Origin of the sequence: Natronincola peptidivorans, from assembly GCF_900111615.1 — a bacterium.
Taxonomy (GTDB): Bacteria; Bacillota; Clostridia; order Peptostreptococcales; family Natronincolaceae; genus Natronincola_A; species Natronincola_A peptidivorans.
Genome location: NZ_FOHU01000020.1, coordinates 1 through 47396, shown reverse-complemented (window position 1 = coordinate 47396; position 47396 = coordinate 1). Strand labels below are relative to the sequence as shown.

The 47396-nt window shown below is 34.7% G+C and carries 38 protein-coding genes, 1 tRNA gene, 1 other RNA gene and 1 riboswitch; of the genes, 13 read left to right on the top strand and 27 right to left on the bottom strand.

Going from position 1 to position 47396, the window contains the following annotated elements; translation table 11 throughout:
* A partial coding sequence (locus BMX10_RS15435) for an IS3 family transposase (protein WP_139176478.1) occupies positions 1-298 on the top strand: 298 nt, incomplete at its 5' end.
* A 95-nt stretch (positions 299-393) separates the two neighbouring features.
* Here the strand turns inward: BMX10_RS15435 and hutH are convergent.
* The 3 genes from hutH to BMX10_RS15420 form a co-directional block, all read right to left on the bottom strand.
* Positions 394-1938: a histidine ammonia-lyase gene (hutH, locus tag BMX10_RS15430; protein WP_408633608.1), complete on the bottom strand. Its 1545-nt coding sequence runs from the start codon at positions 1936-1938 to the stop codon at positions 394-396.
* A 304-nt stretch (positions 1939-2242) separates the two neighbouring features.
* On the bottom strand, positions 2243-2491 hold the full coding sequence (locus BMX10_RS15425) for a YkuS family protein (RefSeq protein WP_090446296.1): 249 nt from the start codon (positions 2489-2491) through the stop codon (positions 2243-2245).
* A gap of 72 nt (positions 2492-2563) precedes the next feature.
* Positions 2564-7978, bottom strand: a complete 5415-nt coding sequence (locus BMX10_RS15420) for a diguanylate cyclase (protein ID WP_170834856.1) — start codon at positions 7976-7978, stop codon at positions 2564-2566.
* A gap of 298 nt (positions 7979-8276) precedes the next feature.
* Between BMX10_RS15420 and BMX10_RS18505 the strand changes: the two genes are divergently transcribed.
* The gene (locus BMX10_RS18505; protein ID WP_139176476.1) at positions 8277-9203 is read left to right on the top strand and encodes a M23 family metallopeptidase; all 927 of its coding nucleotides are present in this window, start codon (positions 8277-8279) and stop codon (positions 9201-9203) included.
* A 22-nt stretch (positions 9204-9225) separates the two neighbouring features.
* On the top strand, positions 9226-9642 hold the full coding sequence (locus tag BMX10_RS15410; RefSeq protein WP_090446291.1) for a bactofilin family protein: 417 nt from the start codon (positions 9226-9228) through the stop codon (positions 9640-9642).
* A 93-nt stretch (positions 9643-9735) separates the two neighbouring features.
* Here the strand turns inward: BMX10_RS15410 and BMX10_RS15405 are convergent, their stop codons facing one another.
* The 5 genes from BMX10_RS15405 to BMX10_RS15385 all read right to left on the bottom strand — a co-directional run bounded on the left by BMX10_RS15405 (position 9736) and on the right by BMX10_RS15385 (position 14809).
* Positions 9736-10626: a diacylglycerol/lipid kinase family protein gene (locus BMX10_RS15405; RefSeq protein WP_090446289.1), complete on the bottom strand. Its 891-nt coding sequence runs from the start codon at positions 10624-10626 to the stop codon at positions 9736-9738.
* Between the two features lie 56 nt (positions 10627-10682).
* Entirely contained in the window at positions 10683-12185 is a 1503-nt protein-coding gene (gene pdxR / locus BMX10_RS15400) for a MocR-like pyridoxine biosynthesis transcription factor PdxR (RefSeq protein WP_090446286.1), read from the bottom strand.
* A 208-nt stretch (positions 12186-12393) separates the two neighbouring features.
* The gene (locus tag BMX10_RS15395) at positions 12394-12585 is read right to left on the bottom strand and encodes a hypothetical protein (RefSeq protein ID WP_090446284.1); all 192 of its coding nucleotides are present in this window, start codon (positions 12583-12585) and stop codon (positions 12394-12396) included.
* 53 nt (positions 12586-12638) lie between these two features.
* On the bottom strand, positions 12639-14384 hold the full coding sequence (locus tag BMX10_RS15390; RefSeq protein WP_090446282.1) for an aldehyde ferredoxin oxidoreductase N-terminal domain-containing protein: 1746 nt from the start codon (positions 14382-14384) through the stop codon (positions 12639-12641).
* Entirely contained in the window at positions 14381-14809 is a 429-nt protein-coding gene (locus BMX10_RS15385) for a 4Fe-4S dicluster domain-containing protein (RefSeq protein WP_170834855.1), read from the bottom strand. Before BMX10_RS15385 ends, BMX10_RS15390 begins: the two co-directional genes overlap by 4 nt.
* Positions 14810-14961: 152 nt before the next feature.
* Between BMX10_RS15385 and BMX10_RS15380 the strand changes: the two genes are divergently transcribed.
* Positions 14962-16710: an ABC transporter ATP-binding protein gene (locus BMX10_RS15380; protein WP_090446278.1), complete on the top strand. Its 1749-nt coding sequence runs from the start codon at positions 14962-14964 to the stop codon at positions 16708-16710.
* Between the two features lie 17 nt (positions 16711-16727).
* A complete protein-coding gene (locus tag BMX10_RS15375) occupies positions 16728-18764 on the top strand; it encodes an ABC transporter ATP-binding protein (protein ID WP_090446276.1) in 2037 nt (678 codons plus the stop codon).
* A gap of 61 nt (positions 18765-18825) precedes the next feature.
* On the opposite strand, the gene BMX10_RS18110 is transcribed toward BMX10_RS15375, so the two are convergent.
* On the bottom strand, positions 18826-18966 hold the full coding sequence (locus tag BMX10_RS18110) for a hypothetical protein (RefSeq protein WP_170834854.1): 141 nt from the start codon (positions 18964-18966) through the stop codon (positions 18826-18828).
* Between the two features lie 439 nt (positions 18967-19405).
* Between BMX10_RS18110 and arcA the strand changes: the two genes are divergently transcribed.
* Both arcA and BMX10_RS15365 read left to right on the top strand, forming a co-directional pair.
* Positions 19406-20629: an arginine deiminase gene (arcA, locus tag BMX10_RS15370; protein WP_090446274.1), complete on the top strand. Its 1224-nt coding sequence runs from the start codon at positions 19406-19408 to the stop codon at positions 20627-20629.
* Positions 20630-20705: 76 nt separating this feature from the next.
* Complete coding sequence (locus tag BMX10_RS15365; protein WP_170834853.1) at positions 20706-21521, top strand: histidinol-phosphatase HisJ family protein; 816 nt, start codon at positions 20706-20708, stop codon at positions 21519-21521.
* A gap of 78 nt (positions 21522-21599) precedes the next feature.
* Here the strand turns inward: BMX10_RS15365 and BMX10_RS15360 are convergent, their stop codons facing one another.
* The 3 genes from BMX10_RS15360 to BMX10_RS15350 all read right to left on the bottom strand — a co-directional run bounded on the left by BMX10_RS15360 (position 21600) and on the right by BMX10_RS15350 (position 23366).
* On the bottom strand, positions 21600-22292 hold the full coding sequence (locus BMX10_RS15360; protein WP_090446270.1) for a beta/alpha barrel domain-containing protein: 693 nt from the start codon (positions 22290-22292) through the stop codon (positions 21600-21602).
* Positions 22293-22407: 115 nt separating this feature from the next.
* Positions 22408-22650: a hypothetical protein gene (locus BMX10_RS15355; protein ID WP_090446268.1), complete on the bottom strand. Its 243-nt coding sequence runs from the start codon at positions 22648-22650 to the stop codon at positions 22408-22410.
* 80 nt (positions 22651-22730) lie between these two features.
* Positions 22731-23366, bottom strand: coding sequence for a diguanylate cyclase (locus BMX10_RS15350; RefSeq protein ID WP_244272739.1), 636 nt, complete (start codon positions 23364-23366; stop codon positions 22731-22733).
* 194 nt (positions 23367-23560) lie between these two features.
* On the opposite strand from BMX10_RS15350, the gene spoVB reads away from it, so the two are divergent.
* Positions 23561-25105, top strand: a complete 1545-nt coding sequence (gene spoVB, locus BMX10_RS15345; protein WP_090446263.1) for a stage V sporulation protein B — start codon at positions 23561-23563, stop codon at positions 25103-25105.
* A 16-nt stretch (positions 25106-25121) separates the two neighbouring features.
* On the opposite strand, the gene polX is transcribed toward spoVB, so the two are convergent.
* The 6 genes from polX to BMX10_RS15315 form a co-directional block, all read right to left on the bottom strand.
* Positions 25122-26846, bottom strand: a complete 1725-nt coding sequence (gene polX / locus BMX10_RS15340; protein ID WP_090446261.1) for a DNA polymerase/3'-5' exonuclease PolX — start codon at positions 26844-26846, stop codon at positions 25122-25124.
* A gap of 142 nt (positions 26847-26988) precedes the next feature.
* Positions 26989-27429 (bottom strand): MOSC domain-containing protein, encoded by a 441-nt coding sequence (locus tag BMX10_RS15335; RefSeq protein ID WP_090446259.1) that lies wholly within the window; start codon positions 27427-27429, stop codon positions 26989-26991.
* A 12-nt stretch (positions 27430-27441) separates the two neighbouring features.
* On the bottom strand, positions 27442-29364 hold the full coding sequence (locus tag BMX10_RS15330; protein WP_090446257.1) for a molybdopterin biosynthesis protein: 1923 nt from the start codon (positions 29362-29364) through the stop codon (positions 27442-27444).
* Positions 29365-29380: 16 nt separating this feature from the next.
* A complete protein-coding gene (locus BMX10_RS15325) occupies positions 29381-30607 on the bottom strand; it encodes a molybdopterin molybdotransferase MoeA (RefSeq protein WP_090446255.1) in 1227 nt (408 codons plus the stop codon).
* A 198-nt stretch (positions 30608-30805) separates the two neighbouring features.
* Positions 30806-30924, bottom strand: a riboswitch (molybdenum cofactor riboswitch).
* A 116-nt stretch (positions 30925-31040) separates the two neighbouring features.
* A non-coding RNA gene (gene ssrS / locus BMX10_RS15320) (6S RNA) lies at positions 31041-31220 on the bottom strand.
* Between the two features lie 244 nt (positions 31221-31464).
* Positions 31465-32985 (bottom strand): phosphoenolpyruvate carboxykinase (ATP), encoded by a 1521-nt coding sequence (locus BMX10_RS15315; protein WP_330387951.1) that lies wholly within the window; start codon positions 32983-32985, stop codon positions 31465-31467.
* Positions 32986-33249: 264 nt separating this feature from the next.
* Between BMX10_RS15315 and BMX10_RS15310 the strand changes: the two genes are divergently transcribed.
* On the top strand, positions 33250-33822 hold the full coding sequence (locus BMX10_RS15310) for a flavin reductase family protein (protein ID WP_170834852.1): 573 nt from the start codon (positions 33250-33252) through the stop codon (positions 33820-33822).
* Between the two features lie 82 nt (positions 33823-33904).
* Here the strand turns inward: BMX10_RS15310 and BMX10_RS15305 are convergent, their stop codons facing one another.
* The 3 genes from BMX10_RS15305 to BMX10_RS15295 form a co-directional block, all read right to left on the bottom strand.
* Positions 33905-35689, bottom strand: a complete 1785-nt coding sequence (locus BMX10_RS15305; RefSeq protein WP_090446248.1) for an ATP-dependent metallopeptidase FtsH/Yme1/Tma family protein — start codon at positions 35687-35689, stop codon at positions 33905-33907.
* Positions 35690-35829: 140 nt separating this feature from the next.
* Entirely contained in the window at positions 35830-36216 is a 387-nt protein-coding gene (locus BMX10_RS15300) for a hypothetical protein (protein WP_090446246.1), read from the bottom strand.
* 61 nt (positions 36217-36277) lie between these two features.
* The gene (locus BMX10_RS15295; protein ID WP_090446244.1) at positions 36278-36484 is read right to left on the bottom strand and encodes a hypothetical protein; all 207 of its coding nucleotides are present in this window, start codon (positions 36482-36484) and stop codon (positions 36278-36280) included.
* A gap of 363 nt (positions 36485-36847) precedes the next feature.
* Between BMX10_RS15295 and BMX10_RS15290 the strand changes: the two genes are divergently transcribed.
* Positions 36848-36923: transfer RNA gene (locus BMX10_RS15290), tRNA-Ala, on the top strand.
* Positions 36924-37147: 224 nt separating this feature from the next.
* On the opposite strand, the gene BMX10_RS15285 is transcribed toward BMX10_RS15290, so the two are convergent.
* The 4 genes from BMX10_RS15285 to BMX10_RS15270 form a co-directional block, all read right to left on the bottom strand.
* Complete coding sequence (locus BMX10_RS15285) at positions 37148-38398, bottom strand: FMN-binding protein (protein ID WP_090446242.1); 1251 nt, start codon at positions 38396-38398, stop codon at positions 37148-37150.
* 130 nt (positions 38399-38528) lie between these two features.
* The gene (locus BMX10_RS15280; RefSeq protein ID WP_090446240.1) at positions 38529-39176 is read right to left on the bottom strand and encodes a response regulator; all 648 of its coding nucleotides are present in this window, start codon (positions 39174-39176) and stop codon (positions 38529-38531) included.
* Entirely contained in the window at positions 39163-40569 is a 1407-nt protein-coding gene (locus BMX10_RS15275) for a sensor histidine kinase (protein WP_170834851.1), read from the bottom strand. The genes BMX10_RS15280 and BMX10_RS15275 overlap by 14 nt, the downstream gene beginning before the upstream one ends.
* A gap of 463 nt (positions 40570-41032) precedes the next feature.
* Positions 41033-41953, bottom strand: coding sequence for an RluA family pseudouridine synthase (locus BMX10_RS15270; RefSeq protein WP_090446301.1), 921 nt, complete (start codon positions 41951-41953; stop codon positions 41033-41035).
* A 431-nt stretch (positions 41954-42384) separates the two neighbouring features.
* Here BMX10_RS15270 and BMX10_RS15265 point away from each other — a divergent pair, with 431 nt between their 5' ends.
* On the top strand, positions 42385-43188 hold the full coding sequence (locus BMX10_RS15265) for an NAD(+)/NADH kinase (protein ID WP_090446235.1): 804 nt from the start codon (positions 42385-42387) through the stop codon (positions 43186-43188).
* Positions 43189-43263: 75 nt separating this feature from the next.
* Complete coding sequence (locus BMX10_RS15260; RefSeq protein WP_090446233.1) at positions 43264-44235, top strand: carbon-nitrogen hydrolase family protein; 972 nt, start codon at positions 43264-43266, stop codon at positions 44233-44235.
* Between the two features lie 33 nt (positions 44236-44268).
* Here BMX10_RS15260 and BMX10_RS15255 read toward each other — a convergent pair whose 3' ends face one another.
* The gene (locus tag BMX10_RS15255; RefSeq protein ID WP_090446231.1) at positions 44269-45546 is read right to left on the bottom strand and encodes a dicarboxylate/amino acid:cation symporter; all 1278 of its coding nucleotides are present in this window, start codon (positions 45544-45546) and stop codon (positions 44269-44271) included.
* A gap of 337 nt (positions 45547-45883) precedes the next feature.
* Entirely contained in the window at positions 45884-47029 is a 1146-nt protein-coding gene (locus BMX10_RS15250) for a dicarboxylate/amino acid:cation symporter (protein WP_090446228.1), read from the bottom strand.
* A 173-nt stretch (positions 47030-47202) separates the two neighbouring features.
* Between BMX10_RS15250 and BMX10_RS18210 the strand changes: the two genes are divergently transcribed.
* On the top strand, positions 47203-47396 hold a 194-nt coding region (locus BMX10_RS18210), incomplete at its 3' end, for a hypothetical protein (protein WP_330387950.1).

Genomic DNA, 47396 nt, shown 5'->3' with positions numbered 1-47396 from the left:
AAGGCCTCTATTTCATAGTGATCGAGGATTTCAATATACGTCTAAGCAATTTAAGAAGAAACTAGATGAAGCTAAAATAACCCAGAGTATGTCTAGGGTTGGAAAGTGCATCGATAATGGTCCGATGGAAGGATTCTTTGGAATAATAAAATGCGAAAAGTATTATTTAAAAAGCTATAAAACTTTTGAAGAGTTAAATGATGCTATTAACGAGTACATGTATTTCTATAATTATGAGAGATTACAAGAAAAATTAAACGACCAGAGCCCAATGGAATATAGGCGTCTAGTCGCTTAATTGTGTTTTTATTATTTCCACTGTCTACTTGACAGGGGGCAGTTCATACCACAGGTTGCTGGGTTTTTATAAATAAATATAATTATAAATAGGGGCTATAACAAAGTTACATAAGCCTCTACCCCTTTAACAATTTCATGTGTTGTTACTAAAGCAGCACTTCTGTTGATATCCTCATACATAACCCGATCCTCTTGTAAAATAGAAATATGGTCTCTGATTATTCTATAGGCTTCACTTGTTCCTTTCCCAAGCTTATGGTCCTTATGAAAATCTATGGCTTGAGCTGCCACCATTAACTCAATAGCCAGCACATTTACAGTATTCTCATAAATTTCTTTGGCTTTTCTAGCAGCAATTGTTCCCATAGACACGTGATCCTCTTGGTTAGCAGAGGATGGAATAGAATCTACACTGGCAGGATGGGCCAATACTTTATTTTCAGAAACCAAGGCAGCTGCTGCATATTGGGCTATCATAAACCCAGAGTTCAACCCTCCCTTTGCTGTCAAAAAGGCTGGCAGACCACTTAGTTGAGGATTTACTAGTCTTTCTATCCTTCTCTCTGAAACATTGGCAAGCTCTGCAATGGCAATACCTAGAAAATCAAAGGATAATGCCAAGGGCTGACCATGGAAGTTCCCGCCAGAAATTACTTCTCCTTCTTCCGTAAAGATTAATGGATTATCTGTTGCAGAATTAATTTCAATGTTTATCTTAGCCTCAACATAATTGATAGCATCTCTACTGGCACCATGGATTTGTGGAATACACCTAAGGGTATAAGCATCCTGCACCCTTAATTCTCCTTGCCTAGTAGTGAATGTACTACCCTCTAATAAAGATAATAAGTTTTTTGCAGTTTGCTGCTGTCCTTCATGGGGTCTAACATGATGAACCTTCCAATCATATGCATCTATGATCCCTCTTTGAGCCTCTACTGTTAGTGCCGCTGCTATGTCTACTAGCTTTAGTAACTGTTTGGAATCGTATACTGTTAATGCCCCTACTGCAGTCATTACCTGTGTTCCATTAATAAGTGCTAATCCTTCCTTTGAGGTTAACCTAATAGTTGCTATGTCAGCTGTCTCCATGGCTTCCTTGCCTGTCATTCTATTGCCCCCATAAATTGCTTCTCCCTCACCCATCATTACTAATACCATATGAGATAATGGGGCTAGGTCTCCACTAGCTCCTAAGGAGCCCTTCTCTGGAATAATTGGGTGAACCCCTTTGTTTAGCATTTCAATTAAAGTCTCTAAAGTGCTTAAGCGTATTCCTGAGTATCCTTTGGCTAATGCATTGGCTCTTAATAGCATAATTGCCCTTACTGTTTCTTCACTAAAAGGGTTACCCACACCACAAGCATGACTGATAATTAGATTTCTCTGTAATGTTTCCGTTTCCTCTTTAGAGATGGCAACATCACTAAATTTTCCAAAACCAGTTGTTATACCATAAACTATTTTTTCATCCTCAACATAATCATCCACTAACTTTCTAGTTTTGTTTACTTTCTCCATTGCATCTGCTGTTATATCTACTGGGTAGTTATCTCTAGCCACCTGAATGATTTCTTCAAGGGTCAAACTGTCTCCATCAATCCAAATCTTATTCAATTCCTTCACTCCTTGCCTCATATTTACAAAAATCTTAATGCCTTCTTATTTATGTTTATATATATTAGTATACTATTTTTTCTGTTATTTTTACAATTTTTTTGTAATATTTAAAAATATTTTAGTAAAATGCCTTTTTAATGTGCTAAAGCTTTAAAATGGTAATTTAAAATAAAAAAATAGCCAAGATTTTTGCCAAGTATCTCAGAAAAAATCTTAGCAAGGCTCAGGCTGGTGAACAATCTCCATCTTTTTCATTGCTTTTAAAAACCCAGTACCCTCAAGTATTTCAGTATGCATTGGGGTAGCTGGGTTTTCTGGTGGTTTATTTCATTCTATTTTCTATTTGTTTATATATTTCTTCAGCAGACTGTCCCCTAGCTGTAATAATTGGAGATTTTGTTACTGCCTTTTCCATGCCTAATACATTACTATCTTGTCCAGTTATGATAATAGCATCATAGTTGTTCAAATTATTATTCTGGTTATTTAGTTCTTCTACTTCATAACCTTTTTCTTGTAAATAGCCTTTTACATCATTCAATGTGCCTTCTACAGCGACTTTTCTTTTCATTTTTTTCTATACCTCCTTGATGGTTAAATAGTATCACTGTTATTATTTCAACTTCAGGAAGATATTATTCTGTTAGTCATTACTTAAAAATGCTCCTATGATTCCAGCCGTTGTCCTGGCTATGTTGTAGGCATAAAAGTCTAGCTCCTTTTCCTTAACAGGTACAGAAAAAAGCATAATTCCTTTTAGATCTCCAGCATATATAATCGGTACCGTCATGACGGATTTCCAATTGGGTGTACCTGTGATGATATCAATTTCGCTTGTATCATGCCAATCAATTAAGAATTCTCCTTTTCTTGTCTCAATTACTCTTTGTATTAAACTATGATTATATGTCATATCCTCTACCCATGTTTCCTGAAACCGCCTTCTAGCGAATTTTTCTACGATTTCCTCATTATTCAATCGCAATAACACAGCTTCATTCACATGTAATAGTTCTACCAGTCTGCCTAAAGCAAAAAAGATTTTTTCCTCTGTAGATACCCCTTTTTCCATTAGTTCAATAGTTTCAGTCATCACTAGGACATTTTGTTGGTCTTCTACGATATTGCCGGTAATAATTCCTGCCAGTTTATCAGCTCTCTTATTATGAAAGCTTATACCTTCTTCCCATAGAACCGTTTGATTTCTGCCTCTTTCCTTAGCGGTATAAAGAGCTTGGTCTGCTTTTTCAATGATTGCTTCTTTATTGGTTGCATCCTCATAGTAGGTAGCAACGCCACAGCTTATAGTTAGCTCTTCTTGTCCCAGCAATGCAGACTCTTGTAATTGATCTCTAATCTTTTCAGCAACCTTGAAGGCTTGTTTCTTTGTAGTTTGAGGTAAAAGAATAATGAACTCTTCTCCACCATATCGACCTACAAAATCAGTTTTTCTTATGCTTTTTCTTAATATACCTCCAACCTTTGCCAGTAATTCATCACCTTTTTGATGACCATAGTTATCATTTATCTTTTTAAAATAGTCAATATCACACATAATAATGGAAAAACATAGATTTTGATTTTTCACTTTTTCCACTTCTTCTTCTAATACATACTCAAAGTGCTTTCTAGTGAATACCCCTGTCAACTTATCAGTAAAGGAAGAAATTTTTAAGTAGTAATTATCTAATAATATGGCGGCTAATGCCAATAATTTCTCGCATTCCTCGTAGCCTTCTACCGTAAAGTTGTTAAAAATTTCATCAGTTTCTAAATATAAATAGCCTAATAGCTTTGAAGCAACAAATTGTCTTTTATCCTGTTGAGTAATCTCATGTTCTGGAGGGTTTTCAATGATAGGCAGGCAAATAAATGCTTTCGTATCATGATACATAAATTCTTTATCTGTCTCCATAAAGTTATTAATGTTATTTATATATAATCCTTGTTGCTTTTTTGCTACTTTCTCCAAAATATGACCGATCTCTTCAATCATGATTTCTTGTCCTAGTGAAACTACTTTTTCGTAATTATTATGTGTTGCTATAATAGCTTTAGTAGCCAACAGATTTTTTGCTGCCAACTTTAATAGTAAATCAAGGTTGTACTCTGTGTTATATACTAAGGCTTTTACTAAGTCCTCCACTTTGTGAATGTTAAAAGGGAATACTTTTTCGTATTGCTCTAAAGCTAAATTATAAAACTCTGGATTCTTAAATAATGATTGCATGCTGCTAATCTCAAAAAAGTTTTTTGGATCGATAGCTGTTTTAGGAGAAAGATAAGAATCATTTATACTGTTATAGAAATAAAATCCCCCTGTATTGATTAGCTTTTCCATATCTAATAATTTTTCTTTGATATGATACTTTTCCTTACTAAGTAAGTAGTTGTTTTTATATTCTTCTGGAACTTTAAAATACAAGGTTTTTATGGTGTATAGCGCTTGAAAATAATGGCTGGTTGCTTTATAAAATTCTTTTAATACAAAATATCCTTCACCTAATTCTTTATAGATTTTCCATTTTAACTCTTTGCAAAGCTCTTCAGCTTTATGAGATAATAAATTCTCCAAAATCCTTGTTTTTTCTTCTATTGTTTCTGCAGACAATCCTTGAATATATTTTCTTTGAAGCTTAAAATAATCAGTATTTAAAAGGCTTGCTATACTATCATCTTCCTCCAGTAAATGTTGTAACACTGCCCAATCCTTTTTATTTAAAAAATGCATACATGCATCAAATAACAGCTCTCTTCGATCTCTACTGTAGGAGGTCTTTCTATACTTTTCAATTATGTTAAATAAAGCTTTATCCTTCACAGGTTTTTTAAGCTGAAGGTTAATAAAAAATTCTAATTTTTGCATTTTTAATTTTTGCTTTAAATCTGTTTGATCTAATAGTTTATTTTGTCTATGGTATTGATGAATATAGTCTAATGCTTCTTCATAGGACCCTACTGCCTTATAAAATTTAACTGCTATCTCATAATAACGTTCTCTATAGATACCCTGCTTCAAATAAATTGGTTGCTCCTTCTCTATCTTTTGTAAATAACTATATGCTTTCCTATACTCTCCCATAGATCTATAGCAATCTATAGTACTCAGATAACCTAGAAATCTAATACTCTCATCCTGTAGTCCAAAGGATAATTCAATATTTTTCCTTAATAAATCTACAGCTTTTTTATATTCATCCTCCAGCATGTATGCAGTAGCAATACCTTGATAACTTCTTACCATTACTTCAAAATCATCAAATTGCTGTGCGATGGCTAGGGCTCTCTCAAAATATTTTTTTGCATTTTTACTATCTTGAAAATAATCTAAAAATACGTTGCCAATATTATTTAAGGTTTTTCCAGCATCCTGCTTTCTGTTGGCTTTTTCAAAATAAGTAACACTATCCTTAAATAGCTTTATGGCATGAACGGGATTGTTTTTTAAATGTCTTATCAGCCCCTTCTGACTTAGAAATAATCCTATGTATCCATTGCTTTGGTATTGATTAGCTAATTTGAGGTGATCCTCACATATGACTTCAGCTTTTGTTAATTTTCCAGTATTTATATAACCATTACTTAGTAAATACCCAGCCTCCAATAACCCGTCATGGTTCTTATGCTTAGTAGCCATAACAGTATTCTTTTCCAAATAGTCAATTGCAATATCTGTTTCATTTCTAAGGAGATAAATATGTCCCATTTTATTGGTTGCATCGATCATCGTATATATATCATTGTATTTCCCAGCAAGCATAATAGCTTCTTTATAATAATGAATTGCTTTTTCATTATTGCCTTGTTTTTGATATGCATTTGCTAGCTTAATGATAATTTGGATTTTTCTTTCATCGTAGGATGGTTCAAATAGTTTATAGGCTCTATCATAAAAATACATTGCCTGTGTATAAACTTTTAGACGATACATGCCGTCTCCTGATTCTATACAGTAGCCTATAGCTTTATCTCTTTGATTAGCCTGTATCAAATGATATATTAACTCATCCTTGTTTTCCCTTGCTTCTTTTTTATAGAGATCCTCTAAAATCCTACTAGCTGCTATATGCATGCTTACCTTAATTGTTTTGTTGATATTGTTGTATATGTAATGCTTTAGCTGTTTACTATAGAAACCATAGGTATATCCCCAGTCCTCTAGTTTTTCATTTAATATTTTTAATTGCACTAACTCTTCTAGATAAGGTGAATAATCCTGTTTTTCTCCTAGCATCCTATTAATGGTTTCCAGGGACACAGCTGTTTTGAAAATAGATATGGTTTCTAAGACTCTTTTTTGCAACTCATTAGCAGATTCTATTTGCTTTAGTAATGCTTTATCAAAAATATTAGAAAACCTTGGCTTTGAATAATGATCAAAGGTTTTTCGCCATATATGTCTTCTATTTTTTGAGTCCCAATCCACTTTTAATAAGTTTTCCCCTAACATTGCCTTTAGCATTTCTTCTACTACATAAGGGTTTCCTTCTGTTTCTTTTACTACTTCCGAAGCGAAGCCCAGAGGCCTTTTATTCCAGCCTAATATGTTTTGTATTATTTCGGCTGTTTCTTCTAGTGTTAAACTTCCTAGCTTTATTTCCATTGTTGTGTTTCTTTTTTTCCATTTATCTACATATGCCTCTATAGCAATATATCTATAGGTCTCTTCATTAAAGGTTACAACAAACCACACAGGAGATTGTTTTAGTATATTTAAGTTCACAAAATAATCTATGAACTTTATTATAGATAAATCACCCACATCTATATTATCTATTGTAATGATACTAGGTTTATCGGTGGTTAAAGCAATAATGAAGTTAGCTACTCTGTCATATAGTCTCAATAGCTCCTTTTCTTCAGGCAGTTCTCTTATATGCTGAAGATTTTTGTTTGTTCTAATTTCAGGAATTAACTTTACTAAATCATTTCCATATTTCTCAATAAGAGTGGGTGTTGCTTCCTTCAGCATTCTTCTTAGCAATACAGGCATTACACTAAAAAAGCTATCTTTTGGGGTGGTAATACTAGTATTAAAGCTTTTATATTTTTCTAATCTCATTCTATAAATAACTTCATTGAGAAATCTTGTTTTCCCAATTCCACTGGCTCCATGGATCAACAATAAATTATACTGTGTTTTCCTTATTCTTCCTTCTTTAAGTTTAGTAGCATAAAATACTTGCTGTAATTCTGCTTCTCTACCAGTAATAGGCGTTTTAAAGTTTAATACCTCTAACTCTTTTTTATTTTCCAGTTTCTCCTGAATGCCAAACAAGTTTGCAATTTTTTCATTTGTCTCATAAACACTTTGCATTCTTTCTGTAAAGTCAAGATTTGTCATAATTTTTATGATGGAAAAAAAATCATACTCCCACTGTTTTTCTGGGTTAGAATAAGTATCTTTAATCTTATTTAATAATTGGGTATGATAGAATTCCTTACCTGTGTGCATGTAATACAAAAACACCCCTAAAGAATATATATCCGTATACTCTCCAACCTCAATACCATAGGTCAGCTCTGGGGCTGTAAAATATGCTAAATCAGATTCTATATATTTCTTTTCCATTTCTTTTTTCTTAATGGTTATTAGATCTAAGAATTTCAACTGTTGCTGTGGCTGATAAAAGAATAATGTTTCCAAATTTATTAGTTTATAAATAATCCCATGGAAATGCAAATACTGCAGGCATGAGAAAAGTTGTTTATAGCAATGTAAAACTATTTCTTGATGAGTTTTGTTCTTCGCCAATATAGTACTTTCTTTATCAATATACTCTGTTGTATAGTAATATAAATCATCATGGTTAGGCTTATCATCAATAGATTCAACAATGCCAAAACTATAAACAGAAAGGATATTGGAATGATTCAGGGAGGAGACTTTATAAAAGTTATCAATACAATACTTCAAAAACTCTTTTGTAAAACTATTATTTTCTACAATATAGATTAACATTTTTCTATCTTTTTTGAATAAATCCGTTGCGACATATTCAGCTTCATTTTTATCTACACAGGTTTCAATTTTATATCGATTATTGATTAGTTTCATAGGACTCCTCCTTTCTCTAGAGCATCCATAAACAAAACTCATCTTCCATTAGATGCTTCTAGGATATGTGCATTTTAATTTCCATTATTCTTTCATTCTACCATAATTTTCATAATTAATTGTGAATATTTTTTGAATTTTACAATATTATTTAAATCTTTATCCATTCCTTCTAAGCTCATCCTTTAAACCAATATATATTTATAAAGGAAAAGATTTCATTTTATGCAGGGTTTTTGGTATAATTATAGAATAAAAAATATAAGAACTATTCATGTGCTATTTTGGGAGGGTATTTATGAAAAAGTTTCAGCATTTAAATCGCATCAAAAAAAAGAAGCTTACCTTTATGATCATTCCAAATTCAACTGGGAAAATTATGGAGTTTACAATTCCTTCCTGGATTCCTCTATTTACATTGTCCTGCATTATTATTACCTTAATAGTAACTGCTATTTCATCAAGCACACTATTAAGTACACAAAAACAGCTCCATGTAGCTAGGGCCAATGTGATGGTTTTAGAAGAAGAAAATATGAGACAAGCTAGTGAAATCACTTTTCTCACACAACGCTCTGCTGAGATAGAAAAACAGCTCTTTAGTTTAAATGAGCTGAAAAAACATGTCTTAGACATCGTAGGTCTAGATACACAAGAGACTTCAAACAAATTAGAGGAACCATTTTTCTTGGTATCTCGTTCCTATCAGCGTTCTCCCTCCTACATAGAAGAGTACGAGGAAGATATGGAATATCTAGAAATACTGATTGAAAAACAAAAAGAAACCATGAGTCAATTGGTGGATGATGTAGAAAAGCAACTGGATTATCTTGATGCATTGCCTAATCTACAACCAGCAATAGGCCGTATTACTTCGGGATTTGGCTATAGAATCTCTCCAATCAATCGACGAAGGGAATTTCATAGTGGCATAGATATCGCTAATGTACACAATACGGATATATTAGCCGCCGGCAGTGGTGTAGTTACTTATTCTGGCTACAATGGAAGCTATGGTAGAATGGTTATAGTATCGCATGGAAATGGCTATGTATCTGTTTATGCACATAACAGGGAAAATCTTGTAAGTGTGGGACAGCATGTAAAAGAGGGCGATGTTATCGCAAAAATGGGTAGTACTGGTCGAAGTACTGGTCCTCATGTGCATTTTGAGGTACGAAAGCATGGTGAGCCGATTGATCCAATGGAGTTATTGAAAGATTAAATGATTATTAGGAGGAAAACTTATGTTTAATAAAAAGCAAGGTTCAGAAAATATCAGTCAAGAAAAATTTAATACAATTATTGGAAAAAACACCAGCTTCGAGGGACAGTTAAAAGGTGATGGTACCATTCGGATTGATGGAGAAGTTCGAGGGGAAGTTTCAATTAAAGGAGATGTATATTTAGGAGAAACAGCTGTCATTGCTGGTAATATCTATGCTGTCAATATCATTGCTGCTGGTAAAGTAGACGGAAATATAACTGCTTCAGAACAGCTACGTATCACCTCCACTGGAAGGATCCTAGGAGATGTTAAAGCTAAAACCTTTATCGTAGATGAAGACGCCTTCTTTGAAGGCAAGTGTACTATGACACAGCAATCTGCAGTAGATAATCGCAAGGAGTTAGAAAATAATAAATTGAATGTAGTAAAAGGTTGAGAAATCCTCAACCTTTTTTATTTTTTGTTTTATGAAATGTATCCTACACAAAACCTGTGATTCTATGTATCAATATTTTTAGCACCTTCCCTATCACGGTATAATTATCTCTAAGGCTTGTTTTTCAACCTTAAAGCTTGCAGGCAAAGATCCTCCTAATTCTCCGTCTAAGTCTAAATCTATCCTATTGTCCGTTAAAATAGAAATCTCCTGTACTTGAAGATATTTTAATGCTGGATGATTTGCATGATTTCCTGTAAGAGCTTTAATAAACATCCCTGCTACATCCTTCAGTTGACTATACTCTACCATCAACAAATCTAAATACCCATCATCAATCCTAGCTTCAGGAACTAAATAACTAAAACCCCCGACAGATGGACTATTGGCTAAAATAAAAAAGAGTATTTCCTTTTCTTCTTCTTTGCCATTGATGTATAATTTCACTCTCATTGGTTTAAATAATTGTTTAGAAAATTCTTTAATACCTTCAATATAGTAAGCAAATTTTCCTAATACTGTTTTTGCTTCAGATGATACCTTATGAGCAACCTCCGGCAGCAATCCAGCAGCAGCAACATTTAAGAAATATCTATCTCCGCTTACCCCAACATCTACTTTAGTGCTGTTATTGCGAATGAGCATTTTACCGAATTCCTCAATATTTCGTGGTATTTTTAAGTAGGTGCCAAAATCATTTACTGTTCCAGCAGGATATATGGCAAGCTTTGGTTTTTTATCACTTTGCATCATTCCATTAATGACTTCATTTACAGTACCATCCCCACCAATAGTGATAATTAAATCATATTGATTATAACAGCTTTTTTCAGCTTTATTTCTTGCATCAAATTTTTTTGAAGTATAATATATATCTACCTCTCTATTTGCATCCTCATTTAAAACTTCTACTAATTTGGGTATATTTTTTTGAACGATTTGCCTGCCTGCATTAGGATTGCATATTACTTGTATTTTTTCCATGATATTCCCTCACTTTATTGTATCCCTAGTTTTACTTTCCCATAATAATAAGTATGTTATAAGATTGGTGTATATTGATTCGGTTGAATGTATCCTTTGTTCTTTGGTTTCAGCAAATTGTTAATCAAGCTACTCAATTTTTTTATACCATATTCAATTTCCTTATTATCCACCGCTGCCATGCTGAGACGAAAATAGGAAGTATTTTTATTATTTAAGAAAAATAAGTTTCCTGGAGCAAAAACAATGTTTTCCTTTACCGCTATTTCATATAGCTCCTTAGAGGATAATCCATCAGGCAATTTTAACCAAAAGTTTACGCCTCCTTTGGGTAACGTGTATTCCACATTTTCTGGCATAAACTCCACAATACATTTTGTCATAATTTCAAACCGCTCTCTATATTGCTCCTCCATGTATCTAATATGTTGCTTCCAAATGCCTTTTTGCAGGTATAGCTGTAAAGCTCTCTGAAGCAAGCCAGAAGTAGAGATATCAGTAGCATGCTTCGCCATCAAAACCTCTTCAGAAAGTGCTTTAGGTACTACTAAAAATCCTAGTCTTAGCCCAGGCATAAAAATTTTTGAAAAGCTTTTTATATAGATAACAAGGTCATTTTTATCCAAGCTTTTTAAGGTTTTATTATCATCAGCATAGAAATTTAAGTCACTAAGATAATCATCTTCTACTATCAATAAATTGTATTTTTCTGCAATTTTAATTATTTTACTCTTTTTTTGTAAGCTATAAGAGATACCAGTAGGATTTTGAAAGTTTGGCATGATATATAAGAACTTTGGTTGATAGGTAATGATTTTCTTTTCAAGACTTTCAAGATTTAACCCATCATCCTCTAAAGGTATATCGATTATTTTAGCACCCCTAGATTGAAAAACAGCCATGGCCCCTGTATAGGAAGGACTTTCAATCAGTACATAATCTCCATAGTTTAACATGCCTTTAGCAATAATATCTATTCCCTGCTGAGCCCCAGAAATGATCTGTATATTATTTTCTTCTGTATGTATATCATAGATGCTTATATACTCCTTTAAAGCAACTCTTAGAGGGTAGTATCCTTGGCTTTCTTGATAGCCGAAGGCCAACCCCTTATCACGGTCCAGTACTTCATTCAGTACCTTTTTAAAATCATCTACCGGAAATAGATTTGGAGAAGGAGTAGCGCTGGCGAAGTTAATCATATCTTCCTCCAGCTGAATATGCCCTTGATCTATCATAGGAGCCTGATTATAGTCATCCTCCATCAATTCTTGGGAATAGTTCTTAATACTTTCCTTTTCATAGGAATCAGCGGCTACATAGGTGCCACTTCCGATTCTTTTATAAACTAATCCTTCCTCTTCCAGTATTCGATAAGCGCTGACAACCGTTACATTGTTAACCTCTAAGAAATCTGACAGTTTTCTAATAGGTGGCAATCGATCCCCTTTCTTCAGTGTTCCTTCTAATATCATGTCCTTTAATGCTTTATATAGCTGAATATATAAATGCTGAGAGGAAGACTCTTTATCTAATTTTATTTGGTTAAATATTTTCATGTTTTATCACCATCACTTAAAATGTTTCCATACAATTTCCTTTATTATACCATGCTTTTAAATCTCTCACAAAAGAATCTTTCAAAATAAAAGAAAACCCGGCTACCGCAACGTATATCATAAATACGTAAGGGTGCTGAGGGTTTTCAAAACAAAGAAGAAGATGGAGGCTTTTCAATAGTATGAGGCACGTAGTGGGTGCCTCTTTTTAGTCTCTTCTATACTTGTCAGCTAATTCCTGAAGAGCTCTCGCCTGTGTTCCACTCTCTTCAGCAAAGTTCTTAAAAGCATTTGCCACGTCTTTATCCTTTGTATGCTTTGACATCATTTCAAAATCTCTTACCATCTCCTGTGCGTCTAAGAGTTTTTTAGTAATCATATCTTTTGTTTCTAAATTCATTCTATAACACCTCCTTTATAATTATAATCATAGTTTTACAAATAAAAAGCCAATTATGTATGAGATAATAATTTTTCAACCTCTTCTGAATAAAGATTTAGTATAGCCTCTGCCTCTTCTTTTTTAATAACTGTATTACAGCATGAGGTTTCAAAAAATCTCTTAGGAAAAGAAGTCTTTTTATAATGAAATCCCATTTCTTTTTTTAATCGAATTTTTTCTAAAAATGTTTTTAACCCCAAATCCTTCAGCTTTTTTTCATCAAAATCATATCCGATACTATTTAAAGCCTTCACTACTGTTTTATCATCATACACCTTTCTGGCAAATAGACATATCACCAAGCTGTTTAAGAAGTTTCTATTGATTTCTTCCTCCATTAGCTTCTGTACCATTTCCTCCTGATTGTATTTCTGATTTTCTTGGTCAATTGCATAGCCTGCATTGTCTAAATGTGAATGTCTAGCACCTACAGCTTGGCCTATGATGTTGCCATAACCCGTATGGTACCCTGCTACTTCGTTTTTTCCTAACACCATGGCAAAATCCTGACCGCCATATCTCCTAGAAACTCTGTAGGTTCCTGTACTGGCTTCTTCATAAAAATCATTTGACCTCTTCACAAGATGATGGATGATTTTCTTGTAGCCTTCTACATCTCCAAACTTAGGCCTCACAATGGTTTCTTCCGTTGATATGATTTCCTTATCAAAGGCCTCCGTTATCCAGCTTAATAATACCCCTGTAGTTATTGCGTCTAATCCCGCCAGCTCCACTGTTTCTATCAGCTCCAGAATTCCATCCATAGACCATATTCCAATCATGGAGCCTAAGCTATAAATCAGCTCATGATCATAAGAAACTGTTGCCATTTCATATTCATAAGGCTCACCAAAATTTTTTCTATGTAATGCAATATGAATACAGCCTATGGGACAGCCGCTGCAGGCAATTTTTTTAATCAAACGATGCTGTGCAAAGCTTTCTCCACTAATGGCTTTGGCACCAACATCAGAGGTTTTTTGGAAGTTATTGATAGGCAGCCCTCCTAGGTCATTTAACAGACTTATATTTATGGATGTCCCCAATCCATGATATTTCTCCATCACATCCGTTTTTGTTACCTTCTTATAGACTTCCCGGTATAGGCTTCTATAGCTTTTAGGGTCTTCCACCGGCTGACTTTTTTCTCCTTCAATGACAATTGCCTTTAGGTTTTTACTCCCCATTAAACAACCTAAACCTAGTCTCCCAAAATGTCTATAGGTATCTACGGTTACATTGGCAAATCTTACTTGATTAATCCCCCCTTCCCCAATCGCTAAAATAGAGCGAAGACCTGGTCTACCCACCTGTTCATGCAGAAGTCGTGTAGTCTCATCGGTGTTTTGATACCATAAAGGCTTTGCATCCTTCATCTCTGCCTTTTCTCCATCAATATGGATGTACACTGGTTCCTTTGCCTTTCCAAAAATAACAATCCCATCTAGTCCAGCCATACCCATTGCTAAAGCTGTTCTCAGCCCTCCATAGCTTTCTCCTAATTCTTCTGTTAAGGGGGACTTGAACATACTACAGGTCTTTGTTACTGCAGGAAAAATGGTGTTTAAGGGTCCCTTTGTAAAGATGATGGGCTGCATCTCCTCTAAAGAAGATTTTTCTACCATAACATGCTCCCTCAAAAGCTGTGTTGCCAAGGCCACACCACCGAGATATCCTGTTAAATCCTCTCTATCTTCTATCAGTACATCTCTTGAAGATAAATTTATTGTCATAATCATCATGTTTTTTTTCTTCATTGTACTTCCTCCATATCAATCACATGGTGGGGACAGCTATCAACACAAATTCCGCATTGCCTACATAGGATTACTTTCTTTTCTTCTTTATCAAATGTAATGGCTCTTCCAATACAAGCAGAGATACATTTTTTGCAACCTATACAGGCTTCTCTATGGAGGATCACCCCTCCACCTGCCCTTGCCTCCAAAGCATTGCTTGGACAGGATGCAATACATGCTCCAGCCATACATCCTCTGCATATATTGATTACCATTCTGCCTTGGTATCCACCACTGGTTTTAACTCTTATTGCACTTTTCTGCAAAGAAAAATTATTATATACTTGTGTAGAACAGGCAAGCATACAGCTATAGCATCCAATACACTGGCCTATATTGATTACCTTTAATACTTTACTGTTATTATGGTTTTTTTCCTTCATCATGACACTCCTGTAACTCTCATTTATACTCATTATTGCCTTCGAGGTAATTATTATTCTTATCCACTCCATAGGTTGTTTCTTGAAGAATGCTTGTATTTTGTATAGAATAGAATATAGTTATGCAGGCTATATTTTATAGAGGTGACAATATGACACATTTTAAAACATTGATGCCCCATATTATGAAAAAGAAATGGGCTTACATATTAGGTATACTGTGTTTGGTCATGGTAGATGTATTCCAGCTTTTGATACCGGAGGTTCTAAGAAGTATAACCAATAGGTTGCAGCAGAATCTGTTGACCTTTGAGGAGGTATTTCTTTATGCTGTTTATATTGTTTTGATAGGTATTGGAATCGCCTTTTTCCGTTTTCTATGGCGGCTATTGATTATTGGTGTTTCTAGAGAATTAGAGTATCATTTAAGGAATAAACTCTTCTCACATCTGTTAACCCTATCCACCAGCTATTATCAACGTCATAAAACCGGGGATCTTATGGCTCATCTCACCAATGATATTCACGCCGTAAGAATGGCTTTAGGACCTGGTATCGTGGCTATGACAGATGCTATTTTTCTAAATATCGCTGCTATTACCATGATGCTGTTTACAACTGATTTTCGGCTAACGCTTTTGGCATTGATTCCTATGCCTTTCTTAATTCTAACTATGACTAAATTTGGGAAGCGAATTCACACTAGATTTAAAGCCATACAGGAAGCCTTTTCATCTATCACTGATAAAACCCAAGAAAACCTAGCAGGAGCTAGAGTCATCAAGGCTTATGTGCAAGAGGAAGCAGAGATGGAGAGTTTTTTTCAAAAAAGCCAGATGCTTTTTTCTAGAAACATGGATTTAGCCAAGCTTTCAGGCTTTTTTCATCCCTTTGTACAATTTTTATCCTCCTTAAGCTTTATTATTGCCATCTGGTATGGTGGTGCTTTAGTCATTGATGGTAGCATAACTTTAGGAGATTTTGTTGCTTTTACCACCTATCTAGGTTTATTAGTATCTTCTATCTCTGCTGTTGGATGGGTGATTAATATCATGCAAAGAGGAAGTGCTTCTATGGAAAGAATTAACCTCATCTTAACGGAAAAGCCAGAAATCATTGATTCTCTTGATGCAAAAGATATAATGGATGTTGATGGTAACATCACATTTCAAGGAGTTAGCTTTACCTATCCCAATAGTCAATATCCAGCCTTAAAGGACTTTTCTATAGTAATCCCCAGTGGTTCAAGTCTTGGGGTCATAGGAAGAACAGGTAGTGGCAAAACAACCATACCTCATCTATTGTTGAGACTCTATGATCCTACAGAAGGAAAAATCTATATTGATGATTATTGCATAAAGGAAGTATCCCTTAAATCCTTGAGGGAAAAAATCGGCTTTGTAGATCAGGATAGCTTTTTGTTTTCTTCCACCATTGCTGAAAACATTGGTTTCGGAGTAGATGATTATAGCATAGAAGAAATACATGAGGTGGCTAAAACTGCCGGACTTCATGAGGATATCATGGATTTTCCAAAGGAATATGAAACACTTGTTGGTGAGAAAGGCATTACCTTGTCAGGTGGACAGAGACAGCGGGTCTCCATTGCCAGAGCCTTATTAAAAAAACCTGAAATATTGATTTTAGATGATTGTTTATCAGCGGTAGATACCAACACTGAAGAAAAGATATTGAATGCTCTGAAGGGTAAGACACAAAACATTACCACCATTATAATTGCCCATCGTGTATCTACCTTAAAGCATTGTGATAGAATCATTGTGTTAGACAATGGTAGAATCCTTGAAGAAGGAAATCACGAAGCATTATTAAAGAACAAAAAACTATACTATGATTTTTATCAAAGACAGCTGCTAGAAGAAAAAATACAGTTGGAGTAAAGATAGGTGATGAGACAATGAAAGGTTTTCATAGATTTAATGAAGAAACTGTAGGTAAAGCCTATGATGCTAATTTAATGAACAGACTTTTACAATACGCTAAGCCCTACTGGCTGTTATTGGCTATATCCATCCTACTATTGACATTAATAGCTGGTATTGATATCGCCCGCCCCTATATTATTAAGATAGCTATTGATGACTATATGAATATCTATGATCGACCCTTAGAGGAGTACGATGAAACCTTCAATTTTTCTTTTGTACCAGCTTCAACCATACAGCTTCTTCGTTATGAAGGCAGTACTTATATCGTTAATGGTACCTTTGATACCGCTGAAGATAATTATTCTGTAAAAAAGACAGCTCACGATTATCAAGTAGTCACTGAAATAGAAATCTTTGAAGCCCAAAAATTAACTGTTGCTGAGTTAAGAGAGTTTCGTAAAAATGACATCCAAGCCCTTCGACTTCTGAGTATTGTTTTTTTAGGATTGATTTCTTTTGGTGTAGTGATTAATTATATACAGGTCTATTTACTAAACTATACCAGCAATAAAATAATACGAGAAATAAGACAACAGCTATTTAATCATTTGCAACAGATGTCTCTCAGTTTTTTTGATAGAAATCCTATTGGTAGATTGGTTACCAGGGTTACCAATGACACTGAAACTTTACACGAAATGTACACTGGTGTTTTAGTAAATTTATTTAAAGATATCTTTGTTTTAATTGGCATTATTATTGTTATGTTTAAAATGGATGTAGGATTGACCCTTTTATCTTTTTTAGTGGTACCTATTATTCTTCTATCGGCAGCCTTCTTCCGTTCAAAAGTGCGAGCAGTCTATAGAGAAGTTCGAGGCAGGCTTGGTACATTAAATGCTTTACTAAATGCCAATTTTTCGGGGATGAAAACTATACATACCTTTAGAAGAGAATCCCAACAATATCAAGAATTTGACAAGAGTAATCAAGCTCTTTTAGAGTCTCATAAAAAACAAAATCTCATCTATGCCGTCTTTCGACCTTCTACAGAAATTATACGTTCTTTGGGGATAGCTATTATTTTATGGTATGGAGGAGGACAGGTGCTTCGAAATAATATAGAATTTGGCGTCCTATTTGCCTTTATTAATTATATTAAACAATTTTTCCAACCCATCAATGACTTAACAGAGAAGTACAATGTCCTTCAATCTGCCATGGCATCCTCCGAAAGAATTTTTTCTTTACTAGATGAATCTCCAGCTATACAGAATGGTACAAACCTAATAAGAGATCATCAGTTTAAAGGAAAAATAGAGTTCAAGAATGTATGGTTTGCTTATGAAGATGAGGATTGGGTTTTAAAGGACATTAATTTTGTTGTTTATCCTGGAGAGTCTATGGCTTTCGTGGGTGCTACAGGAGCTGGGAAATCCTCTATTATCAATCTAATCGGTCGATTTTATGATGTTGAAAAAGGAGAGATCCTAGTAGATGATATCAATATAAAAGAGCTTCCTATAAAGGACTTACGGAAAAATATCGGTATTTTACTGCAGGATGTCTTTATGTTTTCTGGCACCATTAAGGATAATATCCAATTAAATAATAAAGATTTTTCTCAAGAGGATATTAAAAGGGTTGCCGAATATGTAAATGCACATCATTTTATTGAAAAACTACCTGAAAAGTATGATGAAGTTATTTTAGAAAAGGGAAGTAATTTATCTACTGGACAACGTCAGCTGCTATCCTTTGCCCGAGCTTTGATTTTTGACCCTGCTGTTTTAATATTTGATGAGGCTACTTCCAATATAGATACAGAAACAGAACAGCTTATCCAAAAAACCATTGAGAAGGTAATCAAGGATAAAACAACCATTGCCATCGCCCATAGACTATCTACCATCCAAAATTGTGATAAGATTATGGTGTTACACAAGGGCCGTATTCGAGAAACTGGCAATCATCAGCAGTTGCTTCAGCAAAAAGGTCTTTATTATGATTTGTATCAGCTTCAATTTAAAGAAAGTCTGCATTTGACACACATAAATGAAAGGTGAAGGAAATATCCTCCACCTTTCATTTATTTATAAGTAATGTTTTTTTATCTGAATTATGTTTCTACTCTTCCTGCATAATTCTATTTTCATACATTTCACATTGCTCTATAACACAAGCTCCCAAAACACAATGGATGCAGGTGTATACGCCACATTTTCTATTTTTTTTTCTCGTTTCATTGTTTTCATTTTTTACACTCATTGTTTAGTCCCCTCTTTCCATTTTTGTTTTGTAATATTATTATAGCATCCTATCTTTTGTCTGTCAATTGATATTATGAAATTTTTTTTCGTCATTTTGTCATTATTACTTTCTAACCTCATTTAGTTTTATTATTTTCTTGTTTTGTGTTTTTATGTCTTTCGTTTGTGAAAACGTTGTATTTTGAATATTGTTTTAATTTTTTGAATATTTTATTATTTGAAATTGTATAAGGGCAAAATGAAAGAATTCCATTCAAAAAATCATTTATGACGTATTTTGGTAGATTCTTGCATAATCCCTGCAACTAAAAATATTTCTTTTGCCTATCCTAAATGTTTCTCATAATATTCTACTAATTATGTCAAACTATTATAAAAGAAAGTATCATTTTTACAAAGAGTTTTAAAAACTCACTTAAGAAAGGATGGGGTTTATCATGACATACAAAAAATCAGTTTCAATATACAATGAAATTGGGCATTTGAGGAGTGTTTTAGTACATTCTCCCGGGAAAGAAATTGAAAACATTGTGCCAGATTATCTAAGAAGATTATTATTTGATGAAATTGCTTACTTGAAGCAAGCTCGCAAGGAGCATCTTCAATTTGTTAATCTCCTTAAAAATGAAGGGGTGGAGGTTCTCTACTTAACAGAGCTTATGGAAGAAATATTGCAAGAAAATGAAATTAGAAATGACTTTCTGGAAGATTTTATGGAGGAAGGTCGTGTAGGTACTGAAGGAATAAAAGAAGCCATGAGGGAATTTTTTTCTACCATGTCTCCCTTAGATATGGTTAGAAAGTGTATTGCTGGTGTACGTACAGAAGAATTGTCTCATATTAAAGCCAAATCCTTAGGAGATATGGTGAGAAACCCTTACCCCTTTTATCTAGATCCCATACCTAATCTTTATTTTCAAAGAGACCCTTTTGCTTCTATTGGGGAAGGTATTACTTTAAATGTAATGCATAGTGAAACAAGAAATCGTGAAACTTTATTTGCTAAATACCTATTTGATCATCATCCTAGGTTTCAGAATGTTCCCCGTTGGTATAATCGAGATAAAAGTCATCCTATTGAGGGTGGGGATCAATTGGTCCTCTCGGAAAAAGTAGCAGCTATTGGCATCAGCGAGCGTACAAATCCAATTGCAATTGAAAAAGTTGCAAGAAATCTTTTTTACTCCGATGAGCCCTTTGAAATAGTCTTAGCTTTTGATATACCTAAAACGCGAGCGTATATGCATTTAGATACAGTTTTTACTATGGTGGACTATGATAAATTTACGATTTATCCTGGTATTGAGGCTCCTTTAGATGTTTATAGTATTGTCAAAGGCAAAAATAAATCCTTGCATATTTCCTATGAAGCAGACAAGCTATCCTCTATATTGAAAAAATATTTAAACCTCCCTGCTGTTGACTTAATCCGTTGTGGTGATGGAGATCCCATTGCTGCAGGAAGAGAGCAATGGAGTGATGGAAGCAACACCTTAGCAGTATCTCCAGGTAAAGTTATCTGCTACGATAGAAACTATGTTACCAATGAAGCTCTAAGACAACATGGCGTTGAAGTTTTAGAGTTTGAATCCTATGAGCTTTCTCGAGGTCGTGGTGGTCCCCGATGTATGAGTATGCCCCTCATTAGAGAAAAAATCTAAAAATTTTTGACTTAATGACGGCTTCAAGATAAAATAAGGGGATACAACAATGATATTGGATAAGGGGGTAATTTGTATGTATGATTTTCACGTCCATAGTGATTTTTCTCCTGACTCTACCATGAAAATGGAGGAAGCTATTTTATCAGCTATTCAGAAAGGTTTAAAGGAAATATGTTTTACGGATCATACAGATTATGATTATGATGGGAATAATAATAATTTTGAGTTTCACATTCCTGATTATCTTCAAGCAATAGAGGTTTTGCAAAACAAATATGCAGATAAGATTATCATTAAAAAGGGGATTGAATTTGGGTTGCAGCCTCACATTTTGGATAAATATAAAAGAGATGTAGAAGCTTATGGCTTTGACTTTATTATCGGTTCCATCCATTCTGTAGAAAAGCATGATTTATTCTTTGGAAATTTTTTTGCTAATAAAACACAAAAAAGAGCCTATGAAGTGTATTTTCAAGAGTTGAGCTATGTTGTGGAGCACTGTGATGATTTTAGTGTCCTAGGCCATGTAGACATTATCAAACGCTATGGTGGATATGATTTATCTCTTCCATTGAAGGAATATGAAGAAGCCACTGCTGTAATCTTTAAAAGGCTTATTGAAAAAGGTAAAGGGATCGAGCTGAATACTTCTGGCATACGCTATAATTTAGGAGATTATCATCCTTCCCTAGACATTGTCCAGCTGTTCCATTCTTTAGGAGGAGAGATCATTACATTAGGCTCTGATAGTCATGAGCCTCATCATTTAGCATTTGATTTTAATAATGCTTTAAAACATCTCAAGGATATTGGCTTTAAATACATAACTACCTTTGATAATATGGAGCCTAAGTTTCATCAAATAGAAGCCCTATTGGATGAAAAATAGAAGTATCAAGAAATACCTTTTTATTGTAACACAGCAAAAAAAATAGCTGGTGAGGATAGTCACCAGCTATTTTTTAATTTACAATTGTCCTCTATACTTTTTCATCGTTTCCGTAAATATTTCAGCCGTTGATGGTGGTGTGTAGGTGATAGCATTAGCTCCTGCTTCGATGGTTCTTAGGATAGAATCTGCCGTGTTACCTCCAGTAGCTATGATAGGCACGGTTTTACTTATTTCACGTATCTTTTTCACGATTTGCACTGTTTTTGATGCCCCTGATACATTGATAATATCTGTTCCTGCTTCTAATCTTGCTTCAAAATCCTCATCCTCTGATACTGCAGTAACCACTACCGGTATATCGATGGTATTTTTTAATTCTGTTACAATCTCATTGGGTGTCGGTTTATTGACTACAACACCTATAGCTCCTTGGAACTCAGCATGAAGAGCAATATTAATTGATCTTTTTCCAGTTGTCATTCCTCCTCCTACACCACAGAATACAGGTACATCAGAGGCCAACATCAACGCTTGGGTGATCACTAGCTGAGGCGTAAAAGGATATACAGCTATGATTGCATCAGCATTGGTATTTTTTATAATAGCAACGTCGGTGCTAAAGAGAAGAGATTTAAATCTCTTACCAAAGATTTTTATTCCACTAGCTTCTGCGATACAGGAAGGTAATTCTATATAATTACTTCTTAAAACACCTTTAATTTCTGGTACATACTTTACCTTTTTTATAACTTTCTCATTTGAATCCATTGTATTCCCCCCCTTTTATATTACAGGCAATTCTTATCTATTAGGTAATTATAATTATATTATTTCACCACAATAATATCAATGAAATATTACTTAAATACTAATTGCCTTTTTCTTACATCAGTATCTTGTTGATGGACACTCGTCTATCTTTATGACATTGTGGACAACTGAAAATATGTAGGCATTTATCCTCGGAAACATTGTCCATCATTTCAGTAATCCCTTTATCTAAATAAGTACTATAATCATCAAAATAATCTTGTATGGCTGCCTGTGCCTCCATTTCACTGTTGCAAAAAGGACATTGAACAATATAGCTTGATAAGCTGTTACATATGGGACAAACCAATTCCATAGGCTACCTCCTTATATTATCACTTGTATGTATTATTTGCTATAAGGCTGCATTCCATCCCTATTTATGTCCCATAATCTTTATTTGCTATATTTATCAAACAAATCATCCAATGCCTCTCTTAATAGAAAGGCTTCAGTCTTATCTGTTTTTTTTGACAGCTCTCCCAAGCGCTCTAATTGGGTTTTTGTATAATAATTAGATTTTAATAACATATTTTCACTTTCTGCTAAGCATACTCTATTCTTTCCTTCTCTTTTGGCACGAAACAACGCACTGCCAGCTGCTCTGTATAGTTCAACAGCGTTTTTTGCATCTCTAGGAAAATTTCCTACTCCTGCACTGATTTTGATAAGTATATCCCGCTTCTTATCTCCTAATTGAAAAGTGTTTTCATGAAAATATCGTCTTATTTCCTCCACCATAATAAATCCAGTTTCTGCATTGGTACTACTAAATAGCACATGAAATTCATCTTTGTTATATCTACCCACCAGATCGTTTGTCCTAAGGTTTTGCTTTAAAACCGAAGCTATTTTTTGTATTACCTTATCTCCTACAGTTTCTCCATAATAACTGTTTACTGTTTCAAAATCATCAATATCTATAATTGCCAGTGTAAAGGTTTCAGAAGCACTTTTTATTTTTTCTTCAATAACTTCATTAAATTCTTCCTTTGACATAATACCTTGGATTTTTTCAATCAACTCCAACACCTCCAAATATATCTATATAGGTAGATCTATATATATACGTATGTACCCATAATAATGTATTATTCACAAAAAGTCTAGTTGTCTAAAATTATTTTTAAACCTTGATTTTTAAAGCTTCTAAGGATTTAACGAATAATCTCTAAGCTTTTAGAATACTTATTGAATATCTAAATTCATTTACAGAGGTGGTCTTGTTGAAAAAATCCTCTTTTCTTTTTGGAACATTATTATTAGCATTGGTTAATATCGTCGTTCGTTCTCTTGGATTCATCTATAAAATAATTCTTTCACGATTGATTGGTGCAACAGCCATTGGTCTTTATCAAATGGTTTTTCCTTTTTTGATGGTAGTAATAACTATACCCACTGCAGGTATCCCTATTGCTGTTTCTAAGCTAGTAGCTGAGCAAAAATCTGTTGGTAATAAAAATGGTATATACAAAGTGTTGATGCTTTCTTTACTATTAGGTGGACTTACCTCCCTAGTACTTTCTATTATCGTGTCTTTAAAAATTGACTTTATTATCAACAATCTGTTGAAAAACCCTAGCTTATATTATCCAGTTCTATGGACCATTCCAGCCATTAGTTTAATTACTTTTTCTAGTATCTTAAGAGGGTTTTTTTATGGGATGAAGGAAATGTCTCCTGCTGCTACTGCACAAATCATGGAGCAGATTTTTAGGATTGTATTTGTTTTATCTTATCTTTACTATAAGGTGCCTTCTAACCCTTTAGCCGCTGCTACCATTGCTATTATCGGTATTTCTATAGGTGAGTTCTTTGGATTGCTATATCTAGTCTTAAAATTTAACTTTAAAAAAATTGTAACCAAATCGTATTTTATTAAAGCTTATAGCAGCTCCTCCCTAGAAATACTTAATCATTTATTATATGTAGCTGTCCCCATCACCTTAAGCCGTTTTGTTTCTGTTGTGATGCAATCCATTAATGCAATACTAATTCCACAGAGATTGCAAACAGCTGGATATTCCTCTATAGTCGCCATTGAAACCTTTGGAAAAATTTCCGGGATGGCAATGCCGCTTTTATTTCTGCCATTTACGGTTACAACTGCTTTAGTCATAAACATCATTCCCAATATATCTGAACAATTGGCGGTAAATAATTGGAAGGATATAGAACATAAATCAAGCTTAGCTTTAAGAATCACCTTGTTGGTAGCTATTCCTACTACCATTGTCTATACAATTTTTGGCCATCACCTTGCTGAACTTATTTATGGTCAAGAGGATGTGGGCAAGTACCTATCTATCATTAGCTATGGTACTCTCTTTCTTTGTATGCAACACACTTTATCAGGTATTTTGCATGGCATGGGGAAACAAGTTATCACCACCATAAACTATTTATTAGGGATGATTGTACAGTTGTACTGTACCTATTTCTTAATACCTAATCCCCAATATGGCATAAATGGCTTTTTTATTGGATTTATCCTATCTACCTTTGTGATTTTTGCACTAAACTTGATTACTTTGATCCGTTATATTAAACTGGACCTCCCTTTTATTCATTCAATACTAAAGCCCTCTTTTGCTTCTTTATTTATGATTGTTGCTATGATTTTTAGCTATCGAGGCTTTTATCAATTATTTGAGAGTAATGGTTGGAGCACTGTTTTTTCTTCTATCATAGGGGGGTGCTTGTATATCTTATTATTATTTCTAACGAAAGCCCTTGACTTTAAACATATACTTTTTACCATCAAGGAATAAAAATATAGGAGTCCAGCTAGGCCTTTTTATTAGCAAGATGCTTATATAATTCCTTTCCAGTGCTGGTATTTAAAACATCCTTTGCCTCTATCCAGCCTTTTTTTGCTATGCCGATACCATAGACAATATCGTTGATACCAGAAATCCTGTGGGCGTCAGGTTCGATCACCAGCTTAACGCCTTTTTCCTTTGCCTCCTTACACATCCTCCAATCTAGATCTAACCTATGGGGATTACTGTTGATTTCGATGGCTACATTATGGATGCTGCAATGCTGGATAATAGCTTCTAAATCTAAGTCATAGGCTTTTCTTGATAATAACAGTCTTCCAGTAGGATGACCTAGGATGGTGGTATGTTTATTTTCTATTGCCTTCATTAGTCGCTTTGTCATATCCTGCTTATCCAAATTGAAATGAGAATGGACAGAAGCAATTACATAATCAAAAGCTGCTAAAACCTCATCATCATAGTCCAAAGACCCATCTGGAAGGATGTCGGACTCAATTCCTTTAAAAATCATGATCTCAGGATATTTTTCTCTGAGGGATTCTATCTCTTGATGCTGCAACCTTACGCTTTTTTCCTTTAACCCATTAGCATAAAATGCACTTTTACTGTGATCAGAAATGCCTATGTATTGAAATCCCTGCTCCAGGGCTGCTTTTACTAATTCTTCAATGCTATTGGTACCATCGCTATAGTTGCTATGGACATGTAAAACACCTTTGATGTCCGGTAACTCTATCAGTCTAGGAACCTCTCTTGCTTCAGCAGCCTCTATTTCGCCATAGTTCTCCCTTAGCTCTGGAGGGACATATTGTAAATCTAATGCATCAAAAAAACCCTCCTCATCCTTCACTTGAATCCTCTGATCTTCTTTAAAAATCCCATACTCATTTATTTTTAAGCCCATTTTCTTTCCTCTATGTCTTATGGCTGTATTATGCTCTTTGCTACCGGTGAAATGATGAAGAGCAAAGGGATATTCCTCATCCTCTACCAACCTTAAATCTATGTTGATACCGGACCATAGCATAACACTGGATTTGGTATTGCCTTTGGCGATTATCTTTTCTACCTCCTCCAATGAGGTAAAATCATCCATGATTTTTTCTCGATTTCCCTCTTTGCAGCTTCCAATAATATCTATATCCTTAATGATCTCTTTTTGTCTTCTGATGCTGCCAGCTAAGCTGACTCGGATCATATCCTTGTGAAGCTTTAGCTTCTCTAAAATATCTTGACCAAACTTAACACCGGTGGATATCAAATGCTGTCCTTTGTACTTTTTTATATCTTGAATCCCCTCCAGTATTTTACTTTGGGTTTTTTCTCCAAATCCTTTTAAATCAATTAATCTATTTTCTAGACATGCATACTCCAGTTCACCGATGGTGGTGATTTCTAGTTTTTCATAGAGCAGCTTTATTTTCTTAGGTCCTAAACCAGGTATTTTCAATATTTCAAATATACCCTCTGGTATTTCTTTCTTTAATTCTTCATGAAAGTCCAATTTTTCAGTTCTAACAAGCTCTATTACTTTTTCCTGGAGGGCCTTTCCGATCCCTTTTATTTCATGCAATCTGTTTTCTTCTACTAGTAGATTTATATCTTCTTTTATTAATTCAATTGCCCGAGCCCCATTAAAGTAGGCCCTTGTTTTAAAAGGGTTTTCTCCTTTAATTTCCAGCAATACCCCTATTTCCTCTAGAATTTTACTAATCTCTTTTTTATCCATAATAAACACTCCTATATCTATTCCTTCATTGTCTTTTTCTACTAACAGTATACCCTTATTGCGTCAACTTAAAAAGTCCTGCAACATTTCACATAATCTTTATGTTGAAATTATTGCAGAACTTTTTACTATTGTTTTTATATTATTCTTTCTCTATTACTTCTATAGCATCTCCTGGCAGCACCACGCCACCCTTAAGGACTTTTGTAAAAATTCCTTCTCTAGGCATAACACAATCCCCTACTTTATGGTATATAGCACAGCGGTCATGACATTCCTTCCCTATTTGTGTTACCTCTTGAATGGTTTCTCCAATCTTTAGCTGTGTCCCTATAGGTAAGCTGTAAAGATTAATTCCTTCTGTTGTTATATTTTCAGCGAATATCCCTTCTTTTATATAGGAAACTCCCTGGGCTTTGATTTTATCAGCACTTTCCTTTCCCAAAAGACTAACCTGTCTATGCCAATCTCCCCCATGAGCATCTCCCTCTATCCCAAAATTTTCAATAAAAACCGCCTTTTCAACGGGGATTTTTATTTCTCCTTTGTTCTTGCTAATATTAATTGCCACTACCTTTGCCATTTGGACGCCTCCTTAAATATATATTATTTCTCCAGCATTACTTGTGTCATATCCTCCTAAAGCCTCTACTAGCTTGGTAAATTCATTACTCTTCATAACATCAATAAGCGCTGTAATTTCCTTATTATTTAAATCCTTTTTAGCAATCAATAGATCATAGTCCTCCCATGCAATGGGAACAAAGTCTAAGTCCATTGATTTCGCCGCAGAGTATATACCTAAACCACAATCAGCTGTACCACCAGCCACTGCTGCTGCCACCGCCATATGGGTAGTCATTTCTCTTTCATATCCATTAACTGCTGATGCTTCTATCTCCAGCTCCTTTAGGTAATAATCCAATAAAATCCTGGTTCCTGCTCCTCTTTGGCGATTTACAAACTGAATATCTTCCTTTGTTAAGTCTCTAATCCCACTGATATTTAGAGGATTTCCCTTTGGCACCATTAATCCCTGACTTCTTTTAATAAGCTTAATCAGCGCCATTTTTTCATCCTTAATATATCGTTTCACATAGGATATATTGTATTCCCCAGTGATTTCATCCATTAGATGTATAGGGGCCACATGACACTCTCTCTTTTTCATAGCCATCAGGCCTCCCATGCTGCCAATGTGGGCAGAGGATAGACACATCAGTGGATTCTTTTTATGTAACAGATTCCCTAACATATCCATCACTAGGTCATGACTGCCTATAGATACTATGGTTTTTTCAATCTCTTCCTTTGATTTTAAAAGTGTAGCTTCAATCTCTGTACCTGCTTCATAGCCTTCACTTTGTTGAGGCACTATCAAAATGCCATCTGCCTTAACCAAAGACATGGTGACTCCAGCCCCCCGTTCTAGTGGCGTAGCCATCATTTTGTCTCCTACTTTTCCTAGCTTCAAACGAATATATTCCTCATGCTTTAAAGAGGATACAATTCTTCTAGTAAGAGAGGCTTTTATTTTTCTATCCTCCGGCATCACTTGTCGGTTGTATTTAAAGAGCAAGGGCTTAAGAAAAAACTCAAAAACAAAATAGGCGGATACTGGGTACCCTGGGATACCTATGACAGGTTTTCCCTCCACTACAGCTAAAATAACAGGCTTTCCTGGTTTGGTTGCCACTCCATGTATAACTACTTCTCCTAAGTCTCTCAACACATCTACGGTATAATCCTTAGAACCAGCTGAGGAACCAGCGTTGATAAGGACGATATCGTTTTCCTTAACAGCAGTGATTAAAGCTTCTTTGATTAAGCTATAATCATCCTCTACGATGGCATACCTATTTGGCTTACCCCCATAGTGCTGCACCATACCAGAAAACATTCTAGAATTGGACTCTATAATTTTACCCTCTTGAAGGCGTTCTGATACCTCGATGATCTCTGACCCAGTAGGAATGATGCCTACCTGTGGTTCCTGATAAACCTCAATTTCTTGTATTTGTCCAGCCAAAAGAGCCCCGATATCCATCGGGCGAATCATGTGATTTCCAAATAAAATCAGCTCTCCTTCAACAATATCTTCCCCTATAGGTCTCACATGCTGCCAAGGCTTAGCACCACTATAAATCTCAACAATATCACTGTCTATTTCCACGATGTCTTCAATCATAATAACAGCATCATAAGGATCCTTTAGACATCCTCCTGTATTCACGTAGATAAAATCCTTTTCCTTCTTTAACCTTTTAGGATTACTTTCCATGGCTCCATAGGTGCTTTCAGCTATAACAGCAATCCCATCCATAGCAGCGGCATTATAGTTTGGAGAAGATTTTTTTGCATAAACGGCATCAACTGTTACTCTGTCTAGTGCCTCTAATACTGGTATCCTTTCACTTTTTAAAAAAACCTCATCTGTTGGAAAACAAGAAAAATACTGATGTTGTGCTTCCTCAAGAGGAATATTGGTTAAATATATATTTCTTTTAGCTTTACCCATTTTCACACCCCATTGATTAGAATAAGTATACTTCAGTTGTTTGACCCTTTACTAAACCTTCTTGATTCGTATCTATTTTTATATAACCAATAGACTTGGTCATCATTGATAACATTCCAGATTTGCCATGGACTGGATATATTTTTCTCACTCCTTTTTCCTGGGAAATGTTCACCATTACATAATGCTCCCTTCCAGGAGCAGAAGCTATATTTACTGCCATTTCCCCCAGAACATAGGGGATATATTGATCTGTTTTGTATAAATCTTTAATCAAATCGCCTACTAATGTTTGATATACCACTAGAGCAGAAACAGGTTGTCCTGGCAAACCAAAAACAGCTGTACCACCAACCTTTCCCACAATGGTGGGTTTCCCAGGTTTTACAGCAATGCCATGAATAAAAACTCCCGGTTCTCCTAAACCATTGATAGCATCCTTTGTAACATCCTTGGTCCCCATTGAACTGCCTCCGGAAACCAAAACGATATCACTTATCTCCATATACTCTCTAAGCTTCTCCTGCAGCAGCTTTAGGTTATCCTTTACCACAGCTTTTCCAACGATCTCACAACCATCCCTCATAGCAGCTGCTGCTAAGCTATATGTATTCATATCCCTTATTTGTCCCGGCTCTATTTTTTCCTCTGGTGCAATGATTTCATCTCCAGTAGATATTATACTAAGCTTGAGCTTTTTAAAAACTTTTACGCTTATTATGCCCATCCCTGCTAAAACACCTATATCTTGAGGTCTTAGCTTGTGCCCTTTCTTAAAAATCACCTGTCCTTCTGCAATGTCTTCTCCAAGCTGAAGAGTGTTCTCCTTTGGAGCTACAGAAGTTTGAATGCAAACAGTATCATCATCCAATACTTCTGAGTATTCCACCATCACTACCCCATCAGAATTCTTAGGCAGCATACCACCTGTTGGAACATAACAGCATACACCCGGTTGTAATGCAAGTTCTGTGGGCTTACCCATTTCTACTTCACCAATCATTTGTAAAAAGCTTGGCAGCCCCTCGCTTGCTCCAAAAGTATCCTTGGTGATCACTGCATATCCATCTACAGTTGAACGATTAAATTCTGGTACATTGATGGTTGATTTTATGTCTTCATAGACAATTCTATCTAATGCATCTAGAATAGGTACTGCTTCTGGTGCTAAAGTAAAATCCTTAAAGGCTTCCTTTACTCTTTGTCGAGCTTCTTTCATTGTCAATGTATTTAATAATTCCATAGAATCCTTCTCCTTTACATAGGCTTGTCTTATTTTTCCTTTAGGAATAAGCGTCCCTCCTCTAAGCCTTGGCTTAGACAGATTTTTTACTAGTTGGACTGACCGTCTCACCTAATTCCCGATGTTTAGGGTTGTTAAGGTCAGTTTGCTATTTTATGGATTTTTTACAACAAAAACCAATCCACTAGGATTGGCTTTTATAAAAAAAACAAATTTCCTTTCCAAAGTGGGAGGCAAATAAATTTCTTTATTTACCCAATGGTGAATTACCTTAGCTAAATAGCCTTAGATAATTTCACTCGAAAATTTGGCACACATTTTTTATGATTTGTCTTATCGTAACACATTTTTCTAAATTGTTCAAGTTATTAGAAAGTAATCCACTATTTTGTTTTCTAAATAAGTAAACCTCCTAAGCAATGCTTAGGAGGAGAATTCATCCAAGATGTCGTCAGCTGCAAAATTCACACCCGCCACTCACTAAAGGTGGGTGACATATTTTATTCTGCTGAAGTCCCCTATCCTGAGGCGTTTCATAGGAATAAAAATATGTTCTCCCGGATGTTATTTGTCGGTTGAATTTTGCTGGCCTTAACGAGCACCTTCGATTACCTTTAAACCTATTATACACCAAATTATTTAAAATATAAAATGTACATTTTACCATCATATAGTATTATGAACTATTAGCAGGCCATTAGATTACATATTATTTAATTCTCTTTCTTTTTTTACTGTCCACGTTGGTTGACTTTCTAAGAAAAGAACTATCAGAGCCATATAACCAAAAAATCCAGCACATGAAGGGTATCATCGAGATACACATGCAACGCTGGATTTTAAAACCACTATAGAAATTATGATGCAATTATAGCTTTACCTTCAATTACTATGTTATCAAACTGCTCTAACCACTGCTTTCTTTCCTTTCTTAATGCGTTTACAATATTCTTGTACTCTATCTCTGTATAGTATTGTTTAGGTTCATATTTGCATAAATCTAATCCTTCCATTGCAAGGGGAACCTCATAACCCCAGTCTTCATCCTTCTTCCATTCTATAGTATCTTTTGCTATTTGTTTCATTATTTCAGTTGAAACTGTGATGGTAATCTTTTCTCCTTCAAAACCTTCCTTAGCACCTACACTGCCGGTATTTAATAAATAACATTCCATGTCCTTATTGTTTTTTAATATCTCCATGATCCTTTGTCCTTCCACAGCTTCCGGTCCAATAATAAATGGGTTTGTACCTACACATCTTTTCGCCTGACCAGCTTTTGTAGGATCTCCTGCAGAGGTTTCTATAGATTCTCCCAGCATAAAATACATAGCTGCTTGCTCAGGAGTTAGCTTTGCTACAGGAGGTATAATGTCATTTCTTCTGGTAATAAATATAATTTTATTTGCCTTTTCTATATCTATGCTATCATCTGTATTAACTATTTCTTGTCTTAGCACAACTCCTCTACCATTAGAAGTTAACTCTGTATTCTCAAAATCAATTATCCCTTCCTCATTTACCATAACGTTTTCAAAAACTGTCGCTGGATGAATAGCGGCATCATAAAGCACCTTTTGAGATGGGTCTAAACCTTCTGTTTTAATAAAGAATCCATTTTCGCTTCCGAAGCAAGCTCCTTTTTCATCCATAAAAACTACATCATCTTGTCTGACGATAGCAGCTTCCTCCCCCTCTAATCCATGGTTATGGATTGTTAGGGTAGTTTTCCCTGTGCCGCTTAAACCAAACATAATGAACCCTACTTCATTTAAATTACCCTCTTTATCCTTGACTCTTAAAACTTTGCTGCCAGCATGCAGCCCCAAGCCTTTATCGTTTTTCACTTTATACATTGCCATTCTAAGAAAAGACTTTTTTGCTTCACCAAAATAATCTGTACCTAATATATAGGTCTCGTAATTGATGGGATCAACAATGATGATTCTTTCAGGCCATTCTGGCACATAAATAGAAGTGAAATCAGGATTATTTTTATCCAATGCCTCAAATAAAGTATTGTTCCACATATAGGCAATCCTGCTATATTCTTTGGTGATATATAACCTGCAATTGAAGCTGAATTCATTATTGTTTCCCATTCTTCTGTCTAGCCGAATAACCTCTTGATTTGATAAGTAATCTTTTACTTGAAGTATTATCTTTTCTGCTTCCCCTCTAGATATTCCTTTTTGTCCTATACCCAGTTCAACGTCATCAATAATAAAACTATGTTTTGCACTGCGATTTCTCACTTGACTTACATAAGAAGCACTTTGATATGTTGTTGTTTTTTCATGATGCTGTGCCAGTCTTCTTAGCTCTTCTACCGATGGATTATCAATCAAATTTTCAATTTCAATAGCTTTGTTTTTCAATTTCGTCACCCCATTAATAATATTAGAAAAATATATAGTATGTATTATTATAAAAATAGTATAACATATATATATTATTTTTCAATATTGTTTCGCATTTTTTCTAAAAAAAATAATTAGTATATATTTAATGCCTTTATCAATTATTATTGAGTAGAGAGCTACGTATTTAATGCTCTTTCTTTATGAAAAAATTTGTAATAAATAAGTAAGTTTATTAGAATAATATTTGATAACCATTTAAGTATTTGAGGAGTGATGGAAATGAATAAAAAAGCAATTGAATTCCCCCAATATAGTACCCAGATATTGCAAACACTTAAGGAGGGTCGTGTATTATTAGTTGCTGAAGGAAAAGACGGTAAACCCAATCCAATGACCATAGCATGGGGTAGTATTATGTTTGCCTGGAATAAGCCTATTTTCGTTGCAATGGTTAGGGGTTCAAGGCATACATATAAGTTAATAGAAGAAAGTGATAGCTTCACGGTGAATTTCTTTACTGCCAAGTATAAAAAGGAAATGGCATTCTGCGGCACCAAATCAGGGAGAGACTATGATAAGTTTAAAGAAACTGGTTTAACACCCACCTCAGCAAAGACAGTAGCAACGCCTGTAATTAAAGAAGCATTTATAAATGTAGAATGCAAAATAGTCAGCAAGGAAAAGATGGATCAACAATTTTTAGAAAAATCTATTATGGACCAATACTATTCTCTAGATGATACCCCTGGTAAAGACCTTCATTTCTTTTATTTCGGAGAAATAGTCGAGATGTATAAAGAAGAAGCTCAAGATGATATCATTGAAACAGTTTTTAAAGATAATTGGTTATAATTTTGCTATTTTTTAGCATAATAGAGCCTCCTAGGGTATTATACACTATTGTTTTCAGTGTATACCTTAGGAGGCTCTATAATTAAACTGCTTTTTTCATAAGATAACTGCTGACAATTTCTTGAATTTCATCTTCCTTTAAGGTTTCTTTATCCATTAAGCCTTCAGCTATAGCTTTAACTAAAGCAATGTTTTCTTGTATCATTTCCTTTGTTTCAGTATAAAGGATTTTCATGGTTTTGTTACAGCTTTCTATAAGCTTTTGATCCATTCCTCCAGACTGTCCTAGTAAAATATCATAGTTAATCATACCCACTTCTTCACTCATACCAAATTGTTTTGTCATAGCCACAATAATCTCAGTAGCCTTTTGTATATCGTTACTTGCTCCTGTTGTTATATTATCCTCTCCAAAAACAAGCTCCTCAACTACTCTTCCTGCTAGTGCAACCTTGATATTGTTTAGCATATCTTTTTTTCTATGATACATCCGATCAGGAGGAATGTTCATACTAAAGCCCCCAGCACCCTTTGTACTTGGTATAATCGTAACCTTTGTAACTTTGTTTTCAGGGCACAATAATTTCGTAGCTACAGTATGTCCAGCTTCATGATAAGCCGTAATACTCCTATCAGCTTCTTTTATATTGCTTCGATCCTTCTTTTCTTCTCCTGCAATAACTGTATAAAAAGCTCTATCTATATGCTTTTCTGAAATATAGCTTGCATCTTCTCTAGCAGCATAAATAGCTGCTTCATTCATAAGATTTTCAAGCTTTGCTCCACTAAAGTATACAGTTTGATGTGCTATCCTTTCTATACTTACAGCAGTAGCTATAGGTCTATCTTTTGTATAAAGCTTTAAAATATCTTGACGAGCCTTTAAATCCGGTAGACCTACCTCTATTTGTCGATCAAAACGACCAGGTCTTAACAGGGCCTCATCTAATATATCTAATCTGTTGGTGGCTGCCATTACGATGATACCTTCACTTCCTTTAAAGCCTGACATTTCCGTTAGCAAAGCATTCAGGGTTCTATCAGATTCGTCACTGCCTCCTAAGCCACCTCTGTCTCTTTTCTTCCCTATTGCATCTATTTCGTCAATAAAAATAACACACTTTCCTTTTTCACTAGCTTTTTTAAATAAATTTCTAACCCTACCAGCTCCCAGACCAGCATATACCTGTACAAAATCTGATCCTGAAACTGCTAAAAAGTCAACACCTGCCTCACTTGCCAAGGCTTTAGCCATTAGCGTTTTCCCTGTACCAGGAGGTCCGTATAGTATAACCCCCTTGGGCATTCTGGCACCATATCGCTGATATTTTTCTGGGTTTTTTAGAAAATCTACTAGCTCCATAATATTTTCTTTGGCTTCTTCATTACCAGCTATATTGGAAAATGAAATGCTGGATTCTTTTTGGGTGGAAAATTCAACAGAAGACATTTTATCATATTCTTTAGATGCCTGTTTTGAACCTTGCTTTGAAAGGTAATATGCTACCCCTGCAAAGGAACCAATTACGATAACAAAAGTAATTATTTGTCCCATTGACTGCTTTTCTCCAACTTCTATTACTTGTATATCTTCCATAAGAAGTCTTTCCTTTAGATTATCTGATCTAGGGTGATCCGTGATAAATCTCTGTCCATCCTGGAACTCACCTTGGATTTTAGCATCATCAGATAACATAACTTTGCTTACCTGTTTTTCTTCAATATTTTCAAGAAACTCTCCATAGGTTATTTCAATTGGCTTTTCTGGATAAAAAAATTGTCTATATATCCCAAAAGATATAATAGATAATACTATAATTACTACACTTACTACCAATATCCATCTATTTTTATTAAACTTTTTCATTCTATAACCTCCTGTGTTGTATAGTGAAAAAGTGGTATGCCGTTTTAGGTTTACATAATATTATAACATGGTTTTACATATTTGCAAAGTCCATAAAAATATAAGAGGCTAGACCTGTTTTGCCTAGCACTCTTTTACTCTTATACTTTATCTTTTATTTTTTTTCTAATCTCTGCTTTTTCTTTTTCTAGCTCCTTCTCTTTTTGTAACACCTTCTCTTTTTCCAGATCCTTTTCTATCCTTCTCTTCATCTTATTTGATAAAACTTCATAATTGCCCATAGCAGCAGTTGCTACTAAAAAAGAATTTAAAAAAGTAAGATATAAGGATTTTAAAGAAAGGGTGTGAAAAACTAACTGATTAGAAAACATAACAAAAGCTGCAACTACAAGGGTTACAATTTTTCTGTCAATACAGTCAGGGGTGTAATCCTTAACAAAGTGTGTAATGATATTGGTAGCTAAAACTGCTCCCGTAAAAGTCATTAGAAAATCTGCTGTAATTAAATCAATACCCTCAGATATCATATCCCCCCCTTTTTTTCGCTCTTTATATTATCATATGATATCTAAGGGTTTTGTTGCCAAATTAGTCTTGATTTAATCCTTGGTTTTTTATATATTCTAAAAAACTTTTTTTTATTTTTATGTGATTATGATATTCCACATCATCAATAATATTATGAGATTTATATCGATTTAAAATATCGATTAATTGTAATGATAATTCTTCCAAGCCTAATTCAATTTCCCTTAAATCTTCTTCTGAATACTCTAGTTCTTCTTCTCTTTTCACTATAATCGCCTCCTAATAGCTTTATTGAAAAGTATTTAAAGGGATTTACATATCCAGCATAAATATTCCAAGTTATTTTAATATAAGATTATAATTTATTTAAGAAATATAATTTAGCTTAGAATTATATAGTTTTAGCATATTCATACTAAGTTCTATAGTCTTCAAATAAGTCCTTCAAATTCATTAGAAAATCGTTAGTGAAATTCCGCAAATGTTTTGCATTTTTCTATTTATTTGTCGTATACTCGACATGATTATATAAAAAGCATCTCTATAATATATTCTATGGTAACCACTTTTTTGTTAGTACATAAAATTTATTTACAAATATTCGCTTTTATAGTATACTTATTTTTGCGAGGGGGTATGGCGCAGTTGGGAGCGCGCTTGACTGGCAGTCAAGAGGTCAGGGGTTCAAGTCCCCTTATCTCCACCAAAAATAAAGAACCGTTAATCGGTTCTTTTTTGTATTAAAGATGCTTTTATTTAATCCACTTTGCAGTTTATATTACATTGTATTTAAAATAGAGCCAGACTTATATCTGACTCTATCATATTTTGCCTGAACCGCTTTGGATGCTAGATTAACAAACTTTTATATATGGGGGAAATGCTCCTTATCCCAACATCATGTAAAGGGTTCACAGGAATTATATAGTTTTAGTAAAGTCCTCTGTTTAATCCATCCATAATTGCGGAGATTACCTTGTTTCCTCTAATAGTGGCTCCTGTAAAGCTGTCAACATCTTCGATGAAATCTCCAGGTATATGAAGGTCAAAGATTGCTGATAATGGTTTCCCTTCAAGGTACTCTATGATTTGCTCATGCTGTTGTAGGATTGGGTATAATGCTTCTCCCTCTTCTAATTTACGATAGTCGGTTCCTGAATAGTATAAATGTCTAAAACTTACATTGCTGATACTGTTGTTTTCTACATCAAACTGAACACTTACCTGTTGCTCTCCACCATCTTCGTAGATTCCTCTATATCTTCCATCTTCATATGCTCCAATATTTCTACTGAAGTCACCTGCTGGTGAATAAAGTCCTCTGTTTAAGCCATCCATAATTGCGGAGAATACCTTGTTTCCTCTAATAGTAGCTCCTGTAAAGCTGTCAATATCTTCGATGAAATCTCCAGGTGTATGAAGGTCAAAGATTGCTGATAATGGTTTCCCTTCTAGGTACTCAATGATTTGCTCATGCTGTTGTAGAATTGGATATAATGCCTCTCCCTCTTCTAATTTGCGATAGTCGGTTCCTGAGTAATATAAATGTCTAAAGCTTACATTACTAATGCTATTATTCTCTACATCAAACTGGATACTTACCTGCTGCTCTCCACCATCTCCATAGATCCCTCTATATCTTCCATTTTCATACTCTTCAATAGCTCTACTGAAGTTCCCTGCAGGTGTATAAAGTCCTCTATTTAAACCATCCTTGATGGCAGAGAAGATCTTACTGCCTCTGATGCTTGCGCCTGAAAAGCTATCAATATCTTCGATGAAATCTCCAGGTGTATAAAGGTCATAGATTGCTGATAATGGTTTTCCTTCTAAGTACTCTATTATTTGCTGATGCTGCTGTAGGATTGGGTATAATGCTTCTCCCTCTTCTAATTTACGATAGTCGGTTCCTGAGTAATATAAATGTCTAAAACTTACATTACTGATAACGTTGTCCTCTAAATCAAATTGTACACTTACCTGCTGCTCTCCACCGTCTCCATAAATCCCTCTATATCTTCCGTTTTCGTAGTCTTCTGATTCATTATCCTCTTCTATAGCGACTGGTTCTTCCACTACATCCTCTGCTGCTGTTACCGGTTCTTCAGTAGCTGTACATCCTGTTAGAGCTACTCCACTTACTAATATCAACACTAATGTCATCAACAAAATTTTCTTCATTTCAAGTCTCCCCTCTATTATTATGGTAATCTGTTAGCATTTAACAAAACTTTGTTATATTAATAACTTATCATTTTGTAGAGGGAGTTTGAACAGTGCAATAAGTCCTTTGGGATAGGTACATTTGTCCCTACTGAATATTTGTTTTCCTTATCCAGTAGCTGGCAGCCTCTGTTCTATTGGAAACATTTAATTTTTTAAAAATATTGCTGATATAATTTCTCACTGTTTTGTCAGAGATGCTCAAAGCTTCCGCGATCTCCTTGTTCACCTTGCCTAGGGCAATCATCTCCAAAATTTTAGTTTCCTGAGGGCTTAGGTTATACTTGCTTTTTATATTTCCATTATCCACCTTTAAGGTGCTAAAAACCTCCTCCGTGACAGAAGCATCTAACACGGATTTTCCCTCATATACAGCTATGATTGTTTTAATTATTTCTTCACTCTCTATATCCTTTAATAAATAAGCATCAACACCAGCCCGGATTGCCCCAATCACCATTTCTCTTTCGGTATAGGCTGTTAAAATAATAATTTTGATATCTGGGAAACGAGCTTTTATGGTGATGCTTCCATTGATACCATCTCCATCAGGAAGTTTAAAGTCTAAAATAATCACATCAGGGTTAGTTTTATCAATCATCCTGATGGCATCTCTCAAGCTCTCCGCTTCTCCGCATACCTCTAGAGAAGGATTGGAGGCTAAAAACATTTTTAGTCCCTTCCTCACTACACTATGGTCGTCTACAATTAATACCCTAATTTTATTCACCATCATTTGAGTCCTCCCACGGTACTATCAATTCAACTTCTGTTCCCGGTTTAAGATTTTTTATTTTAAAGGTTCCTCCAACTGCTTCAGTTCTTTTCTTCATGGAGATAATACCAAACTGTTTTTTTGCGTCTATACTATCAAACTGAATACCTACACCATCATCAATGATTTTAATATGAAGAAAAGCATCTTCTGTTTTTAATAAAACCTTAGCGTTATTCCCTTTGGAATGCTTTATAACATTGCTAACAGCTTCCTGAACTATATAATAAATTTGGCTGGATTTTTCAGCAGATAACTCCCTTAAATCTAATTGTGGCATTTGAGATTCTACATGAATTTTAATATCCTGATTGCTATTAAATGTTTTAGCCAATTGGACAATACTATTGTTTAAATCCTGTAACTCAACTGTCTGTATAGAGGTGGTAGATATAAATTCTCTAGTTTTCCTAATAGTATCCCCTAGATCAATTTTTATTTCCTGCATCAGTTCATGGGCTGCTTTGTCTTTATTATTATTATTATTTATCAAACATTGCAATTTTAAATTAGCTGCATAGATACTCTGAATAATACTATCATGTATTTCCAGTCCCAGTTTTCTTCTTTCCTCATCGGCAATCTTACGCTGCTGCAACTGCTTTAGTCTTTCTTTCTGTTCCCAGCCAAAGGTTTCTATTACTCTAATCAATAGAATATTAATGCCAATTCCAACGATGATTTTTACAATTTGTATAGGAAATCCAAACCATTGTAGAAAGGCTTGATTATTAATAACATTTGCAGGAAAAAATTCCATCTCCCTTACAATCAACCCATCTACTAATCCATAAACAAGAAAAATATAGGCTAGATGCTTATATTTCTTAGCGATTATACCTAAATTTCTCTTATGCATCAGCTTAGCCTGTAATCCTAATGCAAAAGCTGTAATTACTCCTGCCGGCAGTCCCATGAAATAGCGTAATAATATAACATTATATTGTGGCCTTATAAGATGATAAAGCAAACCATGTCTTGCCATTAAAAGAATGAACCCGCTGCCCCAAACTGCCAGCAGTATTATTGGAAGCTTATTCATAATCCTTCTATAGCTAATATCCTTCGGTAACAATGTGGTTCCAAAGCCTATCAAAAATGCAAAGGAAATCGCCTTTAAAAATTGCTTTATGATAAAAAGGTATACATAAAGGTCCGGATATAAATCAGCAATGACCACCATAGTAACCCACTCAGACAACCCATGAGTAATGCCAAAAACCCCTAAATACTTTAAGGATTTTACCAAAGGTAGCTGACTTACCTCTTGGTCTTTCTTGTAGCTTGCAAAGATACCCATCAAAATATAGGTCAAACCATAAGCTAGATATAAGAAAAAATGTTCTTTCGACATAATCATATCCCTCAAATAATCATATTTTCTGTTTATTTATTATACCATATTCTATTATTGTTGTTTCATTAAGTATTAGTATGGTATTTCATTGATTAATCTATTTTATTAGGTTTTTCATGGATTGAAGCACCGCCCTTGAAGATCAGCCATATAATGTTAGCTAAGCCAATAAAAGAAGTCTTTAATGTGAATCATAGATACCACCTATATCCATCTGCTTATCAGCCAGTATGTAACCCATACCACCCCTATAATAGCTATAACCCCTATTAATGTCCTTATTTGGGAAAATCACAGATTTGGTTAAAAGCCAAGAGGGCAGGGGTTCAAGTCTACTTATCTCCACCAAAATACAAAAAAACTCTTAAAATCAATGTTTTAAGAGTTTTTTGTTTTAAGAGTTTTTTTGTATTTTGTAAAATAGAGTTTAGGAGTTTCTCTGTAGATGAAGTTGTTACCTTTATGTATTATGACTCCTTAGCTTATCCTGTAATTGCTTCAAATCCTCTGGAAAATCTGCCTTTATCTCTACCACCGCTTTATATCTTGGCTGCAAAAATTTTAAATAGCTTGCATGAAGTGCTTGTCGATCTATGAACTCAGAGCTTTTGCCATATAAGCTGTCACCTATTAAAGGATGACCAATATGGGACATATGCACCCTTATTTGGTGGGTTCTTCCTGTTAATAGTTGTACCTCTATCAAAGTAGCATTTTTATATCTTTCTATTACTTTATATTTCGTCACGGATCTCTGCCCCTCAGGGCCTACTACTCTTTTTATTGCATCTTCTGTAGGTTTTCCTATGGGTTGGTCAATGGTATCAAAATCCTTTTCCACAACCCCTTGCACGAAGGCAATATACTTTTTTTCAATCTTATCTAATTGCATCTGCTCAGATAAGACATGGTGGGTATAAGGATTTTTTGCAATGATTAATAATCCAGAGGTATCCATATCCAATCGATTTACAAATCTTATTCTACAGTTTAATTTGTTTGTTTCTATGTAATACTGTGCTGCGTTGGCAATAGTACCTATAGCATGCCCCTTTGTAGGATGAGTAACAATGCCTGGTTGTTTGTTGACGATGATCACATCCACATCTTCATAGGCAATAGAAAAAGGTATATCTTCTGGAACAAACTGATTGGGCTCCTCTGTCATTACAATTTTTATGACATCTCCCTTATTTACTTCTTCATGATATTTTACATAATGATTATTTAAAAAAATGGAACGATTCTTTTTTAACTTTGTCAGAAGACGACTGGAAACATTTAATTCCTTTTTCAAAAGATTTTTTATCGTTTCCTTTCCTTCCACTTCTTCAACCAAATAGGTAATCATGTTTTCACTTTGTTGACTCTTTATAATCATTTTTTCACCCACTTTTTTCCTTATCTTCACTATTATAGGCTTTAAAGGATGAAATATCAAGTAAATACATCTTTTCTTAAGTGTATCACTAGACCTTGTTTTCATCTAAATCATCATCCAAATACTATATCCTTTAAATAAGCTTGCAGGAGTTTGTTCAATAGAAAGACTCCCTTTAAATCAAGCTTTATGAAAAAGTATTATAATATATAGTGAGAATAGCAAGACTAAATGAAGGGTACTGATAATAATTATCCTAATATTTTTATTATTTTATATAAAGCTATTATTATGATTGTCAAAGTATAGTATAATAACAAATATATAGTAATAAAAAATATTGACTTCAACTATTGTTTTATGGTAAACAATACACATCTGTTGATGAGTTTCATAGCTTTTTTTATCTTTAAAAAAGGAGGATCTATTATATGAAGAGACGTATTATAAATATCGTACATAGTAAATCAAAATTTTCTATAGATACTGCTGCTTATTTCAAAAAACAGCTTCTAGCACAAGGCTTTGAAGTTTCTGATGCCTTTAATCATGAAGCGGAACTCATAATTTCTATTGGTGGTGATGGCTCCTTTTTAAGAGCTTTGCATAGATATGATTTTCCTGATACACCTTTCTTGTGTATTAATACTGGACATCTTGGTTTTTTTGCTGAAATTGATCCAGATGAGATAGATACCTTTTTAGAAAAATATGTATCAGGAGATTTTTATATTGAAGAGATTAGCCCTATTGATGCAACAGTGTGCACTAGGGATAACTGTATAGACACTCGAGGTATTAACGAAATCGTTATTAAGGGTGATAAGTCCAGAACAATTCACCTGAGTATTTGTGTAAATAATCATCTAATACAACGTTTTAGTGGAGACGGTATTTTAGTGGCTACCTCTACAGGCAGTACCGCTTATAACTACTCTGTTGGAGGGAGTCTTGTGGACCCTAAGCTTAACATACTGCAAGTGACACCTTTAGCACCAATAAATACCAACGCATATCGCTCCTTTACATCTAGTGTGATTTTTCCAACGGAAACAGTTATTAAAGTTAATCCAGAGTATAGATTCGAAAACTCAATTGTTATCGTCAGTGATGGTAGAGAATATCGATTTGCAGGTATTACAGAAGTAACTTTGCAATTATCTCAACAGACAGTTAAAATGCTGCGTTTAAAAGATTTTGACTTTTGGAGTAAAGTAATCACTAAGTTTTTATAATAAATATATAGCAGTTTATAGAACACTAAGTACTTTTCGCTAAAAACAAAATTTATCATAAAGAAGGAGAAGCAGATGCTACGTTCAAAAATAGTCGAGAGGGTTTTTTCCCACAAGGAGGATTGTCCTACTGTTCTTCTAGCAAATATAAATACTTCCATAGATTTGCATAAAAACTTAGCAAAAATCGAAGAAATTATTGAGATAGCCCATGAAAAAAGGGTAAACATCGTTATTTTCCCCGAGCTCGCTATAACAGGGTATATTTGGGAGTCCCTTGAGGATCAGGAGATTTTTCATCACCTCCGGGCTGGTGAGAGTAATTTAGTAAAAAACTGTCTTAATAATATTAGAAATAGCCTAGTTGATAATGGCAAGGGCCTGGAATATGTATTTATAAATAATGCTAGAGAAAAAAATGGTAGTCTTTATAACTCCACCTATGTTATCAACAGTAAAATTGATCATTATGAAGAGTCTATTATTTATGATAAGATTTTTTTAACACCATTAGAGCAGCGTTATTTTAAAAGAGGCTCTGATAAAAGACTGGTTATCGATACAAAATGGGGAAGGTTTGGTTTTTTAACCTGCTATGATTTATGTTTTATGGACCTAGCAAAAAAATATGCTTTTATTGATGATGTAGATGTCATTGTGACCATAGCCGCTTGGCGAGCACAAGCCATCAGAGATTATTCCTTAATGAATATTCGAACTGATAATTATTATGGTTATTTATGGGACCTAATGAACTCTTCTAAGGCTGCACATAATCAAGTCTGGAGTTTAGGAGTCAACTGCGTAGGCTCCCATGAAGTAACTGGAAGCATCTTTTGGGGAAAAAGTGGTATATGGGCTCCTTCAGGCTTGCCTTTGCTACAAGCATCCAATATGAGAGAAGAGCTTTTGATCATTAGAAATATTGATATCAAGGATCCCATAAACCAAGAATGGGTTGAGTTTAACTATCGAATCGAATTTAATAATATCTATAAGCCTATTTTAGAAACAAATTCTCATATCATCGACTTTAAGAATAACTAAGCCCTCCAGTTCTGGAGGGCATTATTTTATCTATTATACAGTAGTGGTTTTTGTGTCATCAGCATCAAAGATACTTTGGTCAAACTCACCTTCAGCTTTGGCTATGATAGCTGTACATACTGCATCACCTGTAATATTGATAGCTGTTCTTGACATATCTAGCAGTCTATCAATACCCATAATTAATGCAATTCCTTCTACAGGTAGTCCTACAGACTGTAGTACCATAGACAACATGATTAATCCTACCCCCGGAACACCAGCTGTACCAATAGATGCTAATGTTGCTGTTAATATTACTGTCATGATAGCAGCAAAGGTTAGCTCAATACCATATACCTGCGCTATAAAAATAGTGGCTGCCCCTTGCATGATAGCAGTTCCATCCATATTGATAGTAGCACCTAAAGGTAAGGTAAAGGAAGCAATATTTTTTGATACGCCAATCCTCTCTTCTACTGTTTCCATTGTAACCGGTAGTGTTGCCCCACTACTTGCAGTAGAAAAAGCTACTGAAAATGCTGGTAAAAACTTTTTAAAGAATCGTACTGGATTTAATCCTGTAAATCCTTTTAATAGACCACCATAGGTGATTACTGCATGGATAATCAAGGCTGTTATTACTGTTCCCATATATTTCAGTAGAGGGATCATAACATCAAAACCTTCATTAGCAAAGGTTCTAGCAATCAATGCAAACACACCATAAGGAGCCAATAGCATAACATAGCCAACCATTTTCATCATCAAATCATTTAACTGATCAAATAAACTGACAATTGGTTTAACCTTTTCTCCTAAAGCAGATAAACCTACTCCCATAAATACTGCGAATACAATGATTTGAAGCATATTACCGCTAGACATAGCAGCGATTGGATTTCTTGGTATCATGTCAATCAGTACCTCAACCAGTGGAACACCTTCATTAATACTAGGTTCCCTTGTCACAATCTCAGAAAGATCCAATCCTACTCCAGGCTGTACAATTGAAGCTAATCCTAATGCTATAGAGATGGCAACTGCTGTTGTTACTAAATAGAATAAGACCGTTCTTACCCCTATTCTACCTAGTTTTTTAACATCTCCCATACTGGCAGAACCGTTAACTAGTGATACAAATACCAGTGGTACTACCATCATCAAAATAGCTCTTAAGAATAATTGTCCTACCAACTGAAATAATCCATCAATGATAATGGTATCTCTTAGTACTCCTGCAGGAAAATTATATAAAATAATACCCGTAACCATACCTGCAACAAGTCCTATCATGATTTTCGTTGTAAGACCCATTTTCTGTTTTGTCATTTGCGTCGCCTCCTTCTCCAAAGTTGTCAATAATTATTATTACATAATTATCATTGTGTTTTATTATACTTTGTAAGAAGAATTGACACAAGTTTTAGAATTTACCATCACATTGATAAAACATCTACTATAACTTTTGATTATTGAAATCACCTGTTTTTTCTCAAAAATGTAATTTTTACCATCGTTGATATCAATGCCCTATCCTTCCATATACGGGTAGTTTATTTGGTAGTTTCTTTGACCTAAGACAATAAAATGAAGGAGAAAAATCAAAAGAAGAGGTTTGACTACCTCTTCTTTTTGATTTATATTTATTTAGTGCTTGATTTCTTCCTTAGCTCCTTGCAAATTTATTTACAATCAAGGCTATGGCACCATCACCAGTTACATTTGCTGCAGTTCCAAAGCTATCTTGAGCAATATATAGAGCCATCATCAATGCTAACTGTCCATCAGTAAAGCCCAGCATGGTTTCTAGCAATCCTACTGCCGCCATGATGGCACCACCAGGGACACCAGGAGCTGCCACCATCGTTACACCCAGCATCAAAATAAATGGTAATACCTCTCCAAAGCCTAAGGTCATGCCTTCAATGGCCATAACAGCAATAGCCGTCATTGTTAATGCAATGGTACTACCGGCTAAATGTATAGTGGCACATAGAGGTATGGCAAACTCTGCTACCTCATCGGATACATCATTGTTCAATGTACTTCTAACAGTAACTGGTATCGTTGCTGCTGAGGACTGGGTTCCAATTGCAGTAAAATAAGCTGGCAGCATATTTTTTATCGCTCTAAAGGGATTGACACCAGTAATAGATCCTGCAACTAGGTATTGGAAAATAATGAAAATGATGTGGATAGCAATAACCAAGATAAATACTCTGCCAAATACAGCTAGGGTTTCAGCTACCTCCCCAGCATAAGCCATTCTGGAAAAAATCCCAGCGATATGTATAGGCAATAATGGTATAATGATACTTTCTATTACTTTTTGAATAATCTGTTGGAACTCTTTCATAAATCGGAACATAGTATCGCTTTTGATGGCTGCCATTCCTAGTCCTAGTAAAAAGGCAGTTACAAGGGCTGTCATAATCCCCATGATAGCAGGCATTTGTATTTCAAAGTAAGGCTCTGCCACCAATCCCTCTGCCGCAGTTTCTCTGCCAGCCGTTATAATCGCTGGTAAAATCAATGAAGCTGCAACAAATGCTAATATTCCAGCTAGTACTGTTGATGCATAAGCTATCCCTGCAGTAATACCAAGTAGCTTTCCTGCTTTATTCCCTAGCTCTGCAATCCCAGGAGCAACAAATCCAATAATTAGTAGCGGGATAACATATCCCAAGAAGTTACCAAAAATTCCACTAAAAGTTACTAATAGCCTTACTAAAAACTCAATTCTTGTGGTTCCAAGAATAATACCAATTATGATGCCAATAATTAATTTAGGTAGTAAACCTAGTTTTTTCATTTTAACACTCCTTTGTTTACTTTCGTAGTGTCAAGTTTGACACTCTTTTTTTACTAACTAATCATTATATTTTAAAGGTTTCAAAGTTTTTTTGTATAAAAAAACAATGCCCCCCCATTTCTTGATATAATTGAAGTTCCCAGCTCACAATTAATAAAGAAAGGGTGGTCATTGTGAACTCCATTATATCTTATTTAGTACTATATATTCAATATCTACAAAAAGAACTTTATACACTTTTAATCTTTGTCTCTAGAAACATCCCTTTACGCCAATTGAATTTTGAAGACTCTAATAGTCCTAAGTACCAGAAGTTAAAGATTGATAAGCTCCCTAGAATTCTAAAGTTTCAAATGCAAGATTATCG

Coding starts and splice junctions, on each gene's coding strand:
- BMX10_RS15265 (WP_090446235.1), top strand. CDS start 42,385: ATGAAGAGACGTATTATAAATATCGTACATAGTAAATCAAAATTTTCT.
- BMX10_RS15355 (WP_090446268.1), bottom strand. CDS start 22,650: ATGGAATTGGTTTGTCCCATATGTAACAGCTTATCAAGCTATATTGTT.
- BMX10_RS15300 (WP_090446246.1), bottom strand. CDS start 36,216: ATGATATCTGAGGGTATTGATTTAATTACAGCAGATTTTCTAATGACT.
- BMX10_RS18505 (WP_139176476.1), top strand. CDS start 8,277: ATGAAAAAGTTTCAGCATTTAAATCGCATCAAAAAAAAGAAGCTTACC.
- BMX10_RS15260 (WP_090446233.1), top strand. CDS start 43,264: ATGCTACGTTCAAAAATAGTCGAGAGGGTTTTTTCCCACAAGGAGGAT.
- BMX10_RS15390 (WP_090446282.1), bottom strand. CDS start 14,384: ATGAAGAAAAAAAACATGATGATTATGACAATAAATTTATCTTCAAGA.
- arcA (WP_090446274.1), top strand. CDS start 19,406: ATGACATACAAAAAATCAGTTTCAATATACAATGAAATTGGGCATTTG.
- BMX10_RS15405 (WP_090446289.1), bottom strand. CDS start 10,626: ATGGAAAAAATACAAGTAATATGCAATCCTAATGCAGGCAGGCAAATC.
- BMX10_RS18110 (WP_170834854.1), bottom strand. CDS start 18,966: ATGAGTGTAAAAAATGAAAACAATGAAACGAGAAAAAAAAATAGAAAA.
- BMX10_RS15270 (WP_090446301.1), bottom strand. CDS start 41,953: ATGATTATAAAGAGTCAACAAAGTGAAAACATGATTACCTATTTGGTT.
- BMX10_RS15360 (WP_090446270.1), bottom strand. CDS start 22,292: ATGGATTCAAATGAGAAAGTTATAAAAAAGGTAAAGTATGTACCAGAA.
- BMX10_RS15385 (WP_170834855.1), bottom strand. CDS start 14,809: ATGAAGGAAAAAAACCATAATAACAGTAAAGTATTAAAGGTAATCAAT.
- hutH (WP_408633608.1), bottom strand. CDS start 1,938: ATGAGGCAAGGAGTGAAGGAATTGAATAAGATTTGGATTGATGGAGAC.
- BMX10_RS15325 (WP_090446255.1), bottom strand. CDS start 30,607: ATGGAATTATTAAATACATTGACAATGAAAGAAGCTCGACAAAGAGTA.
- BMX10_RS15280 (WP_090446240.1), bottom strand. CDS start 39,176: ATGATGGTGAATAAAATTAGGGTATTAATTGTAGACGACCATAGTGTA.
- BMX10_RS15275 (WP_170834851.1), bottom strand. CDS start 40,569: ATGTCGAAAGAACATTTTTTCTTATATCTAGCTTATGGTTTGACCTAT.
- pdxR (WP_090446286.1), bottom strand. CDS start 12,185: ATGAAAATATTTAACCAAATAAAATTAGATAAAGAGTCTTCCTCTCAG.
- BMX10_RS15285 (WP_090446242.1), bottom strand. CDS start 38,398: ATGAAGAAAATTTTGTTGATGACATTAGTGTTGATATTAGTAAGTGGA.
- BMX10_RS15335 (WP_090446259.1), bottom strand. CDS start 27,429: ATGGCAAAGGTAGTGGCAATTAATATTAGCAAGAACAAAGGAGAAATA.
- polX (WP_090446261.1), bottom strand. CDS start 26,846: ATGGATAAAAAAGAGATTAGTAAAATTCTAGAGGAAATAGGGGTATTG.
- BMX10_RS15305 (WP_090446248.1), bottom strand. CDS start 35,689: ATGAAAAAGTTTAATAAAAATAGATGGATATTGGTAGTAAGTGTAGTA.
- BMX10_RS15380 (WP_090446278.1), top strand. CDS start 14,962: ATGACACATTTTAAAACATTGATGCCCCATATTATGAAAAAGAAATGG.
- BMX10_RS15395 (WP_090446284.1), bottom strand. CDS start 12,585: ATGAATTTAGAAACAAAAGATATGATTACTAAAAAACTCTTAGACGCA.
- BMX10_RS15425 (WP_090446296.1), bottom strand. CDS start 2,491: ATGAAAAGAAAAGTCGCTGTAGAAGGCACATTGAATGATGTAAAAGGC.
- BMX10_RS15375 (WP_090446276.1), top strand. CDS start 16,728: ATGAAAGGTTTTCATAGATTTAATGAAGAAACTGTAGGTAAAGCCTAT.
- BMX10_RS15410 (WP_090446291.1), top strand. CDS start 9,226: ATGTTTAATAAAAAGCAAGGTTCAGAAAATATCAGTCAAGAAAAATTT.
- BMX10_RS15365 (WP_170834853.1), top strand. CDS start 20,706: ATGTATGATTTTCACGTCCATAGTGATTTTTCTCCTGACTCTACCATG.
- BMX10_RS15310 (WP_170834852.1), top strand. CDS start 33,250: ATGAATAAAAAAGCAATTGAATTCCCCCAATATAGTACCCAGATATTG.
- BMX10_RS15420 (WP_170834856.1), bottom strand. CDS start 7,978: ATGAAACTAATCAATAATCGATATAAAATTGAAACCTGTGTAGATAAA.
- BMX10_RS15250 (WP_090446228.1), bottom strand. CDS start 47,029: ATGAAAAAACTAGGTTTACTACCTAAATTAATTATTGGCATCATAATT.
- BMX10_RS15255 (WP_090446231.1), bottom strand. CDS start 45,546: ATGACAAAACAGAAAATGGGTCTTACAACGAAAATCATGATAGGACTT.
- BMX10_RS15330 (WP_090446257.1), bottom strand. CDS start 29,364: ATGGGTAAAGCTAAAAGAAATATATATTTAACCAATATTCCTCTTGAG.